Below are 56,145 nucleotides of genomic sequence, written 5' to 3' on the forward strand. Positions count from 1 at the left end.
AGTTGTTCTGCCAAGGGCATAGCTGGGTAGCTATGTGCGGAAGGGATAAGTGCTGAAAGCATCTAAGCATCGAAGCCCCCCTCAAGATGAGATTTCCCATAGCGTAAGCTAGTAAGATCCCTGAAAGATGATCAGGTTGATAGGTTCGAGGTGGAAGCATGGTGACATGTGGAGCTGACGAATACTAATAGATCGAGGACTTAACCATATAATATGTAGCAATGTTATCTAGTTTTGAAGGAATATGCCTTCATAGTTTGGTGATGATGGCAGAGAGGTCACACCCGTTCCCATACCGAACACGGAAGTTAAGCTCTCTAGCGCCGATGGTAGTTGGGACCTTGTCCCTGTGAGAGTAGGACGTCGCCAAGCAACTAAACACGAGTCAAATGACTCGTGTTTTTTCGTGTTTTCTTTTATAATCCATAGTAATTAAAAAAATGTGCTTAAATAATTACTATTTTGATTAAATGCAGGGGAATGTGGCTAGGATAGTGAATAAGCAAAAGAGTTGCAAATTTTATTAATACGTATATAATTAAAGTCAAAGATAGTCAAAGTCAATAAAGGTGGCGGATAAATGAGAAATATATCTGATATCATTGAGCAATATCTAAAGCAAGTTATTGACTTAAGTAATAATAATGTGATTGAAATCAAAAGAAATGAGATTGCGGATCGATTCGAGTGCGTACCATCTCAAATCAATTATGTAATCAATACCCGTTTTACATTAGAAAGAGGATTTATAGTAGAAAGTAAACGTGGTGGAGGAGGTTACATTCGCATTATAAAAGTCAAACTGCATGATGATATAGACATTATTGATCAAATGCTTCATATGATTGATCATAGCGTTGCACAAGGGAATGCAGAGAGTATGATTATACGTTTATTAGAAGAGGGAATCATAACAGGCCGTGAAGCAAAACTAATGTTAAGTGTACTAGATCGTTCTGTATTATCAATAGATATTCCTTCTCGAGATGAACTTAGGGCTCGAATATTATGCGCAATGTTAAGAACACTGAAATATAAATAAATACAGCTTTTGTAAAAGAATGATAATTAAGATAGGGCAGTTAAATATTGTAGAAGTTTTGAAAAAGAGCATGTACTTTTATCTAAATGGATTAAGGAAAGAGGACAATCTAGTAATGTATGAAAAGTATCATGAGGTAGATCGTTCCTGTTGTAAAGGTGGGGATATTGATGACTTGTCAAAACTGTAATATAAGACCAGCAACTTTACATTATACAAAAGTAATCAACGAGAAGAAGGCGGAAGTTCATCTTTGTGAGCAATGTGCAGAGCAAAGTGGCTATACGTCTTTCTTTCAATCATCACAGTCTAACTTTTCATTTCATGATGTATTTGCTGGTTTATTACACGGTGAATCAACAATGTTTGGAGAAGGAAAAAACGGGTTTTCAAATACAAATACAATAAGATGTCCAGGTTGTAAGATGACATACGAACATTTTACAAAGGTGGGACGCCTTGGTTGTGCTTCTTGTTACGATACATTTAAAGGACACTTAAACCCATTGTTAAAACGACTTCATGGTGGACATACAGAACATTGTGGAAAAATTCCGGAACGAATGGAAGGAAATATCCACTTAAAGAAAGAATTAGATGAACTAAAACTTATTCTGAAACAATATGTACAGAATGAGGAGTTTGAGAAAGCTGCTGAGGTAAGAGATGAAATTCGAGGGCTTGAAACTCAGCTTAGTGAGCATAGAGAGGGGGAGTAGTTCTATGTCACTGGACAAAATTATGAATGAAGCGATTAGTCCATGGATGAAGGGGGATGGCCCTGATTCTGATATTGTTTTAAGTAGTCGAATTCGTTTGGCTCGTAATTTTAAGCAATATCAATTTTCTACTATGCAAAACGAAGAGGAAGCTCAAAAGGTTCAAGAATTATTTAAAAAGAAATTTATAAATAAAGCGGTAGAGCCCTTTGGGAAGTTTGGACTATTAAAAATGAATGAATTAACGCCTCTTCAAAGGAGAGTTTTAGTCGAAAAGCATTTAATTAGTCCAAATCTAGCAGGGACTGAATATGGAGCATGTCTGTTATCAGAAAGCGAACACATTAGTGTGATGCTTAATGAGGAAGACCACATTAGGATTCAGTGCCTATTTCCAGGACTACAGTTATCAAAGGCGCTTCAAAGCGCCAATCAAATAGATAATTGGATTGAGAAAGAGGTTGAATATGCTTTTGATGAATCACTTGGATATATTACGAGTTGTCCTACTAACGTTGGTACAGGATTAAGAGCTTCTGTAATGATTCATTTACCAGGGCTGGTTTTAACAAAAAGAATTAGCCGTATTATACAAGTAATTCAAAAATTAGGTTTAGTAGTAAGAGGAATATACGGTGAAGGTAGCGAAGCGTTAGGTAATATATTTCAAGTATCAAATCAAATGACGCTAGGGAAATCCGAAGAAGATATTATTGCAGATTTAAAGAGTGTCATGCAGCAAATTATACAACAAGAAAAATTGGCCAGAGAATTAATTGTACAAAATTCGAGTATTGAGCTTGAAGATAAGGTTTATCGTTCTTACGGTATACTAGCAAATAGTCGTTTAATTCAATCTGCAGAAGCGGCAACTTGCTTATCGGATGTACGACTTGGTATTGATCTAGGATATATAAAAGGTATATCGAGAAATATTTTGACTGAGCTAATGGTTCTTACGCAACCTGGTATTTTACAACAATACGCAGGAGGACCTTTAGGACCAGAAGAAAGAGATTATCGAAGAGCAACCTTAATCCGTGAGCGATTACGTATTGAAAAAAACTAAGCGCAAGTAGGAGGCGATTTCTATGATGTTTGGAAGATTTACAGAAAGAGCACAGAAAGTATTAGCTTTATCTCAAGAGGAAGCAATTCGCATTGGGCATAATAACATTGGAACAGAACATATTTTACTTGGGCTTGTACGCGAAGGTGAAGGAATTGCAGCAAAAGCGTTAATTGCTCTTGGATTGAGCCCGGAGAAAGTGCAAAAAGAGGTAGAAGCGTTAATTGGACGTGGAACAGAAGCTTCTCAAACTGTACATTATACACCTCGTGCTAAAAAAGTTATTGAATTGTCTATGGATGAAGCGCGTAAGCTAGGACATTCTTACGTTGGAACAGAACATATTTTACTTGGCTTAATCCGTGAAGGTGAAGGTGTAGCGGCACGTGTTTTAAATAATTTAGGCGTAAGCCTCAACAAAGCAAGACAACAAGTGTTACAACTTCTTGGAAGTAACGAAGCAAGTTCAGGTCACCAAGGTGGTTCATCGACAAATGCAAATACACCGACACTAGACAGTTTAGCGCGCGACTTAACAGTTGTTGCACGTGAGAATCGTTTGGATCCTGTTATTGGACGTAGTAAAGAAATTCAACGTGTAATTGAAGTGTTAAGCCGTAGAACAAAAAACAATCCAGTGTTAATTGGAGAGCCTGGTGTAGGTAAAACAGCAATTGCTGAAGGGTTAGCACAGCAAATCGTAAATAATGAAGTTCCTGAAACGTTAAGAGATAAGCGTGTTATGACACTAGATATGGGAACAGTGGTAGCTGGGACGAAATATCGTGGTGAGTTTGAAGATCGTTTAAAGAAAGTAATGGATGAAATACGTCAAGCAGGGAATATTATTCTATTTATTGATGAACTTCATACATTAATCGGTGCAGGTGGAGCAGAAGGTGCAATCGATGCATCAAATATTTTAAAACCATCTTTAGCACGCGGAGAATTACAATGTATTGGTGCGACAACTTTAGATGAGTATCGTAAATATATTGAAAAGGATGCAGCTTTAGAGAGACGTTTCCAGCCAATTCATGTTGATGAGCCGAGTCTAGAAGAATCAACTCAAATCTTGAAAGGTTTACGCGATCGTTATGAGGCCCATCACCGTGTGTCTATTACAGATGATGCAATTGATGCAGCTGTGAAACTTTCAGATCGTTATATTACAGATCGTTTCTTACCAGATAAAGCAATTGATTTAATTGATGAAGCTGCTTCAAAGGTTCGCTTACGTTCTTATACAACACCACCAAACTTAAAAGAGCTTGAAGTGAAGCTTGAGGAAATTCGAAAAGAAAAAGATGCGGCTGTACAAAGTCAAGAGTTTGAAAAGGCTGCTTCCTTACGTGATATGGAACAACGCTTACGTGAGAAATTGGAAGATACAAAGCGTCAGTGGAAAGAGCAACAAGGAAAAGAAAATTCAGAGGTTACGGTAGAAGATATTGCAAATGTCGTTTCTACATGGACACGTATCCCTGTTTCTAAACTTGCACAAACAGAGACTGATAAATTATTAAACTTAGAATCCATTCTTCATGATCGTGTCATCGGCCAGGATGAAGCGGTAGTGGCCGTAGCGAAAGCTGTTCGTCGTGCAAGAGCAGGACTAAAAGATCCGAAACGTCCAATTGGTTCATTTATTTTCTTAGGACCAACAGGTGTAGGTAAAACAGAATTAGCAAGAGCATTGGCAGAATCTATGTTCGGTGATGAGGATGCAATGATTCGCATTGATATGTCTGAGTATATGGAGAAACATTCAACTTCTCGCTTAGTTGGTTCTCCTCCAGGATATGTTGGGTATGAAGAAGGCGGACAATTAACAGAGAAGGTTCGTCGTAAGCCGTATTCAGTTGTCCTATTAGATGAAGTAGAGAAGGCGCATCCCGATGTATTTAATATTTTACTACAGGTATTGGAAGATGGTCGTTTAACTGATTCTAAAGGACGTACAGTTGACTTCCGTAATACGATTGTTATTATGACGTCTAACGTTGGTGCTGAGGCGTTAAAACGTAACAAACATCTTGGATTTAACGTACAAGATGAAAGCCGTGATTATTCGGATATGAAAGGTAAAGTAATGGATGAGCTGAAAAAGGCATTTCGTCCAGAATTCTTAAACCGTATTGATGAAATTATCGTATTCCATATGCTTGAGAAAAAACATATTCAAGAAATTGTGACTCTTATGGTAAATCAGTTAGTGAATCGCTTAAAAGAACAAGAAATTGAATTGCAATTAACAGAAGGGGCGATTGCAGCTATTGCTGATAAAGGGTTTGATCGTGAATATGGTGCTCGTCCACTACGTAGAGCAATTCAGAAGCATGTAGAAGATAGACTATCGGAAGAACTTTTAAAAGGTGCTATTGAGAAAGGGCAAAAAGTTATCTTTGATGTAGAAGGGGAAACATTTGTCATTCATAGTGCTGAAAAGGTAAAATAAGTATAGACAAACTAAGAGGGCTACGAGATAGCCCTCTTTCTTGTACGAGAAGGTCAAATGTTTATAGATGAAAGCGAAGTGAAATATAAAAAGATATGGCTAAAAAGAAAACAAAATTCACATGTCAAGAGTGTGGTTATCAATCACCAAAATATATGGGTAAATGTCCAGGGTGTGGTCAATGGAATTCGCTTGTTGAAGAGATGGAACCCGTTGTATCATCCAGACGCCTAAATTATGCAAATGCAATTCAAACAGAAGTAACAAAACCAAGACGTCTTACAGAAGTAGAAACAAAGTCTGAGGCACGTATTGAAACAAAATTTCAGGAGTTTAACCGTGTACTAGGTGGCGGAATTGTAGATGGATCTTTAGTACTTATTGGTGGGGACCCTGGGATTGGAAAATCAACGTTATTATTACAGATTTCCTCGCAATTAGCAGATGCTTCATATGATGTATTGTATATATCAGGTGAGGAGTCAGCAAAGCAGATTAAACTTCGTGCAGATCGTTTACATGTAAATGGTAGTAATCTATTTGTTGTATCAGAGACAGATTTACAGCGTATTGCAGCACATATTGAAGAGATGAATCCTGCTTTTGTTGTTATTGATTCTATTCAAACGATACATTTACCTGAGGTGACATCAGCTCCTGGTAGCGTGGCGCAAGTACGTGAATGTACAGCAGAATTAATGAAACTTGCAAAAACAAAGGGAATCCCAATTTTCATCGTAGGACATGTGACAAAAGAAGGTGCAATTGCGGGGCCGCGTATGCTAGAACATATGGTCGATGCAGTTCTTTACTTTGAAGGAGATCGACACCATACATATCGTATTTTACGAGCTGTAAAGAATCGTTTTGGTTCTACGAATGAAATGGGTATCTTTGAAATGAAAGAACTTGGCCTTGCAGAAGTCTTAAATCCTTCTGAAATTTTCCTTGAGGAAAGACCAGTTGGAGTTGCAGGTTCAACAGTAGTTGCCTCAATGGAAGGAACAAGACCAGTTTTAGTAGAAATACAGGCATTAATTTCCCCTACTAGTTTTGGAAATCCTCGAAGAATGGCGACAGGAATTGATCATAATCGTGTCTCGCTTATTATGGCTGTACTAGAGAAAAGAACAGGTTTACTATTACAAAATCAAGATGCGTATTTAAAAGTAGCTGGTGGTTTGAAATTAGATGAACCGGCAATTGATTTAGCTGTTGCCTTAAGTATAGCTTCAAGTTTTAGAGATAAATCTACGGCACCAACTGATGCGGTAATAGGAGAAGTTGGATTAACTGGAGAAATAAGAAGAGTATCAAGAATCGAACAACGTGTACAAGAAGCAGCTAAATTAGGATTTCAACGTGCTATCATTCCTAGAAAAAATTTAGGGGGGTGGACAATTCCAGAGGGGATTGAGGTTGTAGGTGTTTCTAATTTAGGAGAAGCGCTTCGTTTGACATTAGGAGGCTAGGCTATGGAAGAAAATAAGCAACGTGTCAAAAGTATAATTAATATTTTACAGCTCGTGGCCCCGGGAACACCACTGCGCGAAGGGATAGATAATGTACTTCGCGCACAAACAGGGGGACTAATTGTTCTTGGGTATAATGAGCAGATTAAAAGCATTGTTGATGGTGGTTTTCATATTAATTGCGCATTCTCTCCTGCTAGTTTATATGAATTAGCAAAAATGGATGGAGCACTTATTTTAAATGAAACTGGAAGTAAAATTTTAATTGCAAACGCACAGTTAGTTCCGGATTCATCTATTGATTCTATTGAAACAGGTATGCGTCACCGAACAGCAGAGCGTGTAGCAAAGCAGACGGGCAGCCTTGTTGTGGCCATTTCACAAAGACGTAATGTAATTACGCTATATCAAGGGAACTTACGTTATACATTAAAAGATATAGGTGTCATTTTAACAAAAGCAAATCAAGCAATTCAAACGCTAGAAAAATATAAGGCTGTATGGAATGACGGCATTACGAATTTGGGTATTCTAGAATTTGAAGAGGTCGTTACAATGTCCGAGGTGGTTCACGTTTTACATAGTGTTGAAATGGTGCTGCGTATAAAAAATGAAATATTGAGCTATATTCATGAGTTAGGAACAGAAGGTAGGTTAATTCGTTTACAGCTTACAGAATTACTAGCTGATTTAGAGGCAGAGGCAGCATTGTTAATTAAAGATTATCACCAGGAGAAAACACAAGACCATCATCAAATCTTGAAAAAGTTACAAGATCTTGCAAATACACAACTTTTAGAGGATAGTGATTTAGTTAAATTACTTGGCTATCCAGGACAAACAAGCTTAGAAGAAAGTGTGACACCTAGAGGGTACCGAATCACAAGCAAGATTTCTCGTGTTCCGCCACTTATTATCGAGAATTTAATTAATCGATTTAAAACATTGCAAGGTGTTTGCCGAGCAACTATTAATGAATTGGATGATGTGGAAGGAATTGGGGAAGTGAGAGCGAAGAAAATACGAGAAGGTCTAAAAAGAATTCAAGAGCATCTCTATATGAGTAGACACAATTAAGAATATTACATTGATTCTATAATATAACGACACTAGAACATTTTTGGTATATGATATGATATATTGGTAAATAAAACTATTTACAAAAAAACACGTCCGCTTTTGCATTCGGCGTTTTGATTAGCGAAACAATGGTTAATAATGAGTAGGAGGTGGTTGGATGTTAAAACGGATTGTACAGCTCTTCTTTTTAGTGATCGGGGGAGCGTTAGGGATTTACTTAATCCCAAAAATTATTAATGTATTAGATATCGGTGCGGTTCCTTTGTTGGAAGGATCGTATGTTCGTGCAATTATTGGTGCAATTATTTTATTTTTAACAACATTTTGGCTTGTAGATTATATTGTTCAACTTATTAAGCATATTGAAGAGGCTCTTGTAAAGGCGCCTGTAGCAGATGTTTTATTTGGTACATTAGGATTAATCTCTGGTCTTATTGTTGCATATTTAATTTTGATACCAATTCGTGAATTTACAATTCCAGTTATTAGTACGGTGTTGCAAGTATTCTTCACCCTTTTACTTGGATATTTAGGATTCCAAGTAGGATTTAAAAAGAGGAATGAATTGCTAGGATTATTTACATTACCCCAACGCGGAGGTAAGAAGAAAAACAATAGTGAGAATGAAGAGGTAGAGGTTGAAGCAGAAAAATCTACGACTCATTGGAAAATTCTCGATACGAGTGTAATTATTGACGGACGTATTGCAGATATTTGCCAAACAAAGTTTTTAGAAGGAACAATTGTCATTCCGCAATTCGTATTAGAAGAGCTTCAGCATATTGCCGATTCTTCAGATGCTTTAAAGCGTAATCGTGGCCGCAGAGGGCTAGACATTTTAAATCGTATTCAAAAGGAGATGCCAATTCCGGTAGAAATTTATGAAGGCGATTTCGATGATATCCAAGAAGTAGATAGCAAGCTTGTAAAGTTGGCAAAAATCACTGGTGGAACTGTAGTAACAAACGATTTCAATTTAAACAAAGTTTCTGAATTACAAGGGGTTACGGTGTTAAACATTAATGATTTAGCTAATGCGATTAAACCAGTCGTACTCCCTGGTGAAGAATTAAGTGTTTATGTTGTGAAAGATGGTAAAGAACAGAATCAAGGTGTTGCATACTTAGATGATGGTACGATGATTGTAGTAGAAGATGGTAGAGAGTATGTGGGTTCACAACTTGATGTACTTGTTACTAGCGTATTACAAACATCGGCTGGTCGTATGATTTTTGCAAAACGTAAATTGCTAGAAAAAGCATTATAAGTAGAGGATTATTAATATGTATACATTAATTATTCCGGCAGCGGGCCAAGGAAAACGAATGGGTGCTGGTAAAAATAAGTTATTTTTACTTATAGATGAAGTACCAATTATTGTGCACACATTGCGTGCTTTTGAAAAAGATAAAGCGTGCAAAAGTATTATTATGGCAATTAACGAAGAAGAACGCCCATATTTTGAAGAGTTAATGCAGAAGTACCAGATTGAAAAGCACGTACAATTTATTCAGGGTGGAGCCGAAAGACAAGATAGCGTATATAACGCACTTCAGTATGCGAGTGGTGTCGAATATGTTCTTGTGCATGACGGGGCGCGCCCGTTCGTAAGGAATAAAGTGATTCGCGATGTATTAACTGCAGCAGAAAAATATGGAGCTTCCATTTGTGCAGTGCCAGTAAAAGATACTGTTAAGAAAGTAGAGCAGGGTGTTGTTGTAGAAACGGTAGAGCGATCTCAACTTAACGCTGTACAAACACCACAAGGATTCTCTGTTTCTCTTTTGCTAGAAGCTCATAGAAGCGCAAAGCAAAGTTGTTTTCTTGGCACAGATGATGCAAGTCTCGTAGAACGTGTTGGGAAGCAAGTAGGTGTAGTAGAGGGGAGTTACTATAATATTAAAGTGACGACTCCGGAAGATCTATTAATTGCTGAAAGTTTCCTACGTGTTCAGAAGAAATAATGTTGATGATGTGTTAATAAAGAAAAGCTCGGCAACAGCCGGGCTTTTCTTTATAAGGATAGCGATATAATATAGAGTCATAAAGCTCAGTAGTTTAGCTTAAGGAGGAAGTAAGGATGTTTCGAATTGGACAAGGTTTTGATGTACATGAATTTGCGGAAGGGCGCCCGTTGATTATTGGTGGAATTACAATTCCACACGAGAAAGGATTAATTGGTCATTCAGATGCAGATGTATTGTTACATACGATTGCTGATGCATGTTTAGGTGCGATTGCAGCAGGAGATATCGGAAAGCATTTTCCTGATACAGACCCAGCTTTTAAAGATGCAGATTCAGCTGTATTGTTACAAAAAGTTTGGGAATTTGTGCGTGAACAAGGTTACGAGTTAGGAAATTTAGATTGTACAATTATTGCTCAAAAACCAAAAATGGCACCACATATTGAGAGCATGCGTAAGCGCATTAGTGAACTGCTAGAAACGTCTATCAATAACATTAATGTAAAGGCAACAACAACAGAAAAATTAGGATTTACAGGTAGAGAAGAAGGGATTGCTTCTCAAGCGGTTGTTTTATTACAGAAAAAATAATGGTTTTTAATTCGTAAGATGGATAATCACATTTTTTTGGTGTACAATTATAGAATGTGTTGACATTAAGAATGGAAGGTGTACCAATTATGGAAAAGCAAGTGAGAGTGCGCTACGCGCCAAGTCCAACAGGACACTTACATATCGGAAATGCGCGTACGGCATTATTTAATTATTTATTTGCTCGTCATTTAGATGGCAAATTTATTATTCGTATTGAAGATACTGATGTAAAACGTAACGTGGCTGGTGGAGAAGAAAGCCAATTAAAATACTTGAAATGGCTCGGTATGGACTGGGATGAAGGTGTTGATGTTGGTGGTGAATTTGGACCATATCGCCAAACAGAGCGTTTAGATATTTATAAAAAATTATATGAAGATTTATTAGAGCGTGGTCTAGCTTATAAATGTTATATGACAGAAGAAGAGCTAGAAGCAGAGCGTGAAGGACAAATCGCTCGCGGTGAAACACCTCGTTACGCAGGTAACCACCGTGAATTAACTGAAGAACAAGTGAAAGAATTTGAAGCTGAGGGACGTATTCCAAGTATTCGTTTCCGTGTACCAGCTAATCGTGACTACACATTCAAAGATATTGTAAAAGATGAAGTTGCGTTCCATTCAAATGATTTCGGTGATTTTGTTATTGTGAAAAAAGATGGAATTCCAACTTATAACTTTGCAGTAGCAGTAGATGATCATCTAATGGAAATTACACATGTACTTCGTGGTGATGATCATATTTCAAATACACCGAAACAAATGATGATTTATGAAGCTTTCGGCTGGGATATTCCACAATTCGGTCATATGACTCTAATTGTTAATGAAAGTCGTAAAAAGTTAAGTAAGCGTGATGAATCTATTATTCAATTTATTGAGCAATATAAAGAGCTTGGGTATCTTCCAGAAGCAATCTTTAACTTTATTGCACTACTAGGTTGGTCTCCGGTAGGAGAAGAAGAAATCTTCTCTAAAGATGAGTTTATCAAAATGTTCGATGCAGCTCGTTTATCAAAATCACCTGCATTATTTGATTCTCAAAAACTAAAATGGATGAACAACCAGTATATGAAAAAGCAAGATTTAGATACGGTTGTAGAGTTAAGTTTACCGCATTTAGTGAAAGCTGGACGTGTGGGAGAAACTTTAAGCGAACAAGACCAAGCTTGGATTCGTGATGTAATTGCTTTATACCATGAACAAATGAGTTTTGGAGCTGAAATTGTAGAGCTTTCTGAAATGTTCTTTAAAGATCATGTTGATTATGAAGAAGAAGGACAAGAAGTATTAAATGGTGAACAAGTACCTGAAGTACTTCGTGCATTTGCTGGTCAAATAGAAGCTCTAGAAGCAATGGAGCCAGCAGCAATTAAGGCAGCGATTAAAGCAGTTCAAAAGGAAACAGGTCATAAAGGTAAAAACCTATTTATGCCAATCCGTGTTGCAACTACAGGACAAACGCATGGTCCAGAGCTTCCGAATGCTATTGCACTTCTTGGAAAAGAAAAAGTTTTAAATCGTCTTCAAAAAGTAATTGGTTAACATTTTCTAGGTTTAGAAATATAATAAGTATACCTAAAACCTAATAAGGAAAAGCGACGAGAAGGAGAAGTAGAAAATCAGGCTTTTTACAGAGAGAACCACCTTTAGGCTGGGAGTGGTTTATAAGCAGATTTTTGAAATGCCCCTTCGAGTCTTCTGCTGAACAGCGAATTGCTTCGTGGGATGTCTTAGGCCGCAAAGTAAGCAGAAGCGGTGTACACCGTTATCATGGATGAGTTTGAGGTTTTTTTAAGCCTAAACAGAGTGGAACCGCGCTTAAAAGGCGTCTCTGTCAATATGACAGAGACGCCTTTTTTTTATACCGTGTAAATAGGTATGAATATAGAATTTATCTCCTTATATAAAGAATTAGGGGAGAAGTGATGAGTTAGGGGAGTTAGTTCGTTCGACAAAAAAGCAGCCCATAAAGGGGAGGGAACACCGATGTTTAAGAGGCTTCGGGAAGATATTGAAGTCGTTTTTGAACAGGATCCAGCGGCAAGAGGTTATTTCGAAGTCATTTTAACTTACTCTGGATTACATGCAGTTTGGGCCCATCGAATTGCACATGCTTTTTATAAAAGAAACTTTTTCTTTCTTGCACGTTTTGTTTCACAAGTGAGCCGCTTTTTTACTGGCATTGAGATCCATCCAGGAGCAACTATTGGTCGACGCTTTTTCATAGATCATGGAATGGGAGTTGTAATTGGAGAAACTTGTGAAATTGGTGATAATGTAACGATTTATCAAGGGGTTACATTAGGTGGTACAGGAAAAGAAAAAGGGAAGAGGCACCCAACAATTCAGGATAATGTATTAATTGCGACGGGTGCTAAAGTTCTTGGGTCTATTACTGTGGGAGAGAATTCTAAAATCGGAGCAGGGTCTGTCGTATTAAAAGAAGTTCCTGCACATTCTACAGTTGTAGGTATACCTGGCCGTGTCGTTATTCAAAATGGAGTAAAGATTGGTCAAGAATTAAATCACTCTGACCTTCCAGATCCGATTTTTGATAAATTAAAGGCTATGGAAGTAGAACTTGATAAATTGAAGAAACAATTGGAATTAAAGGTAGAAAGGAAGGATAAAAATGACTATTCACATTTATAATACGTTAACACGTCAAAAAGAAGAGTTTGTTCCATTAGAAGAAAATAAGGTAAAGATGTATGTATGCGGACCTACAGTTTATAACTACATTCATATTGGGAATGCAAGGCCTCCCATGGTATTCGATACAGTGCGTCGTTATTTAGAATACAAAGGATACGATGTGCAATATGTATCTAACTTTACGGACGTAGATGATAAATTAATTAAAGCGGCAAATGAATTAGGTGAAGATGTACCAACAATTGCTGATCGTTTTGTTGAAGCGTACTTTGAAGATGTAACAGCACTAGGTTGCAAACACGCAACAGTTCATCCTCGTGTAACAGAAAATATGGATATCATTATTGAATTTATTCAAGAACTTGTGAATAAAGGGTATGCATATGAATCAGAGGGTGATGTGTACTTTAAGACGAAGGAATTCGAAGGTTACGGTAAATTATCACATCAACCAATCGCAGATTTACGTCACGGTGCTCGTATTGAGGTAGGGGAAAAGAAACAAGACCCTCTTGATTTTGCTTTATGGAAAGCTGCGAAAGAAGGAGAAATCTTCTGGGAAAGCCCTTGGGGGCAAGGGCGTCCAGGATGGCATATTGAATGCTCAGCAATGGCGCGTAAGTACTTAGGGGATACGATTGACATTCATGCTGGTGGGCAAGACTTGGCGTTCCCGCATCATGAAAATGAAATTGCGCAGTCAGAGGCATTGACTGGAAAAACGTTTGCACGTTACTGGATGCATAATGGATATATTAATATTAACAATGAGAAGATGTCTAAATCGCTTGGTAACTTTATTTTAGTTCACGATATTATTAAGCAATACGACCCGCAGTTAATTAGATTCTTTATGTTATCAGTACACTATCGTCACCCGATTAACTTTAGTGAAGAGTTATTACAAAGTACGAATAATGGACTGGAAAGAATTAAAACAGCTTATGGAAACTTAAAGCATCGTATGGAGAGTAGTACGGATTTAACGGACCATAATGAGAAATGGTTAGCTGAAATAGAGAAATTCCAGACTGCATTTGAAGAGGCAATGAATGATGACTTTAACACTGCAAATGCAATCACCGAATTATACAACGTAGCAAATCATGCAAATCAATATTTACTTGAAGAGCATACATCTAAAGTTGTGATTGAAGCATACGTAAAACAACTGGAAACGTTATTTGATATTTTAGGATTAGAATTATCAAAAGAAGAATTACTGGATGAAGAAATTGAAGAGCTTATCCAAAAGCGCATTGAAGCTCGTAAAAATCGCGATTTCGCATTGTCTGATCAAATTCGTGACGATTTAAAAGAACGTAATATTATTTTAGAAGATACCGCTCAAGGTACAAGATGGAAAAGAGGATAAGGATGATTGATGCAAAGCAATTAAACAGCTTGGCGTTAGCGTATATGGGTGATGCGGTATATGAACAATATATCCGCTATCACCTCCTTCAAAAAGGAAAAGTTCGCCCTAATCAATTACATCGCTTAGGGACGAGCTTTGTTTCAGCAAAAGCACAGGCGAAAGTTGTTTATCATTTATTAGAGACGGCATTTTTGACAGAGGAAGAAGAGGCGGTATTAAGAAGAGGGCGTAATGCAAATTCAGGTACAGTTCCGAAAAATACGGATGTACAAACATATCGACATAGTACAGCCTTTGAAGCGCTAATTGGTTATCATCATTTATTAAATAATCGTGAAAGATTAGACGAAATTGTATATAAGGCAATTGCAGTTTTAGAAGAAAAGGAAGGGGGCACATCATCATGACTAGTGAATATATTATCGGACGTAACCCTGTAATTGAAGCGTTAAGATCAGGGAGAGATATTAATAAAATTTGGATCGCAGAAGGTGCTGCCAAAGGACAAGTACAAATTGTACTAGCGTTAGCGAAAGAAAATAAGATTATTTTACAACATGCACCAAAGAAAAAGTTAGATCAATTAGTTGAGGGTAATCATCAAGGTGTAATTGCTCAAGTAGCTGCATATCAGTATGCAGAGTTAGAAGATTTATTCAAAGTGGCAGAAAAACGTAATGAAGATCCGTTCTTCTTGATTTTAGATGAGATTGAAGATCCGCATAACCTAGGTTCTATTATGCGTACTGCTGATGCAACAGGAGCTCATGGAATTATTATTCCGAAGAGAAGAGCTGTGGGACTTACCGCATCAGTTGCGAAAGCATCAACAGGAGCGATTGAATACATTCCTGTTGCGCGCGTAACAAACTTATCTCGTACAATTGATGAATTAAAAGAGCGTGGACTTTGGATTGCTGGTACAGATGCCAAAGGGAAAACGGATTACCGTAATTTAGATGGTACAATGCCGATTGGATTAGTAATTGGTAGTGAAGGAAAAGGTATGAGTCGTATTATTGGTGAAAAGTGTGATTTCTTAATCACTCTACCGATGGTTGGTAAAGTTACATCCTTAAATGCTTCAGTAGCCGCAAGTTTGTTAATGTATGAGGTATATCGTAAACGTCACGAAATTGGTAAATAAAAAATGAACGATATTTTAATCGTTGACGGCTACAACATTATCGGAGCTTGGGGAGATTTGAAGAAACTGCGGGATATAGATTTACAATCATCAAGAGATGCGCTTATTGATAAGATGGCGGATTATCAAGGTTATACAGGTACAAAAGTGATGATAGTCTTTGATGCCTATACAGTCCATGGTATTGAAAAAAAGATGAAACAATCTCGTGTAGAAGTAATATTCACACGAAAGAATCAAACTGCAGACGAAAAGATAGAGCAACTTGCGATAGAGCTTAGAAATATAAATACACAAATATATGTTGCGACTTCTGATTATACAGAACAATGGGTTATATTTGGGCAAGGTGCCCTTCGAAAATCTGCGCGTGAATTAGAGTTGGAAGTACAAGCGATGGAACAACAAGTAAGAAGGCGTACAAAAGACACGAAAGAACAGCAGCCCGCCATGCGAAAGATATTTAGTAAGGATATTACAGAAAAATTAGAAAAATTAAGAAGAGGAGAGCGTTGAAGCATTGACGCTCTTTATCTTTTTACTGTATAATATTGCTAAATAAATAGCGGTCGGAGGGATCAAGGTGGAAGCAGGCTTCGTAAGTATAGGCGACGTTACATTTCGTGATTTAGAGGATGAGGCAATCGTTGAGTTAGTTCGAAAAGGTAATACTGACGCTCTAGAATATTTAATTCACAAGTATAAGAACTTTGTTCGTGCGAAATCAAGATCTTACTTTTTAGTGGGTGCCGATCGAGAAGACATTGTTCAAGAAGGTATGATAGGGTTGTTTAAAGCAATTCGTGATTATAAAGAGGACAAGCTGTCTTCATTCAAAGCATTTGCTGAACTATGTATCACTCGACAAATTATTACCGCTATTAAAACGGCAACAAGACAAAAACATATTCCTTTAAATTCGTATGTGTCTTTAGATAAGCCGATTTACGATGAGGAATCTGATCGAACGTTATTGGATGTTATTTCTGAAGCGAAGGTGACTGATCCTGAAGAGATGATCATTAGCCAGGAAGAATATACAGACATAGAATCAAAAATATCTGAATTATTAAGCGATTTAGAAAGAAAAGTGCTTTCTTTATATTTAGATGGTCGTTCTTATCAAGAGATTTCAGAACAGTTAAACAGGCATGTGAAATCTATTGATAACGCTTTACAAAGAGTAAAGAGGAAATTGGAACGATATATGGAAATGAGAGAAAGTACAACTTTAAATTCATAAGAAGTAACAAGTGCTGCAGGTGTAAAATAAATCACCTGTTTTCTTTTGTAGAGAGTACAAAATGCATGTCATTGACATTGTCTTTTATTGTATGATACATTTTTAGGGACATAATGTTACAAGGTTGGTGTAACTAATGAGGAAAAAAGTTGTACTCTCATGTGAAGAGTGTAAAAATCGAAACTACTCTACTATGAAAGATACGAGCTCAATAGAGCGACTTGAAATAAAAAAGTTTTGTAAAACATGCAATCAGCATACAGTTCACAAGGAAACAAAATAAATAATTGAAATAATACACTGGAGGTCCCGCAGATGCGTTTAACGAACTTTTTCGGCGATGTAGGTCGCGAAATGAAAAAAGTAAGTTGGCCTAAAAAAGATGAATTACTCCGCTCAACAGCGACTGTTGTTGCTACAGTTGTGTTCTTTGCGATTTTCTTCGCAGTAGTTGATATGGGCATTTCTTCTTTAATTCGGTTAATTCTTGGTTAATTCTTGAATAAGAAGCACTTATCCATGATATAATGTTATTTATAAGAACTGTGTAAAAGCCCGGTGAACGGGTTTTTTCATTTGCGCAAAAAAATGTACGTCAGGGAGGGAAGGACGCTCGTCCTAAATGAATGGAAAAAAGTTGGTATGTTGTCCATACTTATTCTGGATATGAAAATAAAGTAAAAGCAAACCTAGAGAAACGTGTAGAATCAATGGGTATGCAAGATAAAATTTTCCGTGTTGTTGTCCCGGAAGAAGTAGAAGTAGAAATGAAAAACGGAAAAGAAAAATTAATGAAAAGAAAAGTGTTCCCAGGTTATGTATTAGTAGAATTAATCATGACTGATGACTCTTGGTATGTTGTACGTAACACGCCAGGTGTAACTGGGTTCGTTGGTTCTTCTGGTTCTGGATCTAAACCATCACCTCTATTAGAAGAGGAAGTTGTTACCATTATGAAACATATGGGAATGGACAACGAAGTGGTTGATTTCGACTTTGAACTTCATGAGACAGTACGTGTAAATGAGGGGCCATTCGCAGATTATACAGGTGCTATTGAAGAAATTGATGTGGAGAAGAAAAAGGTTAGCGTGCTTGTGGATATGTTTGGTCGCGAGACTCCAGTTGAACTTGACTTCCATCAAATTGAAAAATTATAAAATGAAACTTGAAATGAATTGTAAAAAGTGATAATATCTTTTAAGTCAGTACGTCTTCGTTATCGGAGACGTTTTTTGAAAGATTTTATCCTTACAGATAAAATATGACGTGGGAGGGCAAATCACTGTCCAATTGACCACATCACGGACTTAAGGAGGTGTGTCTCGTGGCTAAAAAGGTAATTAAAATGGTAAAGCTTCAAATTCCTGCAGGTAAAGCTAACCCAGCTCCACCAGTTGGTCCAGCATTAGGACAAGCAGGTGTTAACATCATGGGCTTCTGTAAAGAGTTTAACGCTCGTACAGCAGATCAAGCTGGTCTTATCATCCCTGTTGAAATTACGGTATTTGAGGACCGTTCATTCACTTTCATTACTAAAACTCCTCCTGCTGCTGTTCTTCTTAAGAAAGTAGCTGGTATTGAGTCTGGTTCTGGTGAACCAAACCGTAATAAAGTGGCAACTGTTAAGCGTGATAAAGTACGCGAAATCGCTGAAACTAAAATGCCTGACCTAAACGCTGCTAGCGTAGAAGCTGCAATGCGTATGGTTGAAGGTACTGCACGCAGTATGGGCATCGTTATCGAAGACTAATTCGATTTGTTTTTAAAAAAGGTTGCGGGTCTGGAATTCCAATTCGCAACCTTTATTATCGTAAATGATTATCGTTTTTAAATAAATGGATGGCGCTCATCCTCAGGTTATACCTGAAAACAGGCGTAAACGTGGGAGGTTATTCCGCTAAAACCACATTCGAGGAGGAAATAAAAATGGCTAAAAGAGGTAAAAAGTACGTAGAAGCTGCAAAGCTTGTTGATCGTGCAGCTGCTTACTCTGCAACAGAAGCAGTAGAATTAGTAAAGAAAACAAACACAGCTAAATTTGATGCAACTGTAGAAGCTGCATTCCGTTTAGGTGTTGACCCTAAGAAAGCTGACCAACAAATCCGTGGTGCAGTTGTTCTTCCACACGGTACTGGTAAAGTACAACGTGTATTAGTATTTGCTAAAGGTGAAAAAGCTAAAGAAGCTGAAGCTGCTGGAGCTGACTTCGTAGGCGATACTGATTACATCGGTAAAATCCAACAAGGTTGGTTCGATTTCGATGTAGTAGTAGCAACTCCTGACATGATGGGTGAAGTTGGTAAACTTGGTCGCGTATTAGGACCTAAAGGTTTAATGCCAAACCCTAAAACTGGAACAGTTACTTTCGATGTAACTAAAGCTGTTAACGAAATCAAAGCTGGTAAAGTTGAATACCGCGTTGATAAAGCTGGTAACATCCACGTTCCAATCGGTAAAGTATCTTTCGAAGATGCTAAATTAGTAGAAAACTTCAAAACAATTGCTGACACTTTACAAAAAGTTAAGCCAGCTGCTGCAAAAGGTACTTACATGAAGAACGTAACAGTTGCTTCTACAATGGGACCTGGCGTACGTGTAGACGTTTCTACATTAGCGTAAATTTTGGAAGTTGACTTCATAAAGAAGTTTTAATATAATCATTTATGTTGTGAATTTAATTAGTGTACCGTAGACAGTAGGTGTCAATAGACTTAATTTCCTACCTAGGTGTTAATATACGAAGCGGAATCTTTTTTCTGTGACTATATGCCTCCATGTCTACAAGTTGGGCATGGAGGTTTTTAGTGCACTTTCGGTACATCTTCTATATAATCTACAGGAGGTGTAATAACATGAGCAAAGTAATCGAAACTAAACAACAAGTTGTAACTGAAATCGCGGACAAACTTCGCGCTAGTAAATCTACAATCGTTGTTGACTACCGTGGTTTAACAGTTTCTGAAGCAACAGAATTACGTAAGCAATTACGTGAAGCTGGCGTTGAGTTCAAAGTTTACAAAAACTCTCTAACTCGTCGTGCTGCAGAATCTGCTGAAATGGCTGAGTTAAATGAATTCTTAACAGGACCAAACGCAATCGCGTTCAGTAACGAGGATGTAGTTGCTCCTGCGAAAGTATTAAACGACTTCGCTAAAGATCATGAAGCTTTAGAAATTAAAGCGGGCGTAATCGAAGGTAAACTTGTAACACTTGATGAGGTTAAAGCAATCGCTACTCTTCCATCACGTGAAGGCTTACTTTCTATGCTTCTTAGCGTTCTTCAAGCTCCAATCCGTAACCTTGCACTTGCTACTAAAGCAGTTGCAGACCAAAAGGAAGAGCAAGGCGCTTAATTTTTTAAAAGATAATTACGTATTATCGATAAAACAATACAAACCTATTTAAGGGAGGATATTTACAATGACTAAAGAACAAATCATTGAAGCAGTTAAATCTATGACTGTATTAGAACTTAACGACTTAGTAAAAGCTATCGAGGAAGAATTCGGCGTAACTGCTGCTGCTCCTGTAGCTGTTGCTGGTGGCGCTGGAGAAGCTGCTGCTGAGAAAACTGAATTTGATGTGGAACTAACTAGCGCTGGTGCACAAAAAATCAAAGTTATCAAAGTTGTTCGTGAAATCACTGGTCTTGGCTTAAAAGAAGCTAAAGAATTAGTTGACAACACTCCAAAAGTAATCAAAGAAGCTGCTGCTAAAGAAGAAGCTGAAGAAATCAAAGCTAAACTTGAAGAAGTTGGCGCTGCTGTAGAAGTTAAGTAATTAACTTTTGATGCTTTAAAAAAAGCTCGCTCTCATGCGAGCTTTTTTTTTAACTGTAAAGAAAAGAGGTGGCCATATGGCAGACCATTATTTTTCTAACGACCCTTCTAGTAAAAGTGATCGTAAGCGATGGGAGTTTGCCCTTCGTGGATCTCGATTCACTTTCTTATCTGACCATGGGGTGTTCTCGAAAAACGAAGTGGACTTTGGTTCCCGTCTTTTAATTGAAGCGTTTCAAATGCCAGATATTAAAGGTGATATATTAGACGTAGGTTGCGGATACGGTCCTATTGGTTTGTCGTTAGCGAAAGAGTTTCAAGGTCGTGAAGTTCACATGGTGGATGTGAACGAGAGGGCACTTGGGCTTGCGAAAGAAAACGCCGCTAATAACAAAATCGAGAATATACGTATTTTTCAAAGTAGCGTCTATGAAAATGTAGATGGTAAGTATGCTGCTATTCTATCTAACCCTCCAATTCGTGCGGGTAAAGATATCGTACATGAGATTTTAGAAAAAGCTGTGGAGTATTTAGTTCCAGATGGAGAGCTTTGGATTGTTATTCAAAAAAAACAAGGTGCACCGTCTGCGCTAAAAAAACTAGAAGAAGTATTTTCTGAAGTTGAGGTTGTAGAAAAGAAAAAAGGATATTATATCATAAAATCAAAAAAACGTTGACGGTTATTTTTGGCTATGTTAACATTATACAATGCCAATATATGATTTTCTGCGTTGAGAAAGATGTATATTTTTGTTTCTCTTGGAAAAGATAGTAAAATCAGCAGATTATGAAACAGAATGATGGTTTTCTTATAGAAGCCATTTTTCTTTTTTGAGCAGGTAGAAAGACTCAACGTATTTATCTTTAAGAGAAAGAGACTACGCTAATAGCAGTAGTTGTATTTATTTGTGATTTTGCACAAATTTTTTTGTGCATTTATAATACTCATGATTTGAGGGGTGAAGCAGTTGACAGGTCAACTAGTTCAATACGGACGCCACCGCCAACGAAGAAGTTATGCCCGTATTAGTGAAGTATTAGAGTTACCAAATCTTATCGAAATTCAAACCTCTTCTTATCAGTGGTTTCTTGATGAGGGTTTGCGAGAAATGTTCCAAGACATTTCTCCGATTGAAGACTTTACGGGAAATCTATCGCTTGAATTTATCGACTACAGCTTAGGTGAACCTAAATACTCTGTAGACGAATGCAAAGAGCGTGATGTGACGTATGCAGCACCACTTCGTGTAAAAGTGCGTCTAATCAACAAGGAAACTGGTGAAGTAAAAGAACAAGATGTGTTCATGGGAGATTTCCCACTCATGACAGAGACTGGAACATTCGTAATTAACGGTGCAGAACGTGTTATCGTTTCCCAGTTAGTTCGCTCTCCAAGCGTATACTATAGTGGCAAAGTGGATAAAAACGGAAAACGTGGTTTTACTGCTACTGTAATTCCAAACCGCGGAGCTTGGTTAGAGTATGAGACAGATGCTAAGGATGTTGTATATGTGCGTATTGACCGTACGCGTAAACTTCCTGTAACTGTTTTGTTACGCGCATTAGGGTTTGGCTCTGATCAAGAAATCACCGAGCTTTTAGGTGATAACGAATACTTAAGCAACACATTAGAAAAAGACAACACAGATAGCACAGAAAAAGCATTGCTTGAAATTTATGAGCGTCTACGTCCTGGTGAACCACCAACAGTAGAAAATGCTAAGAGCTTACTTGTGTCTCGTTTCTTCGATCCAAAGCGCTACGATTTAGCAAATGTAGGTCGCTATAAGATCAACAAGAAGTTACACATTAAAAACAGATTGTTTAATCAACGTTTAGCTGAAACATTAGTGGATCCAGAAACTGGTGAAATTTTAGCGGCAGAAGGAACAATCTTAGATCGTCGTACACTTGATCGCATTTTACCTTACTTAGAGAAAAACATTGGATTCAAAACAGCGAAACCAATGGGTGGAGTGGTAGAAGGCGATGTTGAGCTGCAATCTATTAAGATTTATGCTCCTGAGTCGGAAGGCGAACGCGTAATTAATGTAATTGGTAATGCAAACATTACTCGTGATGTGAAACACATCACACCAGGTGATATCCTTGCTTCTATCAGTTACTTCTTCAACCTACTATACAAAGTAGGGGATACAGATGATATTGACCATTTAGGAAACCGTCGTCTGCGTTCTGTTGGAGAACTATTACAAAATCAATTCCGTATCGGTCTTTCTCGTATGGAACGTGTTGTTCGTGAGAGAATGTCGATCCAAGATACAAATGCGATTACACCACAGGCACTAATTAATATTCGTCCTGTTATTGCATCTATTAAAGAGTTCTTCGGAAGTTCTCAGTTATCTCAGTTTATGGACCAAACAAACCCATTAGCAGAGTTAACTCACAAACGAAGACTATCTGCATTAGGACCTGGTGGTTTAACGCGTGAGCGCGCAGGCTTTGAAGTGCGTGACGTTCATTACTCTCACTACGGTCGTATGTGTCCGATTGAAACACCAGAGGGACCAAACATCGGTTTGATTAACTCATTATCTTCGTTCGCGAAAGTAAATGAGTTTGGTTTCATTGAAACACCATACCGTCGTGTTGACCCAGAAACTGGTCTTGTAACAGGGCATGTTGATTACTTAACAGCAGATGAAGAAGATAATTATGTTGTAGCCCAAGCGAATATGAAATTATCTGACGAAGGTGAATTCCTAAGTGAAGATATCGTAGCTCGTTTCCGTGGTGAAAACATTGTCACAAATAGAGAACGCATCGACTACATGGATGTATCTCCAAAACAAGTAGTGTCGGCAGCGACAGCTTGTATTCCGTTCTTAGAAAACGATGACTCTAACCGCGCACTTATGGGAGCGAACATGCAACGTCAGGCGGTTCCGTTAATGAATCCGGAATCTCCGATTGTAGGTACAGGTATGGAGTACGTATCAGCAAAAGACTCAGGTGCTGCAGTAATCTGTAAACATCCTGGTGTTGTTGAGCGCGTAGAAGCACGTGAAGTTTGGGTACGTCGCTATGTAGAAGTTGACGGTCAAACAGTAAAAGGCGACTTAGATCGCTACAAAATGCAAAAATTCATTCGTTCTAACCAAGGAACTTGTTACAACCAACGTCCAATCGTAAGTGTTGGAAATGAAGTTGTAAAAGGTGAAATCCTTGCGGATGGTCCTTCTATGGAATTAGGTGAACTAGCACTTGGACGTAACGTGCTTGTTGGCTTCATGACTTGGGACGGTTATAACTACGAGGATGCGATCATCATGAGTGAGCGCCTTGTAAAAGATGATGTGTACACTTCTATTCATATTGAAGAATATGAATCAGAAGCTCGTGATACGAAGCTTGGACCAGAAGAAATTACACGTGACATTCCAAACGTTGGGGAAGACGCATTACGTAACCTTGACGAGCGCGGTATCATTCGCGTTGGTGCTGAAGTAAAAGATGGAGATTTACTTGTTGGTAAAGTAACACCTAAAGGTGTAACAGAATTAACAGCTGAAGAACGTCTATTACATGCTATCTTTGGAGAAAAAGCGCGTGAAGTACGTGATACATCACTACGTGTACCACACGGTGGTGGCGGTATTATCTTAGACGTAAAAGTATTCAACCGTGAAGATGGCGATGAATTGCCACCAGGCGTGAATCAACTTGTACGTGCATATATCGTTCAAAAACGTAAAATTTCTGAAGGTGACAAGATGGCCGGACGTCACGGTAACAAAGGTGTTATTTCTCGTATTTTACCAGAAGAAGATATGCCTTACTTACCAGACGGTACGCCAATCGATATCATGTTAAACCCATTAGGGGTACCATCTCGTATGAATATCGGTCAGGTATTAGAGCTTCATCTTGGTATGGCAGCAAGATACCTTGGCATTCACATTGCAACACCAGTATTCGATGGTGCTCGTGAGGAAGATGTTTGGGGCACAATTGAAGAAGCTGGTATGGCAAATGACGCGAAAACAATCCTGTATGACGGACGTACTGGTGAACCATTCGATAACCGCGTATCTGTTGGTGTCATGTATATGATCAAACTTGCGCACATGGTTGACGATAAACTTCATGCTCGTTCTACTGGACCATACTCACTTGTAACGCAGCAACCTCTTGGAGGTAAAGCTCAGTTCGGTGGACAGCGTTTCGGTGAGATGGAGGTTTGGGCACTTGAAGCTTACGGTGCTGCTTATACTCTTCAAGAAATCTTAACAGTGAAGTCTGATGATGTTGTTGGACGTGTTAAGACTTATGAAGCAATTGTTAAAGGCGAAAATGTTCCAGAACCAGGCGTTCCTGAATCATTCAAAGTATTGATTAAAGAGCTGCAAAGTTTAGGTATGGACGTTAAAATGATGTCTAGCGACGATACAGAAATTGAAATGCGTGATACAGAAGATGACGATGATCATCAATCAGCAGATAAATTGAATGTCGAAGTTGAGACAACTAAGGAATAATTGGGATAACCTGTAGACTAAAAGGGAGGTAGGCCCCTTGATAGATGTAAATAACTTTGAATATATGAAGATTGGACTTGCTTCACCTGACAAGATTCGTTCTTGGTCATACGGTGAAGTTAAGAAACCAGAAACTATTAACTATCGTACGTTAAAGCCTGAAAAAGATGGCTTGTTCTGTGAGCGTATTTTCGGACCACAAAAGGACTGGGAATGTCATTGCGGAAAATACAAACGTGTACGTTATAAAGGTGTAGTTTGTGATCGATGTGGCGTTGAAGTAACGCGTGCAAAAGTACGTCGTGAACGTATGGGTCATATTGAATTAGCTGCTCCTGTATCTCATATTTGGTATTTCAAAGGTATCCCGAGCCGCATGGGACTTGTCTTAGACATGTCCCCTCGCGCGCTTGAAGAAGTAATTTATTTCGCTTCTTATGTTGTAACAGAAAGTGGAGATACACCACTTGATAAGAAGCAATTACTTTCTGAAAAAGAATACCGTGCATATCGTGATCGATATGGTAGCACATTCCAAGCTGCTATGGGTGCAGAAGCAATTAAAAAGCTACTACAAGACATCGATTTAGATAAAGAAGTAGACTTCTTAAAAGAAGAATTAAAAACAGCACAAGGACAACGCCGTACTCGTGCTATTAAACGTCTAGAAGTATTAGAAGCATTCCGTAACTCTGGAAATGAACCGTCTTGGATGATCTTAGATGTTCTACCAGTAATTCCACCAGAACTACGCCCAATGGTACAGTTAGACGGTGGACGTTTTGCTACTTCTGACTTAAACGACTTATACCGTCGTGTAATTAACCGTAACAATCGTTTAAAACGTCTATTGGACTTAGGTGCACCAAGCATCATCGTTCAAAACGAAAAACGTATGTTACAAGAAGCTGTAGACGCATTAATCGATAATGGTCGTCGTGGCCGTCCAGTTACTGGACCAGGTAACCGTCCATTAAAATCACTATCTCACATGCTTAAAGGTAAACAAGGACGTTTCCGTCAAAACTTATTAGGTAAACGTGTTGACTACTCTGGTCGTTCTGTAATCGTTGTAGGACCGAACTTAAAGATGTATCAATGTGGATTACCAAAAGAAATGGCGCTTGAACTGTTCAAACCTTTCGTAATGAAAGAGTTAGTTGAAAAAGGATTAGCACATAACATTAAGAGTGCGAAACGTAAAATCGAGCGTGTACAACCTGAAGTTTGGGACGTTTTAGAGTCTGTGATTAAAGAACATCCAGTACTTCTAAACCGCGCACCAACACTTCACCGTCTTGGTATCCAGGCGTTTGAACCTACATTAGTAGAAGGTCGCGCAATCCGTCTTCACCCACTTGTATGTACTGCATACAACGCGGACTTTGACGGTGACCAAATGGCCGTTCACGTACCTTTATCATCAGAAGCTCAAGCTGAAGCTCGTCTTCTTATGTTAGCGGCACAAAACATCTTGAACCCGAAAGACGGTAAACCAGTTGTTACTCCATCTCAGGATATGGTATTAGGTAACTATTACTTAACACTTGAGCGTGAAGGTGCAATCGGTGAAGGTATGGTCTTCAAAGATGCAAACGAAGCATTGCTTGCATATCAAAATGGATATGTTCATCTTCATACACGTGTTGCAGTAGCTGCAAGTGCAGTAAACAACGCAACATTTACTGAAGAGCAAAAGAGTATGCTTCTATTAACAACAGTTGGTAAATTAATATTTAACGAAATCTTACCAGAGTCGTTCCCTTATATTAATGAACCAACAAATTCAAACCTTGAAAAAGAAACACCAGCGAAATATTTCGTTGAAAAAGGTGCGAACATTAAAGAAATTATTGCTAGTCGCGAAGAAGTGGCGCCATTTAGCAAGAAGATCCTTGGTAACATCATTGCGGAAGTGTTCAAACGTTTCCAAATTACAGAAACGTCTCGCATGCTTGACCGTATGAAAAACTTAGGATTCAAGTACTCTACAAAAGCTGGTATTACAGTTGGGGTATCTGACATTCTTGTATTAGGCGAAAAAGATGAAATTCTCCACGAAGCACAAGCAAAAGTAGATAATGTAATTAAACAATTCCGTCGCGGTTTAATCACGGAAGAAGAACGTTACGATCGCGTTATCTCTATTTGGAGTAATGCAAAAGATGTTATCCAAGGAAAACTGATGAAATCCTTGAATAAACGCAACCCAATCTTCATGATGAGTGACTCAGGTGCCCGTGGTAACGCATCTAACTTTACTCAGCTTGCTGGTATGCGTGGTCTTATGGCCAATCCATCTGGTCGTATCATCGAACTTCCAATCAAATCGAGTTTCCGTGAAGGTTTAACAGTACTTGAGTACTTCATCTCTACGCATGGTGCGCGTAAAGGTCTTGCCGATACAGCACTTAAAACTGCCGATTCTGGTTACTTAACACGTCGTCTTGTTGACGTTGCACAAGATGTAATCGTTCGTGAAGATGATTGTGGAACAGATCGCGGTTTATTAATTGGTGCGATTAAAGAGGGTAATGAAGTTATCGAGTCATTATATGATCGTCTTGTTGGACGTTTTGCAAGAAAAACTGTAAAACATCCTGAAACAGGTGAAGTATTAGTTGCTGAAAATCAATTAATTACTGAAGATATCGCTCATATCGTTGAAAATTCGGGTGTTGAAACTGTAAACATTCGTTCAGCGTTTACGTGTAACACTCGCCACGGTGTATGTAAGAAGTGTTACGGTCGTAACTTAGCAACTGGAACAGACGTAGAAGTAGGAGAAGCGGTAGGTATTATCGCAGCTCAATCTATCGGTGAGCCAGGTACACAGTTAACGATGCGTACATTCCATACAGGTGGGGTTGCCGGAGATGATATCACTCAAGGTTTACCTCGTATCCAAGAGATCTTCGAAGCTCGTAATCCGAAAGGTCAGGCAGTGATCAGTGAAATCGACGGTGTTATCGCAGCGATCAACGACGTTAAAGATCGTCAAGAAGTAGTTGTACAGGGTGAAGTTGAAGCTCGTACGTATGCTATTCCTTACGGTGCTCGTCTGAAAGTAACTCCAGGACAGCCAATTAGCCACGGTAAAGAGTTAACAGAAGGTTCTATTGATCCGAAAGAATTACTAAAAGTAACGGACATTACGGCGGTTCAAGAATACTTATTACGTGAAGTTCAAAAAGTATACCGTATGCAAGGGGTAGAAATTGGTGACAAACACGTAGAAGTAATGGTACGTCAAATGTTACGTAAAGTTCGTGTAAGTGATGCAGGTGAAACGGATGTATTACCAGGAACATTACTAGATATCCATCAGTTCACTGATGCGAATGCTAAGGTCTTACTGCAAGGTAAGCAACCAGCAACAGCTAGACCTGTTCTACTTGGTATTACAAAAGCTTCACTTGAAACAGATTCATTCTTATCTGCAGCATCGTTCCAAGAAACAACTCGTGTCTTAACTGATGCAGCAATTAAGGGTAAACGCGATGAACTTCTAGGATTAAAAGAAAATGTTATTATCGGTAAACTTGTTCCTGCTGGAACAGGTATGAATCGTTATCGCAAAGTGGATCTTGTAAAAACAACACAAGATGACATGAATGTAGAAAACGATGAGGTTTATGTGGAACAGTAAAATTTTCCGGCATAAATTTTGTATAAAAACAATTAATCTTAGTTGACATTGTATGAGTCAAAATGTTACTATAATCAAGGTTGCTCCTGAACGATGCTTTGGAGGATATTTATATGTCTTATCAAAAAGTATCAACTGCTGAAAATGTAGTCGTTGGTCATAAACGCACATTGGAGGCAATCAAAAATGGTACAGTTAAAGAAGTTGTCATCGCAGAGGATGCTGACATGCGGTTAACCCATGCTATCATTCGTGTTGCAATGCAATATAACGTGCCCATAACAAAAGTTGAATCAGTTCGTAAGCTTGGTAAAGCTTCGGGGATTCAAGTGGGAGCTTCAGCAATAGGAATAATAAGTTAAAACTGTTTTTGTGAGGAGAGAGCATTTGCTCTTCCTTGCAAAAACTTTGTTTTCAACTAATAATGAACCACCTGGATATGTGGTCATACAAACATGCGAAGGGAGGATAATCAAATGCCTACTATTAACCAATTAGTGAGAAATGGTCGTACTGATAAAGTATGGAAATCTAAATCACCTGCGTTAAACAAAGGTTTTAACTCTTTAAAGAAAAAATCAACTGATATCTCTGCACCTCAAAAACGTGGTGTATGTACTCGTGTTGGTACAATGACTCCAAAGAAACCTAACTCAGCGTTACGTAAATACGCTCGTGTACGTTTAACAAACGGTATCGAGGTTACAGCTTACATCCCAGGTATCGGTCATAACCTACAAGAGCATAGCGTAGTATTAATTCGCGGTGGTCGTGTAAAGGATTTACCGGGGGTACGTTACCACATCGTTCGTGGTGCGCTTGACACAGCTGGTGTTGACAAACGTATGCAAGGACGTTCTAAATATGGTACTAAGAGACCAAAACCTGCTAAAAAATAATAACTTTAAAATGAAAGGAGGAACTCAATATGCCTCGTAAAGGACCTGTTGCGAAACGTGACGTGTTACCAGATCCAATGTACAATTCGAAGCTAGTAACACGCCTTATCAACAAAATGATGGTTGACGGTAAAAAAGGTAAATCTCAAACAATTCTTTATAATGCGTTCGATATCGTAAACGAACGTACTGGTAAAGAGCCAATGGAAGTATTCGAGCAAGCTCTTAAGAACATCATGCCTGTTCTTGAAGTACGCGCTCGTCGTGTTGGTGGTGCTAACTACCAAGTTCCAGTTGAGGTTCGTCCAGAACGCCGTACAACTTTAGGTCTTCGTTGGTTAGTAAACTACGCTCGTCTTCGTGGTGAAAAAACTATGGAAGAGCGTCTTGCTAACGAAATCTTAGATGCAGCTAACAACGCTGGTGCATCTGTTAAGAAACGTGAAGACACTCATAAAATGGCAGAAGCTAACAAAGCATTTGCTCATTACCGTTGGTAGGATTCAACGTAAAATAAATGTAAGCATAAACCGCTTTATTTGTCGCTTATGGAAGTGTGGAGAGGGAGAATGCCTCTCCCTTTCATCGGGCGCTCGTTTTACATAATGAGAGTACTGGACATACTGACATGTGTAACAATATAAAGTGGCTTTTTTGCTACTTAAAATAAAAAAATACCAATCCATATATGGAAGGAGCAAGACACCAAATGGCAAGAGAGTTCTCTTTAGAAAACACTCGTAATATTGGTATCATGGCTCACATCGATGCTGGTAAAACAACAGCAACTGAGCGTATTCTGTACTACACAGGACGTATTCATAAAATCGGTGAAACTCACGAAGGTGCATCTCAGATGGACTGGATGGAGCAAGAGCAAGAGCGTGGTATCACAATTACTTCTGCTGCAACTACAGCACAATGGAAAGGTCATCGTGTAAACATCATTGATACTCCAGGACACGTAGATTTCACAGTAGAAGTAGAACGTTCTTTACGCGTACTTGATGGCGCTGTAGCAGTACTTGATGCGCAATCTGGTGTAGAACCACAAACAGAAACTGTTTGGCGTCAGGCTACTACTTACGGCGTACCTCGTATCGTATTCGTTAACAAAATGGATAAGATCGGTGCAGATTTCTTATACTCTGTAGGAACAATCCACGATCGTTTACAAGCAAACGCACATCCAATTCAGTTACCAATCGGTGCTGAAGATGAGTTCAATGGTATCATTGACCTTGTTGAAGAGTGTGCTTACATGTACGGTAACGATTTAGGAACAGACATTCAACGTGTTGAAATTCCTGAAGAGCACAAAGAATTAGCTGAAGAATACCGTGGAAAACTTATTGAAGCGGTAGCTGAGCTTGATGAAGAAATGATGATGAAGTACCTAGAAGGTGAAGAAATCACTGTAGAAGAGCTTAAAGCTGGTATCCGTAAGGCTACAACTTCTGTAGAATTCTTCCCAGTAATCTGTGGTTCTGCATTCAAAAACAAAGGTGTTCAAATTCTGTTAGACGCAGTTATCGACTACCTTCCATCTCCACTAGATGTACCTGCTATTAAAGGTACTCTACCGGATACAGATGAAGAAGTAGAACGTAAGTCTAGCGATGAAGAACCATTCGCAGCTTTAGCATTCAAAATCATGACTGACCCTTATGTTGGTAAGTTAACGTTCTTCCGTGTGTACTCTGGTGTGTTAAACTCTGGATCATACGTGAAAAACTCAACTAAAGGTAAGCGTGAGCGTGTAGGTCGTATCCTACAAATGCACGCTAACAGCCGTGAAGAGATTTCAACAGTTTACGCTGGTGATATCGCTGCTGCTGTAGGTTTAAAAGATACTACTACTGGTGATACTCTTTGTGACGAGAAGAGCCTTGTTATCCTTGAGTCTATGGAATTCCCAGAGCCAGTTATCTCTGTAGCTATCGAACCAAAATCTAAAGCTGACCAAGATAAAATGGGTACAGCATTATCTAAGCTTTCTGAAGAAGATCCAACATTCCGTGCTCACACTGACCAAGAAACTGGCCAAACTATCATCGCTGGTATGGGTGAACTTCACCTTGATATCATCGTTGACCGTATGCGTCGTGAATTCAAAGTGGAAGCAAACGTTGGTGCTCCTCAGGTAGCATACCGTGAGACTTTCCGCGCTGCTGCGAAAGTTGAAGGTAAGTTCGCTCGTCAATCTGGTGGTCGTGGACAATTCGGTCACGTTTGGATTGAGTTTGAACCTAACGAAGAAGGTAAAGGATTCGAATTCGAAAACAAGATCGTCGGTGGTGTAGTTCCTCGTGAATACATCCCAGCTGTTGGAGCAGGTCTTGAAGATGCACTTAAAAATGGTGTACTAGCTGGTTATCCACTAGTTGACATTAAAGCTGCATTAGTTGACGGATCTTACCATGATGTCGATTCATCTGAGATGGCGTTCAAAATCGCTGCATCTATGGCACTTAAAGCTGCGGTTTCTAAATGTAGCCCAGTAATTCTTGAGCCAATGATGAAAGTTGAAGTTGTAATTCCTGAAGAGTACATGGGTGACATTATGGGTGACGTAACATCTCGTCGTGGACGTGTAGAAGGTATGGAAGCTCGCGGTAACGCACAAGTTGTTCGCGCTATGGTTCCACTTTCTGAAATGTTCGGTTATGCAACGTCATTACGTTCTAACACTCAAGGACGCGGAACATTCTCTATGGTGTTTGACCACTATGAAGAAGTACCAAAGTCTGTTTCTGAAGAAATTATCAAAAAAAATAAAGGTGAATAATTGATTTTTATCGATTGTTCAAGTATAACTACTTATGTAAGCTTAGAAAGTGGGACGTAAGTTTCACTTTCTAGTCTGAATATAAAATAACCTATATAAACTAAGGAGGAATTTAGAATGGCTAAAGCTAAATTCGAACGTTCTAAACCCCATGTTAACATCGGTACAATCGGCCACGTTGACCATGGTAAAACTACATTAACTGCTGCGATCACTACAGTTCTTGCAAAAGCTGGTGGTGCTGAAGCACGCGGATACGATCAAATCGATGCTGCTCCAGAAGAAAGAGAGCGCGGTATCACAATCTCAACTGCACACGTTGAGTACGAAACTGAAACTCGTCACTATGCACACGTTGACTGCCCAGGTCACGCTGACTATGTTAAAAACATGATCACTGGTGCTGCTCAAATGGACGGCGGTATCTTAGTAGTATCTGCTGCTGATGGCCCAATGCCTCAAACACGTGAGCACATCCTTCTTTCTCGTCAAGTAGGTGTTCCTTACATCGTTGTATTCTTAAACAAATGCGACATGGTAGATGACGAAGAATTATTAGAATTAGTAGAAATGGAAGTTCGCGACCTATTATCTGAATACGGATTCCCAGGCGACGACATTCCTGTAATCAAAGGTTCTGCTCTTAAAGCTCTTCAAGGAGAAGCTGATTGGGAAGCAAAAATCATTGAATTAATGGCTGAAGTTGATGCTTACATCCCAACTCCAGAACGTGAAACTGACAAACCATTCTTAATGCCTGTAGAGGACGTATTCTCTATCACAGGTCGTGGTACAGTTGCTACTGGTCGTGTTGAGCGCGGTATCGTTAAAGTTGGTGACGTAGTAGAAATCATCGGTCTTGCTGAAGAAAATGCTTCTACAACTGTAACTGGTGTAGAGATGTTCCGTAAACTTCTTGACCAAGCTCAAGCTGGAGACAACATCGGTGCTTTACTTCGTGGGGTTGCTCGTGAAGACATCCAACGTGGACAAGTACTTGCAAAAAGCGGTTCTGTAAAAGCTCACGCTAAATTCAAAGCTGAAGTTTTCGTATTATCTAAAGAAGAAGGTGGACGTCACACTCCATTCTTCGCTAACTACCGTCCTCAGTTCTACTTCCGTACAACTGACGTAACTGGTATCATCCAATTACCAGAAGGTACTGAAATGGTAATGCCTGGTGACAACATCGAAATGACTATCGAACTTATCGCTCCAATCGCTATCGAAGAGGGAACTAAATTCTCTATTCGTGAAGGTGGACGTACAGTAGGTTACGGTGTAGTTGCTACTATCGTTGAGTAATCTTAACTGATATAAAAAAACCTAAGGGATTTTCCCTTAGGTTTTTTGTTTGCGTTTATATAAGGGAGAAGAGAGTGTTTTTTTGTTTTGACGAGTTTCTTCTATAGTAATATAAAAACAACAAAAGATAATCCAGAAACTGTAAAATGAATTCTGTTAGATGAAAACTTGAAATTCTTTAAAGTGCCATGTATAATAGCAAAAGTAGAGAAAAGCAGATGCAAACAAAAAGATGCTTGCATCTAGACGAATAACATTGTATAATAGACAATGTTGGTCTTTGACTGCGATGAAGTGGAAGGTTGCTGACACACCCGGCCGCTTTGCCATGGCATGGTGTGGGGAAATTTCCATGGAGAAGGTCTATTTTAGAAATAGGCGAACGAAGGAGGGAAAATAATGGCAAAAGAAAAAATTCGTATCCGTTTAAAAGCTTACGATCACCGTATTCTTGATCAGTCAGCTGAGAAAATTGTAGAAACAGCTAAGCGTTCTGGGGCAACAGTTTCTGGTCCGATCCCATTACCAACTGAAAAAACTGTTTACACAATTCTTCGTGCTGTTCATAAGTACAAAGATTCTCGTGAGCAATTCGAAATGCGCACGCACAAACGTCTAATCGACATCGTGAGTCCTACTCCACAAACAGTAGATTCATTAATGCGTTTAGACTTACCATCTGGTGTAGATATCGAAATCAAACTATAATTTATATAACTTAAAAATGTAGGAGGTGTAACTCATGACCAAAGGAATCTTAGGAAGAAAGATCGGTATGACTCAAGTATTTGCTGAGAACGGTGAGTTAATCCCAGTAACAGTTATCGCTGCTAATCCAAACGTTGTTCTTCAAAAGAAAACAACTGAAACTGATGGCTACAATGCAATCCAGTTAGGATTTGAAGATAAACGTGAAAAGTTAACTAACAAACCTGAACAAGGCCACACTGCTAAAGCATCTACAACTCCTAAGCGCTTCATTCGCGAAATCCGCGATGCAGACGTGGACGGATTAGAGGTTGGTCAAGAGGTAAAAGTTGACGTATTCGCTACAGGTGAAATCGTTGATGTAACAGGAATTTCTAAAGGTAAAGGTTTCCAAGGTGTTATCAAACGCCACGGACAATCTCGCGGACCTATGTCTCATGGTTCTCGCTATCACCGTCGTCCAGGTTCAATGGGCCCAGTTGCTCCGAACCGTGTATTCAAAGGCAAAAAACTTGCTGGACGTATGGGTGGAGACCAAGTTACTATCCAAAACTTAGAAATCGTTCAAGTTGACACTGAGCGCAACTTATTACTAGTAAAAGGTAACGTTCCAGGTGCTAAGAAATCTCTTGTAGTTGTTCAAGGCGCTGTGAAGGTTAGCAAATAATTCACAATAGGAAGGAGGAATTCCAATGCCAAAAGTTACTGTATATAACCAAACTGGTTCACAGGTTGGTGAAATCGAATTAGCTGAAGCTATTTTCGGTATCGAACCAAATGAAGCTGTACTTTTCGAAGCTGTAATGATGCAACGTGCATCTTTACGTCAAGGTACACACAAAGTAAAAACTCGCTCTGAAGTTCGCGGTGGTGGTCGTAAACCATGGCGTCAAAAAGGAACTGGACGTGCTCGTCAAGGGTCTATCCGCTCTCCTCAATGGCGTGGTGGTGGTACGGTATTCGGACCTACACCAAGAAGCTATGCGTACAAACTTCCTAAGAAAGTTCGTCGTTTAGCAATCAAATCTGCATTAGCTACTAAAGTAGTTGAGAACAACATTGTAGTTCTTGAAGACCTAGTGTTAAATGCACCAAAAACAAAAGATATGCTAGCAGTACTTAAAGGATTAACTGTTGAGAAGAAAGCTCTTATCGTAACTGCTGATGCAAACGAATCTGTAGAGTTATCTGCTCGCAATATCCCTGGAGTAACAGTAATCACTGCTGATGGCGTAAACGTTTTAGACGTGCTTCATCATGATAAGCTAATCATGACAAAAGCGGCAGTGGAAAAAGTAGAGGAGGTGCTTGCATAATGAGAGATCCTCGTGATATCATTAAGCGCCCAGTTATCACTGAACGTTCTATGGAAATGATGGCTGAAAAAAAATACACGTTCGATGTGGACGTTAAATCTAATAAAACAGAAGTTAAAGATGCTCTTGAAGCGATCTTTGGTGTTAAAGTAGAAAAAGTGAACATCATGAACTACAAGCCGAAAGCAAAACGCGTTGGTCGTCACGCTGGTTTTACTAGCCGTCGTCGTAAAGCAATCGTTAAGCTAACTGCTGACAGCAAAGAAATCGAAATCTTCCAAGGCGTTTAATTCTTACTAAAGAAGGAGGGAAATTGAGATGGGAATCAAAAAGTATAATCCAACTACTAACGGTCGTCGTAATATGACTACGAATGATTTCGCTGAAATCACGACTGATAGACCCGAAAAGTCATTACTTGCTCCTTTAAGCAAGAAGGCTGGTCGTAATAACCAAGGTAAAATCACTGTACGTCATCAAGGTGGCGGACATAAGCGTCAATACCGTATCATCGACTTTAAGCGTAACAAAGATGGAATTCCAGGACGCGTTGCTACGATCGAATACGATCCAAACCGCTCTGCGAATATCGCATTAATTAACTACGTTGACGGTGAAAAACGTTACATTCTTGCTCCTAAATCTTTAGAAGTAGGTATGGAAGTTATGTCTGGCCCAGAAGCTGACATTAAAATCGGTAACGCATTACCATTAATCAACATTCCAGTAGGTACTGTTGTTCATAACATCGAGCTTAAGCCTGGTCGTGGCGGACAATTAGTTCGTTCTGCTGGTACATCTGCTCAAGTACTTGGTAAAGAAGGTAAATACGTACTTGTACGTTTAACTTCTGGTGAAGTACGTCTTGTATTATCTGCTTGTCGCGCTTCAATCGGTCAAGTAGGTAACGAACAACACGAACTTATCAAAATCGGTAAAGCAGGTCGCTCTCGCTGGTTAGGTAAACGCCCAACAGTTCGTGGTTCTGTAATGAACCCGGTTGATCACCCACACGGTGGTGGTGAAGGACGTTCTCCAATCGGACGTAAGTCTCCAATGTCTCCATGGGGTAAACCAACTCTTGGATTCAAGACTCGTAAGAAAAACAAAGCGTCTGACAAATTCATCGTTCGTCGTCGTAAAAAATAATGGGATTGTAGTACGGTTCATTTCTAGAACCGTACGCCAATCACGAAGGGAGGCACCAAAATGGCTCGTAGCTTAAAAAAAGGACCATTTGTCGATGATCACTTAATGAGCAAAATGGAAAAATTAGTTGCATCTGAGCAAAAACAAGTTGTTAAAACTTGGTCTCGCCGTTCAACAATCTTCCCTCAGTTCATCGGACACACAATCGCTGTATATGATGGTCGTAAACACGTACCTGTGTACATCACTGAGGATATGGTTGGCCATAAGTTAGGTGAATTCGCACCAACTCGTACGTACAAAGGTCACCTTGCTGACGATAAGAAAACTAGAAGATAATGAGAGGAGGCACTTCAATGCAAGCTAAAGCAGTAGCGAGAACAGTTCGTATTGCTCCTCGTAAAGTTCGTTTAGTAGTAGACTTAATCCGAGGTAAGCAAGTGGGTGAAGCGATTGCTATCCTTAACCACACACCAAAAACTGCTTCTCCAGTTGTAGAAAAAGTTTTAAAATCTGCAATCGCAAATGCAGAGCACAATTATGAGATGGACATTAACAACCTAGTTGTTGAAAAAGTTTTCGTTGACGAAGGTCCAACGTTAAAACGTTTCCGTCCACGTGCAATGGGTCGTGCAAGCCAAATTAACAAACGCACAAGCCACATCACAGTTGTGGTATCAGAAAAGAAGGAGGGATAATCGATGGGTCAAAAGGTTAATCCAATTGGTCTTCGTGTCGGCGTTATCCGTGACTGGGAATCTCGTTGGTTCGCTGAGAAAGATTACGCTACATTATTACATGAAGACATCAAAATCCGTGAGTACATTAATGTACGCTTAAAAGATTCTGCTGTTGCTAAAGTAGAAATCGAACGTGCAGCAAATCGTGTAAATGTTACAATTCACACTGCAAAACCTGGTATGGTAATTGGTAAAGGTGGTACTGAAGTTGAAGCACTTCGTAAAGCTCTTAACCAATTAACAGGCAAGCGTGTACACATCAACATTTTAGAAGTTAAGAGAGCTGATCTTAACGCTAAATTAGTAGGCGAAAACATCGCTCGTCAATTAGAAAACCGTGTATCATTCCGTCGTGCACAAAAGCAAGTTATTCAACGTGCTATGCGTGCAGGTGCTAAAGGTATTAAAACACAGGTTTCTGGTCGTCTTGGCGGAGCTGATATCGCTCGTGCAGAATCTTACAGTGAAGGAACTGTTCCACTTCATACACTTCGCGCTGATATTGACTATGCAGCAGTTGAAGCTGATACAACATACGGTAAATTAGGCGTAAAAGTATGGATCTACCGTGGAGAAGTCCTTCCTACAAAAAAGAAAGCTTCTGAGGAAGGAGGAAAATAATATGTTAATGCCAAAACGCGTAAAATATCGTAGAGAGCATCGTGGTAAAATGCGTGGTCGTGCTAAAGGTGGAACTGAAATTGCTTTCGGTGAATTCGGTTTACAAGCACAAGCTGCTTCATGGATTACAAACCGTCAAATCGAAGCTGCTCGTCGTGCAATGACTCGTTACATGAAACGTGGCGGTAAAGTATGGATTAAAATTTTCCCTTCTAAACCTTACACTGCAAAACCTCTAGAAGTACGTATGGGTTCCGGTAAAGGGGCACCAGAAGGCTGGGTAGCAGTAGTAAAACCTGGGAAAATTATGTTCGAAATCGCGGGTGTATCTGAAGAGGTAGCACGCGAAGCATTACGTCTTGCAGCTCACAAGTTACCTGTGAAATGTAAATTCGTAAAACGTGAAGAAAATGGTGGTGAATCTAATGAAAACTAATGATATTCGTGAATTAACCACTGCCGAAATCGAAACAAAAGTTAAAGCTTTAAAGGAAGAGTTGTTTAATCTTCGCTTCCAACTTGCTACAGGACAATTAGAGAATCCAACTCGCATTCGTGAAGTGCGTAAAGCAATTGCTCGTATGAAAACTGTAGTTCGTGAAAGAGAGATCGGAATTAATCGATAAATTGAGGGGAGGTTTGCATAGTGAGCGAACGTAACCAACGCAAAGTTTATACTGGTCGTGTAGTGTCTGACAAAATGGACAAAACGATTACAGTTTTAGTTGAAACTTACAAAACTCATTCCTTGTACGGAAAACGTGTTAAGTATTCTAAGAAGTACAAAGCCCATGATGAGCAAAACCAAGCGAAACTTGGCGATATCGTTAAAATCATGGAAACTCGCCCGCTTTCTGCTACTAAGCGTTTCCGTTTAGTTGAAATCGTTGAAGAAGCGGTTATTATCTAAATAGACGAATCGGAATTTTTAGTCCGAAGGGAGGTTTCATAACATGATCCAACAAGAATCTCGTTTGAAAGTTGCTGACAACTCTGGTGCACGTGAACTTTTAACAATTAAAGTATTAGGCGGCTCTGGTCGTAAATATGCTAACATTGGTGACATTATCGTTGCTACGGTAAAACAAGCAACACCAGGTGGCGTTGTTAAAAAAGGTGACGTTGTTAAAGCAGTAGTGGTACGTACGAAGAGCGGAGCTCGTCGTCCGGACGGTTCTTACATCAAATTTGATGAAAACGCAGCGGTTATCATTAAAGACGATAAGAGCCCACGTGGTACTCGTATCTTCGGACCAGTAGCTCGTGAATTACGTGATAGCAACTTCATGAAGATCGTTTCTTTAGCTCCAGAAGTTCTATAATTTAAGGTATTGCCTTGCTAAGGAGGTGCAGAATTAAGATGCATGTAAAAAAAGGTGATAAAGTACAGGTAATCACTGGTAAAGACAAAGGAAAACAAGGCGTTATCCTTGTGGCTTTCCCAAAGCAAAACCGTGTTATCGTTGAGGGTGTCAATATCGTTAAGAAGCACTCTAAGCCATCTCAATTAAATCCACAAGGTGGAATTATTACTAAAGAAGCACCTATTCACGTTTCTAACGTTATGATTTTAGATCCGAAAACAGGTGAACCTACTCGTGTAGGCTTCAAAGTAGAAGATGGTAAAAAAGTTCGTATTGCAAAAAAATCTGGTGAATTATTAGATAAATAATTTTCTTAAGAAAGGAGGTCACTTCATTGAATCGCCTTAAAGAGAAGTTCCAAAAGGAAATTACTCCTGCTCTAGTGAGCAAGTTTAACTATAAATCTGTAATGCAGGTACCAAAAATCGAAAAGATCGTAATCAACACTGGTGTTGGTGACGCGGTATCTAACTCAAAAGCGTTAGACAACGCAGTAGAAGAATTAACACAAATCACAGGTCAAAAACCTGTTGTAACTCGTGCTAAAAAATCAATCGCTGGTTTCCGTCTTCGTGAAGGTATGCCAATCGGTGCGAAAGTAACTTTACGCGGCGAGCAAATGTATGAGTTCTTCGACAAATTAGTATCAGTTTCTTTACCACGTGTACGTGATTTCCGTGGTGTTTCTAAGAAATCATTCGATGGTCGTGGAAACTATACATTAGGTGTTAAAGAGCAACTTATTTTCCCTGAGATTGATTATGATAAAGTAAGCAAAGTCCGCGGTATGGACATCGTAATCGTTACTACAGCGAAAACTGATGAAGAAGCTCGTGAACTTTTAACACAATTCGGTATGCCATTCCAAAAATAATGGAAGCCAACGCTAAGTAGAGGAGGCGAAAACGTGGCTAAAAAATCTATGATAGCGAAACAAAAGCGTACTCCTAAGTTTAAAGTACAAGAGTATACACGTTGCGAACGCTGCGGTCGTCCGCATTCTGTATACCGCAAATTTAAACTTTGCCGTATTTGTTTCCGTGAACTTGCATATAAAGGTCAAATTCCTGGTGTTAAAAAAGCTAGTTGGTAAAACCCACAAATGGGAAGGAGGTAAAACACATGGTGATGACAGATCCAATTGCAGACATGCTTACTCGCATCCGTAATGCGAACATGGTACGTCATGAGAAATTAGAGGTTCCTGCTTCTAAAATCAAAAAAGAGATCGCTGAACTTTTAAAACGTGAAGGTTTCATTCGTGATGTAGAATACATCGAGGATAACAAACAAGGTATCCTTCGTATTTTCCTGAAATATGGTGCAAACAATGAACGTGTAATCACTGGATTAAAACGTATCAGTAAACCTGGCTTACGCGTTTACGCTAAAGCTGACGAAGTACCACGTGTACTTAACGGATTAGGTATCGCTCTTGTTTCTACATCTAAGGGAGTAATGACAGACAAAGACGCTCGTCAATTACAAACTGGTGGAGAAGTAGTAGCATACGTTTGGTAATATATATTTAAAACGAACGGAGGTGTGACCACATGTCTCGTATTGGTAAAAAGATTCTTGAAATCCCTGCAGGTGTTACTATTACAGTTGCAGAAGACAATACTGTAACAGTAAAAGGCCCTAAAGGTGAATTAACTCGTACTTTCAATGCTGATATGCTTATCAAAATTGAAGAGAATACATTAACAGTTGAGCGTCCATCTGAACAGAAGGAACACCGTGCATTACACGGTACAACTCGTGCTTTAATCGGAAACATGGTTGAAGGTGTAACTGAAGGTTTCGCACGCGGACTTGAATTAGTCGGTGTTGGTTACCGTGCTCAAAAACAAGGTGATAAACTTGTATTAAGCGTAGGTTATTCTCATCCAGTAGAAATGACTCCGGAAGCAGGTCTTGAAGTTGAAGTACCTGCACCAACTAAGATCGTAATTAAAGGTATCGACAAGCAACGTGTTGGCGAATTCGCTGCTAACATCCGTGCTGTACGTGCTCCTGAGCCTTACAAAGGTAAAGGTATTCGTTACGAAGGCGAAGTTGTTCGTCGTAAAGAAGGTAAAACTGCTAAGTAAACCCGTTAGGTGAGAGAAAGGAGTGACAAGAATGATCACTAAAGCTGATAAAAATGCGACTCGTAAGAAAAGACATGCACGTGTACGTGCTAAACTTACTGGTACTGCAGAGCGTCCACGTTTAAACGTGTTCCGTTCTAACCAACATATTTACGCTCAAGTTATTGATGATGTGAATGGTGTAACGTTAGTAAGTGCATCTACTCTTGATAAAGACCTTGCTCTTAACGGTACTAGCAATATTGAAGCTGCTACGAAAGTTGGAGAATCAGTTGCTAAGCGTGCTGTAGAGAAAGGCGTTAAAGAAGTAGTATTTGATCGCGGTGGTTACTTATACCATGGCCGTGTTAAAGCTCTAGCTGAAGCTGCTCGTGAGGCTGGATTACAATTTTAATGGTCAAAGGAGGGAAAATTGATGCATCGCATTGACCCAAGTAAATTAGAACTTGAAGAACGTGTAGTTACGATAAATCGTGTCGCGAAAGTTGTTAAGGGTGGTCGTCGTTTCCGCTTTGCTGCACTAGTTGTAGTTGGCGATAAAAACGGTCATGTTGGATTCGGTACTGGTAAAGCACAAGAGGTACCAGACGCAATCCGTAAAGCTATCGAAGACGCTAAGAAAAACTTAATCGCTGTACCATTAGTTGGTACAACAATTCCACACACAATCAACGGTCATTTTGGCGCTGGTGAAGTATTCTTAAAACCTGCTGCTGAGGGTACTGGTGTTATTGCTGGTGGACCTGTTCGTGCGGTCCTTGAATTAGCTGGTGTACAAGATATTCTTTCGAAATCTCTTGGTTCTAACACACCAATCAACATGATTCGCGCTACTGTGAACGGATTAAGCGAACTTAAGCGCGCTGAAGATGTTGCAAAATTACGCGGTAAATCTGTAGAAGAGCTACTAGGTTAAGGAGGGAAAACAAATGGCGAAAAAGTTAGAAATTACCCTCACTCGTAGTGTAATTGGTCGTCCACAAGATCAACGTGCGACGGTAGAAGCTTTAGGTCTTAAAAAGTTGAATTCAACTGTAGTTAAGGAAGAAACTCCTGCTATTCTTGGTATGATCAACAAAGTTTCTCACCTTGTAACTGTAAAAGAAGCTTAAGGATAACTCATTAATATAAGGAGGTGCCTGGGAATGAAACTTCATGAATTAAAACCTGCAGAAGGTTCTCGTAAAGTACGTAACCGTGTCGGTCGTGGTATCGGTTCTGGTAACGGTAAAACTGCTGGTAAAGGTCATAAAGGACAAAACGCACGTTCTGGCGGCGGTGTTCGTCTTGGCTTCGAAGGTGGTCAAACTCCATTATTCCGTCGTTTACCAAAACGCGGCTTCACAAACATTAACCGTAAAGAGTTTGCTATTGTAAACTTATCAACGTTAAATCGTTTTGAAGATGGTACAGAAGTAACACCTGAATTATTGCTGGAAACTGGCGTTATCAGCAAGTTAAACGACGGTGTTAAAGTTCTTGCAAGCGGAGCAGTAGAGAAAAAACTAACTGTTAAAGCGCACAAGTTCTCTTCAAGTGCTAAAGAAGCAATTGAAGCAGCTGGCGGATCAGTTGAGGTGATCTAATGTTTCGTACAATCTCCAACTTTATGCGCGTTGCTGAGATAAGACGTAAAATATTATTCACTTTAGCGATGTTAATCGTATTCAGGATTGGCACGTTTATCCCCGTGCCATTTACAAATGGAGACGTACTGAAGGCACAAGATCAATTAAATGCTTTAGGTATTCTAAATACATTTGGCGGTGGAGCCTTGAAAAACTTCTCCATCTTTGCGATGGGAATCATGCCGTATATTACAGCATCCATCATCGTGCAATTATTGCAGATGGATGTTGTTCCTAAATTTTCGGAATGGTCGAAGCAAGGTGAAATGGGCCGTCGTAAATTAACGCAATTCACGCGTTACTTTACAATTGTTCTTGCGTTTATTCAGGGGTTTGGTATGTCAATCGGTTTTAACGGTATGGTAGGTGGACAATTAATTTTGAATCCAGGTTGGAGCACTTATTTATACATTGCTACGGTACTGACTGCTGGTACTGCATTTTTAATGTGGTTAGGTGAACAGATTACAGCTAAAGGTGTAGGTAATGGTATTTCCATCCTTATCTTTGGCGGTATTGCCGCAGCGATCCCAAGTGTTATATCTCAAGTGTATCAGCAACAGTTTCAAAATATCGGAGATCAATTGTTCATGAGTATCGTTAAAGTTGCATTGATTTTACTAGCTGTGCTAGCAGTTATTGTGGGTGTTATTTTCATTCAACAGGCTGTTAGAAAGATCCCAATTCAATATGCGAAGCGTGTAACAGGAGGAAATGGTGGTTATGCTGGAGCACAAAACACACATTTACCGCTTAAGGTAAATAGTGCTGGTGTTATTCCAGTAATTTTTGCTGTTTCATTCTTAATTACGCCTCCGACTATTGCACAGTTCTTCCCGAAACATGATGTATCGCAGTGGATTATTGCAAACTTTAACTATTCTCACCCAGTGGGAATGATCATATATGTTGCGCTCATTGTAGCCTTCACATATTTCTATGCATTTGTTCAGGTTAATCCAGAGCAAATGTCAGAGAATCTAAACAAGCAAGGTGGATATGTTCCAGGTATTCGTCCGGGTAAGAATACGGAACAATATCTAACAAAAATCTTGTATCGTTTGACCTTTGTAGGATCAATTTTCCTAGCAGCGATTGCAATCTTACCAGTTATCTTTACGAAATTGGGAAATCTTCCTCCATCTGCACAGATCGGTGGAACGAGTATGTTAATCGTTGTCGGCGTTGCTTTAGAAACAATGAAGCAGCTAGAAAGCCAACTGGTAAAACGCCATTACAAAGGGTTTATCAAGCAGTGAGTAAGTGGGAAGAATTGTCTTCCCTACATGCTCATGTACTCTGAGGGGGAACAAGGATGAACTTAATTTTAATGGGGCTTCCTGGTGCTGGTAAAGGTACACAAGCCGAACAGATTGTTGCCAAGTATAACATCCCTCACATTTCAACAGGAGACATGTTCCGTGCAGCTATGAAGGCTGAAACTGAAATGGGTCTACAAGCAAAATCTTTTATTGATAAAGGTGCACTTGTTCCAGATGAAGTTACAATCGGAATCGTTCGTGAACGTTTAAGTCAAGACGACTGCGTAAGAGGTTTCTTACTAGACGGTTTCCCACGAACTGTTGCACAAGCATCAGCTCTTGAAGAAATTATGAAAGATCTTGGCAAAAAAATCGACTATGTTTTAAACATTAATGTGGATTCAGGGTTGTTATTAAAACGCCTTACAGGCCGTCGCATTTGTAAAGAGTGCGGTGCGACTTACCACTTAGAATTCAATCCACCAGCAAAAGCTGATGTGTGCGATAAATGTGGTGGCGAATTATATCAACGCTCTGATGACAATGAAGAAACTGTAGCAAATCGTTTAGATGTAAATATTAAGCAAACAAAACCTTTGCTTGATTTCTACGAAGAGCTTGGTTACTTACAAAGCATTAATGGTGAGCAAGATATCAATAAAGTATTTGCTGATATCGATGTTCTCATCGGAGGCTTAGCGTAATGATAATCTGCAAAACTCCTCGCGAGATAGAAATCATGCGAGAAGCTGGCAGGATCGTTGCTTTGACTCATCAAGAGTTGAAACAGCACATTACTCCAGGAATTACAACGAAAGAGCTCGATCAAATAGCGGAAAAGACGATTCAAAAATATGGTGCTACGCCATCTTTTAAAGGATACAACGGATTTCCGGGGAGCATATGTGCTTCTGTAAATGAAGAGCTTGTACACGGAATTCCAGGGAAGCGCAAGCTCAAAGAGGGCGATATCATCAGTATCGATATTGGTGCGAAATACAATGGGTACCATGGAGATTCTGCATGGACGTATCCAGTTGGAAACATTTCTGAATCTGTTCAAAAGCTACTTGATGTCACAGAAAAATCGTTGTATCTTGGTCTAGAACAAGTAAAACCAGGCGAGAGATTATCAAATATCTCACATGCGGTTCAAACCCATGCTGAAGAGAATGGATTCTCGATCGTTAGGGAGTATGTTGGTCACGGAATCGGGCAAGACTTACATGAGGACCCTCAAATCCCGCACTATGGTCCACCAAATAGAGGCCCTAGATTAAAGCCGGGAATGGTCATCTGTGTTGAGCCGATGGTGAATCAAGGAAGACGATATGTAAAAACACTATCTGATGACTGGACAGTGGTAACGGTAGATGGTAAATGGTGTGCCCATTTTGAGCACACGATTGCTCTTACAGAAGCAGGATACGAAATCCTTACCACTTTATAAGTAGCTGGCTCTCCGGGATTTCAGAGCAGTGTAAAATGTTACTGATTTGAAGAAGGGAGAACTATTGAATGGCTAAAGATGATGTAATTGAAGTCGAAGGTACCGTTCTTGAAACGTTGCCAAATGCTATGTTCAAAGTAGAATTAGAGAATGGGCATGTCGTATTGGCTCACGTTTCTGGTAAAATCCGTATGAACTTCATTCGTATTTTACCAGGAGACAAAGTTACGGTAGAATTATCTCCGTACGATTTAAATCGTGGTCGTATTACGTACCGTTTTAAATAATATAGCACTCCGTAATCTTTAAGGAGGTTCGAGACATGAAAGTAAGACCGTCAGTTAAACCAATCTGCGAAAAATGTAAAGTTATTCGTAGACGTGGAAAAGTAATGGTTATTTGTGAAAACCCTAAACATAAACAAAAACAAGGTTAATCAGAAGGAGGTGCATTCGTAATGGCACGTATCGCAGGTGTAGATATTCCTCGAGACAAACGCGTTGTTATTTCTTTAACTTACGTATTCGGCATTGGTCGCACAACTGCTGAAAAAATTCTTGCTGAAGCAGGTATTTCTGAAGAAACACGAGTTCGTGATTTAACGGAAGACGAATTAGGACGTATCCGTGATATCATCGATCGTATTAAAGTTGAGGGAGACCTTCGTCGTGAAGTATCTCTTAACATCAAACGTCTAATGGAGATCGGTTCTTACCGTGGTCTTCGTCACCGTCGTGGTTTACCAGTTCGTGGTCAAAACTCTAAAAACAATGCTCGTACACGTAAAGGTCCACGTCGTACAGTAGCAAATAAAAAGAAATAATAAGTAAAGGAGGTTGAACTAACAATGGCACGTAAAACAAACACTCGTAAAAAACGTGTGAAAAAGAATATTGAAGCTGGTATAGCTCATATTCGTTCTACTTTCAACAACACAATCGTAACACTTACAGATACTCACGGTAACGCACTTTCTTGGTCTAGTGCTGGTGCACTTGGTTTCCGTGGATCTCGTAAATCTACTCCATTCGCTGCGCAAATGGCTGCTGAAACTGCTGCTAAAGCTGCAATGGAACACGGTTTAAAAACTTTAGAGGTTACTGTTAAAGGTCCTGGTGCTGGTCGTGAAGCTGCAATTCGTGCTCTTCAAGCTGCAGGTCTAGAAGTAACAGCAATTAGAGATGTTACTCCAGTTCCTCATAATGGATGTCGTCCACCAAAACGTCGTCGTGTGTAATTTTTCTGTATAGAATTTTCCCTTTTGTCTATAATGGATATGATGCATTATCGAGAAATTTCGTACAGAAACATCGCTTGTTGTGCACAATCGGGAACTGCCTAAGGGGGACTTTCGGTTAGACAGGGGTTATACCTTTGTTTAACCGGGGTTTCGACGTTTTGAAGGAGGGTTTAGTTAATGATTGAAATCGAAAAGCCGAAAATCGAAACGGTTGAACTTAACGAAGATGCTAAATATGGTAAATTCGTAATTGAACCGCTTGAGCGTGGATATGGTACTACTTTGGGTAACTCCTTACGTCGTATTCTTTTATCCTCACTCCCTGGTGCCGCTGTTACTGCTATCCAAATCGATGGCGTATTACATGAATTTTCAACAGTTGAGGGCGTAGTAGAAGACGTTACGACGATCATCTTAAACTTGAAAAAGTTAGCTCTTAAAATCTACTCTGAAGAAGAGAAGACGTTGGAAATTGATGTACAGGGCGAAGGTATTGTCACAGCTGCTGATATTACTCACGATAGTGATGTAGAAATCTTAAATCCAGATTTACACATTGCAACGTTAGCAAAAGATGCGCATTTCCGCGTGCGTTTAACTGCAAAGCGTGGCCGTGGGTATACGCCAGCTGATGCAAATAAAAGCGAAGATCAACCAATAGGAGTAATTCCTATTGATTCTATTTATACTCCAGTATCACGTGTGACTTACCAAGTGGAAAAGACACGTGTCGGACAAGTGGCTAATTATGATAAGCTTACGCTTGATGTATGGACGGATGGAAGCATCGGGCCAAAAGAAGCTATCTCTTTAGGTGCCAAAATCTTAACTGAGCATTTAAATATCTTTGTTGGTTTAACTGATGAAGCACAAAATGCTGAGATTATGGTCGAGAAGGAAGAAGATCAAAAAGAGAAAGTTCTTGAGATGACTATCGAAGAACTAGACCTTTCTGTTCGTTCTTATAATTGCCTAAAACGTGCAGGAATTAATACTGTACAAGAGCTTGCGAACAAAACAGAAGAAGATATGATGAAAGTTCGTAACTTAGGACGTAAATCCTTAGAAGAAGTTAAACATAAACTTGAGGAATTAGGTTTAGGTTTACGTAAAGACGACTGAGGATTTAAACCCATCAACAAAGGAGGGAACTACGAATGGCATACAGAAAATTAGGCCGTACAAGTGCGCAACGTAAAGCTATGTTACGTGATTTAGCTACTGATTTAATTATCAACGAGCGCATCCAAACGACAGAAACTCGTGCAAAAGAACTTCGTTCTGTAGTGGAAAAAATGATCACTTTAGGTAAACGCGGAGATCTTCATGCTCGTCGTCAAGCAGCAGCTTTCATTCGCAATGAAGTAGCTAACGCTGAGACTGGTCAAGATGCACTTCAAAAACTATTCGCTGATGTAGCTCCACGCTATGCTGAGCGCCAAGGCGGATACACTCGTATTGCAAAAATTGGTCCACGTCGCGGAGACGCAGCACCAATGGTAATTATCGAGTTAGTATAATGATAATTAAAAGGGCAGGACAGTTCTTTTCAAGAAACTGGTCATGGCCCTTTTTTTTAAATATAAAAATAGGCTAACTGTGGGAAGGAAAGGGTGCCTTCTATTGAAAAAAGAGAAACTTCGGATAGAAAATATATCATTTCAATATCCTGGGGCAGCCACTTATGCATTAAAAGATGTTTCATTTTCCTTATATGAGGGAGAGTGGGTATCTATTATTGGACAAAACGGTTCAGGAAAGTCTACACTTGCAAAATTATTGAATGGTTTGTTTTTGCCAGAAGCAGGGACTATTACAGTAAATGATACAATGGTTTTATCAGAGGAAACGGTATGGGATGTTCGAAAACAAATTGGAATGGTATTTCAAAATCCAGATAATCAATTTGTTGGAACAACAGTGCAAGATGATGTTGTATTTGGCTTAGAGAATATCGGAATGCCAAGAGAACAAATGATTGAAAGATTAGAACAGGCCTTGCGACTTGTCCGTATGGAAGATTTTCTTAATGATGAGCCTCATTCCTTATCTGGTGGGCAAAAGCAGCGAGTGGCAATAGCAGGCGTTTTAGCACTTCAACCATCTATTTTAATATTAGATGAAGCAACGTCAATGTTAGACCCTCAAGGGAGACGTGAAGTAGTAGAAACGGTTAGACAACTTGTTACTCAAAAAGGTATTACCGTGTTATCGATTACGCACGATTTAGAAGAAGCGGCACAGTCAGATCGTGTCATTATTTTAAATAAGGGAGAAATATTAGAGGAAGGGACTCCAGAAAAAATTTTCAAATCCTCTCATATGCTCCAAGAAATTGGCTTAGATGTACCGTTTTCAGTGAAAATAGCAGAATTATTAAAAAGAAATGAAATTCTCTTGCAAAATACGCATCTTACAATGGAAAGCTTGGTGAACGAACTTTGGAGATTACATTCCAAAAAGTAGAGCATCGTTATCAATATAAAACTCCATTTGAAAGACGCGCACTTTATGATGTAGATGTGTCGTTTCCAAGTGGGGGCTATTATGCCATTATTGGTCATACTGGTTCAGGTAAGTCAACGATGATTCAACATTTAAATGGTTTATTGCAGCCGACAAATGGTACAGTTCAAATTGGTGAACATTTGATTTCGGCAGGAAAGAAAGAAAAAAAGTTAAAGCCACTACGTAAAAAAGTAGGGGTTGTCTTTCAATTCCCAGAACATCAGTTGTTTGAAGAGACTGTGGAGAAAGATATTTGTTTCGGCCCTACTAATTTTGGAGTATCTGTAGACGAAGCAAGGCAAAAGGCTAGAAAGGCAATTGAACTTGTAGGGCTAGAACCGGAACTGTTAACACGTTCTCCGTTCGAATTAAGTGGTGGACAAATGAGACGTGTTGCTATAGCGGGTGTACTGGCGATGGAACCTGAAGTGCTTGTATTAGATGAACCTACAGCAGGACTGGATCCAAAAGGGCAGAACGAACTTATGGAGATGTTTTATAAGCTGCACAAGGAGAAAGGTCTTACAGTTATCCTTGTAACGCATAATATGGAGGATGCTGCTCAGTATGCGGAGCAGATTGTAGTTATGCATAAAGGAACGGTCTTTTTGCAAGGAAGTGCAGAGGAAGTATTTTCACATGCCGATGAACTAGAGAAAATTGGTGTGGATCTTCCTATGTCATTAAAGTATAAACGTGCAATTGAAGAGAAGTTTGGTATTTCAATTCCAAAGGCTACCTTATCTTTAGAGGATCTTACTCATGAAGTTGTGCAGGTGTTACGAAAAGGTGGTCATGAATCATGCAGCAGTTGATTATTGGGAGATATATCCCGGGGAATTCACTTATTCATCAACTTGATCCACGTACGAAGCTGCTGATTGTCTTTTTATATGTATTTGTTGTTTTCTTAGCAAATAATGCGATTTCATATGGATTTTTATTTTTATATGCACTCATTGCTTTATTTTTTGCAAAAGTGCCGATTCGTTATGTACTTTCGGGCTTAAAACCAATTTTATGGATTTTTCTTTTTACATTTTTCCTGCATATTTTTACAAATAAGGAGGGGGATGTACTATTCCAGCTTGGTTGGTTTTCGATATATGAAAAAGGATTAGAGCAAGGGATATACATTTCTGTACGATTCTTCGTTATTATTTTAATGACGACATTATTAACGTTAACGACGACACCTATTGAAATTACAGATGGTTTGGAGACGTTATTAAAGCCGTTGAAGCGTATAAAGGTTCCTGTTCATGAAATCGCATTAATGATGTCAATTTCTCTTCGTTTTATCCCGACATTAATGGATGAAACGAGTAAAATAATGAAAGCACAAGCGTCACGTGGTATTGATTTTGCCGGGGGACCGATAAAAGATAGAATGAAAGCTATTATTTCACTGCTCGTTCCTCTGTTTATCAGTGCTTTTAAGCGTGCAGAGGACTTAGCCATTGCGATGGAAGCTCGTGGATATCAAAGTGGTGAAGGACGTACTAAATTTAGGCAACTACGCTGGAAAACAAGCGATACAGTAACGATTGTCAGCTTATTTTGTTTAGCTTGTATTTTGGCATGGGTGCGATCGTAATGGAGAATAGAGAAATGGATAGAATAAAATGTACGGTTGCATATGATGGCATGCATTTTTGTGGTTATCAAATTCAGCCGAACCATCGTACTGTTCAACAGGAGATAGAAAAAGCATTGCAGAAATTGCATAAGGGAGAACTTGTTCGTGTTCAGGCATCTGGTAGAACAGATTCTACAGTTCATGCAAAAGGACAAGTAATACACTTTGATACTCCTTTGTCTCTTGAAGAGTGGCAATGGATTAATGCTTTAAACACAATGTTGCCAGATGATATTGTTATTAGGCAAGTAGAGAAAAAAACAGAAGAATTTCATGCACGTTACGGTGTTGAGAAAAAAGAATATCGTTATCGTGTATTATTATCAAAGACTGCGGATGTATTCCGTAGAAATTACGTATATCAATATCCATACCCGCTCGAAATCAACTCTATAAGAAAAGCAATTCCTTATTTTATTGGAACACATGATTTCACTTCTTTTTGTTCGGCAAAAACTGACAAAAAAGATAAAGTGCGAACAATTTATGAAATCGAGTTAATTGAACAAAATGATGAAATAATTTTTCGTTTTGTAGGTAATGGATTTTTATATAATATGGTCAGAATTATTGTTGGTACGTTACTTAGCGTAGGGCAAGGAAAGCTTGATCCTGATAGCATTCCAGAGATTTTAGCGAAACAAAATCGTCAGTTTGCTGGAAAGATGGCTCCAGGTCATGGGCTTTACTTATGGGAGGTAAACTATAACAACTAATCCTGGTGTAACATTTGCTTGACATTAGAAACTCAAAAGTATATCATAACATATGGTATTGTTTCTAAAACCACGATTAGCCCCGGAAGGAAATCGTGTTTAAGATAAACAATAGATTTTTTCTATGGAAAAGATAACGAGGAGGGAAACACATGCGTACGACTTTTATGGCAAAAGCTAACGAAGTTGAGCGTAAATGGTATGTGGTTGATGCTGAAGGTCAAACTTTAGGTCGCCTTGCTAGTGAAGTAGCATCCATTTTACGTGGTAAAAACAAACCTACATTTACACCACACGTTGACACGGGTGATCATGTAATTATTATTAACGCTGAGAAAATTCATTTAACAGGTAATAAATTAAACGATAAAATTTACTACCGTCACACTAACCACCCAGGTGGACTTAAGCAAAGAACAGCTCTTGAAATGCGTACAAACTACCCTGTACAAATGTTAGAGCTTGCAATTAAAGGCATGCTTCCAAAAGGACGCTTAGGCCGTCAAGTTTCTAAGAAACTTAACGTGTATGCTGGAGCAGAGCATCCACACCAAGCACAAAAACCAGAAGTTTACGAACTTCGCGGATAATTAATTAAAGGAGGGCTTACTTTGGCACAGGTTCAATACTATGGCACTGGACGTCGTAAGAGTTCAGTAGCGCGCGTACGCCTAGTTCCAGGCGAAGGACGCGTTATCATTAACGGTCGTGATTTTGAAAACTATATCCCATTTGCTGCATTACGTGAAGTAGTGAAACAACCTCTAGTTGCAACAGAAACTTTAGGTAACTACGATGTACTTGTAAACGTAAATGGTGGTGGATACACTGGTCAAGCTGGTGCTATTCGTCACGGTATTTCTCGCGCTTTATTAAAAGCTGATCCAGAATACCGTCTAACACTAAAACGTGCAGGTCTATTAACTCGTGACGCACGTATGAAAGAGCGTAAAAAATACGGTCTTAAAGGCGCACGTCGTGCACCTCAGTTCTCAAAACGTTAATTTTTGCGAACTACAAACCCCAACCATTTTGGTTGGGGTTTTTTTATGTTTCATTCCTCTTTTGCAATTTTTATAGCTTGGAATATTTTAGTGCTACCGCCACGCGTATGCTTCTTCTTTAGAAGTTTAGACTAATACGTATTAGGGAGGTTTATAAGTACTATGAATGTCATTGTCAGCTTACAAGAAAAACAAAAAGAAAAGCAGTTAAAATACGAGCGGAAGATGTTGCGGGAATTATCATTAAAAACATTGCGTTCAAATATTCGTGATGCCTTTCAAATGCAAGAGCTTCATCGTCAGTATGAAGATTACTGTATTGAATTAGGGATAGAATCTTATTTATTAGGAGCGAGATACAGTAAATTTGGTTATTATGGTGAATCGTTTTTTGATGTGAAATATAGAGCTTTAGAAGAAGAACAACAATTAACTGAAACGCTATTTCAATTTTTAACGAGTATGACTATGCGAGAAATAAAGTTGAAAGATGAGGAATTACTTTTTGAATCTTGTCAGCAGTTTATAGGATTGTGGTGGCAAGAAGGGTATGAAAAAGGTGAAAGAAGATATCGATTAAAGCTTCATTAAGACAAGCATAAACTTTCCTCTTGTCCCATATAAGTAATTAGAGGGACTAGCTGGAGGAGGAAAGGTATGAAGAGAATTCGAATTATCTCTTTTGCACTCGCTGCGGTTGTATTGTTTTTTTTAGTCAAACAAGAATTTCAAATTACAAAATCGTGGCGTGCTTGGAATTTACCCTTATCAGGGAAAGTAATCGTATTAGATGCTGGGCATGGTGGACCAGATGGAGGGGCTGTTGGTGGAAAGGATATTATAGAAAAGGATATTACGCTTGAAATTACAAAAAAGGTACAAGACTATTTACAAGAACAAGGTGCACTAGTCATTTTAACGCGTGAGGGAGATTATGATTTAGCTAACAAAGATACAAAGTCATATAGCAGACGTAAAGCAGAGGATTTAAAAAAACGTGTAGAAATCATCAATAAACCTGATGTAGACTTTTTTGCAAGTATTCATTTAAATGCTTTAACTAGTAGTGGATCGAAAGGCGCACAAACGTTCTATTACCGCTCTTCAATTGAAAATGAACGTGCTGCAAAATTTATACAGGCTGAATTGAGAACAAGTTTAGAGAACACGAATCGTTCTGCTAAGACTATTTCGCATGTGTATTTATTAAAGTATTCTAAAACACCAGGTGCTTTAATTGAAGCTGGCTTTTTATCGAATGTGAACGAAAGGTATATGTTAAATTCGGAGAAATATCAGCAAAAGGTAGCAGCTGCAATATACCGTGGTATATTACGTTATTTCACGGAAAAAGGAAATCCTCCAGAATAAGGAGGATTTTTTTGAGCTTCTCTTGTTAACGAAGTTTTCGGAAAATATGTTATACTGGAAATGTAAACGCATTTATTTCAAGAATAAGCAGAGATAAATTCAATTAACATTACGTTATTTTTCATACAGGGGGCTGGGCTAATTATGGTAACGAAAGAGCAAGTGGTTGAAGCGTTAGAAGGGATTGTAGATCCGTTTTTACATAAAACTTTAAAAGAAACAAGTGCAATTAAAGAGGTAACAGTCAAGCCAGAGAAGGAACATGTGAGTGTCAAAATTGCAATCGTAAAAACCGGTACAGCGGAACAAATGCAGTTGCAGTCTGGAATTGTAAAGTTAGTAAAAGAACTTGGGGCAGCAACAGTTGGACTTCGTTTTGCAGAATTTACAGAAGAGGAATTAGCTCAGTTTGCACCGGAACAAGAAGAAGAGCAAAGTGAATCTTTATTGTCACCTAATTCAAAAACAACATTCTTAGCGGTAGCGAGTGGAAAAGGTGGCGTGGGAAAATCAACTGTTTCCGTTAACCTTGCAGTTGCTTTAGCTCGTTTAGGAAAAAAAGTTGGTATTATCGATGCGGACATTTACGGTTTTAGTGTGCCAGACATGATGGGGATAGAAAAACGTCCTATCGTAAGAGGTGACAAGATAATTCCGGTGGAACGTTTAGGTGTAAAGGTAATCTCAATGGGCTTCTTTGTAGAGGATAATGCACCAGTTATTTGGAGAGGACCTATGCTTGGGAAAATGTTAAACCACTTCTTCACAGAAGTAGAATGGGGCGATTTAGATTATTTAGTACTAGATTTGCCACCAGGCACAGGTGATGTTGCGTTAGATGTGCACTCAATGTTGCCATCTTGCAAAGAGATTATTGTAACGACGCCTCATCCAACAGCTGCGTTTGTAGCAGCGCGTGCTGGAGCGATGGCATTGCGCACTGAACATAGTATTCTTGGTGTTGTTGAGAATATGGCATATTTTGAAAGTAAGGTAACTGGTGAGAAAGAATATGTATTTGGAAAAGGCGGGGGAGATAAGTTAGCTGCCGAATTACAAACAAATGTTCTTGGGCGTATTCCACTACAACAACCCGATTGGAATAAAGAAGACTTTGCTCCTTCAGTATATGAAGATACACATACAACGGGCATTATTTATAGTAAAATAGCTGAAACAGTAATTGATAAAACAGCTGTTACACAAAAATAAAGTGAAACTTTAATCAGTGGGGTTTACCTGTTACTGACAACAATAAGGCTGTAAACCTTTCGCTTAACTAGAGGGGTCCATTTTGTCTATTAATAGCAAGATAAAGTAATAACGAGTGAACAATGTATACATTGTTCACTCGTTATTATAGTTATTATTTTTTACTGTTCTTCCTTCTTCTCGTCTTGAGAACCACCGTCACCGCCTGCTTCTTTCTTACCGGATCCGCCTTTTTCAGCTTTTTGCACACCTTTACTAATGATATCAATCATCTTGGCTTGGAAGAGTGGACTTTCAGCAGTTTCTGTTAGTACTTGTTGTAGATATTGACGGTATTCTTTACTCTTCATTGTTTGTAACATCATTTTTTCTAC

At 39.1% G+C, this 56,145-nt stretch carries 71 protein-coding genes, 2 rRNA genes and 2 other annotated features (1 of these 75 only partly in view); of the genes, 72 read left to right on the plus strand and 1 reads right to left on the minus strand.

Annotated elements, in window-relative coordinates; genetic code table 11:
* The 72 genes from HMPREF1014_RS27970 to salA all read left to right on the plus strand — a co-directional run.
* Positions 1-208 (plus strand): 23S ribosomal RNA (locus tag HMPREF1014_RS27970); the annotation flags it as partial.
* A gap of 48 nt (positions 209-256) precedes the next feature.
* Positions 257-372: ribosomal RNA gene (rrf, locus tag HMPREF1014_RS27975) — 5S ribosomal RNA — on the plus strand.
* 208 nt (positions 373-580) lie between these two features.
* Entirely contained in the window at positions 581-1,042 is a 462-nt protein-coding gene (ctsR, locus tag HMPREF1014_RS27980; protein WP_001244557.1) for a transcriptional regulator CtsR, read from the plus strand.
* 170 nt (positions 1,043-1,212) lie between these two features.
* Positions 1,213-1,761, plus strand: coding sequence for a protein-arginine kinase activator protein McsA (gene mcsA / locus HMPREF1014_RS27985; protein WP_000128398.1), 549 nt, complete (start codon positions 1,213-1,215; stop codon positions 1,759-1,761).
* Positions 1,762-1,765: 4 nt separating this feature from the next.
* A complete protein-coding gene (gene mcsB, locus HMPREF1014_RS27990; RefSeq protein WP_000050842.1) occupies positions 1,766-2,830 on the plus strand; it encodes a protein-arginine kinase McsB in 1,065 nt (354 codons plus the stop codon).
* Positions 2,831-2,852: 22 nt separating this feature from the next.
* Positions 2,853-5,288: an ATP-dependent protease ATP-binding subunit ClpC gene (clpC, locus tag HMPREF1014_RS27995; RefSeq protein WP_000971184.1), complete on the plus strand. Its 2,436-nt coding sequence runs from the start codon at positions 2,853-2,855 to the stop codon at positions 5,286-5,288.
* 95 nt (positions 5,289-5,383) lie between these two features.
* The gene (gene radA, locus HMPREF1014_RS28000) at positions 5,384-6,760 is read left to right on the plus strand and encodes a DNA repair protein RadA (protein ID WP_001085202.1); all 1,377 of its coding nucleotides are present in this window, start codon (positions 5,384-5,386) and stop codon (positions 6,758-6,760) included.
* A 3-nt stretch (positions 6,761-6,763) separates the two neighbouring features.
* Positions 6,764-7,837, plus strand: a complete 1,074-nt coding sequence (gene disA / locus HMPREF1014_RS28005; protein WP_000392158.1) for a DNA integrity scanning diadenylate cyclase DisA — start codon at positions 6,764-6,766, stop codon at positions 7,835-7,837.
* Between the two features lie 160 nt (positions 7,838-7,997).
* The gene (locus tag HMPREF1014_RS28010; protein WP_000919677.1) at positions 7,998-9,107 is read left to right on the plus strand and encodes a PIN/TRAM domain-containing protein; all 1,110 of its coding nucleotides are present in this window, start codon (positions 7,998-8,000) and stop codon (positions 9,105-9,107) included.
* Positions 9,108-9,123: 16 nt separating this feature from the next.
* Entirely contained in the window at positions 9,124-9,804 is a 681-nt protein-coding gene (gene ispD / locus HMPREF1014_RS28015) for a 2-C-methyl-D-erythritol 4-phosphate cytidylyltransferase (RefSeq protein ID WP_000288281.1), read from the plus strand.
* Between the two features lie 116 nt (positions 9,805-9,920).
* Positions 9,921-10,397: a 2-C-methyl-D-erythritol 2,4-cyclodiphosphate synthase gene (gene ispF / locus HMPREF1014_RS28020; RefSeq protein ID WP_000488388.1), complete on the plus strand. Its 477-nt coding sequence runs from the start codon at positions 9,921-9,923 to the stop codon at positions 10,395-10,397.
* A gap of 89 nt (positions 10,398-10,486) precedes the next feature.
* Positions 10,487-11,944, plus strand: a complete 1,458-nt coding sequence (gene gltX / locus HMPREF1014_RS28025) for a glutamate--tRNA ligase (protein WP_000415146.1) — start codon at positions 10,487-10,489, stop codon at positions 11,942-11,944.
* A 47-nt stretch (positions 11,945-11,991) separates the two neighbouring features.
* Positions 11,992-12,238: a binding site (T-box leader), on the plus strand.
* Positions 12,239-12,388: 150 nt separating this feature from the next.
* A complete protein-coding gene (gene cysE, locus HMPREF1014_RS28030) occupies positions 12,389-13,054 on the plus strand; it encodes a serine O-acetyltransferase (RefSeq protein WP_000476497.1) in 666 nt (221 codons plus the stop codon).
* The gene (cysS, locus tag HMPREF1014_RS28035) at positions 13,035-14,432 is read left to right on the plus strand and encodes a cysteine--tRNA ligase (protein ID WP_000152276.1); all 1,398 of its coding nucleotides are present in this window, start codon (positions 13,035-13,037) and stop codon (positions 14,430-14,432) included. Before cysE ends, cysS begins: the two co-directional genes overlap by 20 nt.
* 2 nt (positions 14,433-14,434) lie before the next feature.
* Positions 14,435-14,842 carry a Mini-ribonuclease 3 gene (locus HMPREF1014_RS28040; protein WP_000564261.1) on the plus strand — a complete coding sequence of 136 codons (408 nt, stop codon included), beginning with the start codon at positions 14,435-14,437 and terminating at the stop codon, positions 14,840-14,842.
* Positions 14,839-15,582: a 23S rRNA (guanosine(2251)-2'-O)-methyltransferase RlmB gene (gene rlmB, locus HMPREF1014_RS28045; RefSeq protein ID WP_000200237.1), complete on the plus strand. Its 744-nt coding sequence runs from the start codon at positions 14,839-14,841 to the stop codon at positions 15,580-15,582. The genes HMPREF1014_RS28040 and rlmB overlap by 4 nt, the downstream gene beginning before the upstream one ends.
* A 3-nt stretch (positions 15,583-15,585) precedes the next feature.
* Positions 15,586-16,098: an NYN domain-containing protein gene (locus HMPREF1014_RS28050; RefSeq protein ID WP_000997874.1), complete on the plus strand. Its 513-nt coding sequence runs from the start codon at positions 15,586-15,588 to the stop codon at positions 16,096-16,098.
* 67 nt (positions 16,099-16,165) lie between these two features.
* Positions 16,166-16,825, plus strand: coding sequence for an RNA polymerase factor sigma-70 (locus tag HMPREF1014_RS28055; protein ID WP_000387193.1), 660 nt, complete (start codon positions 16,166-16,168; stop codon positions 16,823-16,825).
* A gap of 136 nt (positions 16,826-16,961) precedes the next feature.
* Positions 16,962-17,108, plus strand: coding sequence for a 50S ribosomal protein L33 (rpmG, locus tag HMPREF1014_RS28060; protein ID WP_014481927.1), 147 nt, complete (start codon positions 16,962-16,964; stop codon positions 17,106-17,108).
* A 32-nt stretch (positions 17,109-17,140) separates the two neighbouring features.
* Positions 17,141-17,320: a preprotein translocase subunit SecE gene (gene secE, locus HMPREF1014_RS28065; RefSeq protein ID WP_001241323.1), complete on the plus strand. Its 180-nt coding sequence runs from the start codon at positions 17,141-17,143 to the stop codon at positions 17,318-17,320.
* Positions 17,321-17,451: 131 nt separating this feature from the next.
* Positions 17,452-17,985, plus strand: a complete 534-nt coding sequence (gene nusG / locus HMPREF1014_RS28070) for a transcription termination/antitermination protein NusG (RefSeq protein WP_000415794.1) — start codon at positions 17,452-17,454, stop codon at positions 17,983-17,985.
* 167 nt (positions 17,986-18,152) lie between these two features.
* Positions 18,153-18,578 (plus strand): 50S ribosomal protein L11, encoded by a 426-nt coding sequence (gene rplK / locus HMPREF1014_RS28075; protein ID WP_001085872.1) that lies wholly within the window; start codon positions 18,153-18,155, stop codon positions 18,576-18,578.
* A gap of 176 nt (positions 18,579-18,754) precedes the next feature.
* A complete protein-coding gene (gene rplA, locus HMPREF1014_RS28080) occupies positions 18,755-19,447 on the plus strand; it encodes a 50S ribosomal protein L1 (RefSeq protein ID WP_001987630.1) in 693 nt (230 codons plus the stop codon).
* A 49-nt stretch (positions 19,448-19,496) separates the two neighbouring features.
* Positions 19,497-19,641, plus strand: a sequence feature (ribosomal protein L10 leader region).
* Between the two features lie 39 nt (positions 19,642-19,680).
* Positions 19,681-20,181, plus strand: a complete 501-nt coding sequence (gene rplJ / locus HMPREF1014_RS28085) for a 50S ribosomal protein L10 (protein WP_000048716.1) — start codon at positions 19,681-19,683, stop codon at positions 20,179-20,181.
* Positions 20,182-20,248: 67 nt separating this feature from the next.
* Positions 20,249-20,608: a 50S ribosomal protein L7/L12 gene (rplL, locus tag HMPREF1014_RS28090; protein WP_000159736.1), complete on the plus strand. Its 360-nt coding sequence runs from the start codon at positions 20,249-20,251 to the stop codon at positions 20,606-20,608.
* A gap of 76 nt (positions 20,609-20,684) precedes the next feature.
* On the plus strand, positions 20,685-21,284 hold the full coding sequence (locus HMPREF1014_RS28095; RefSeq protein WP_000763262.1) for a class I SAM-dependent methyltransferase: 600 nt from the start codon (positions 20,685-20,687) through the stop codon (positions 21,282-21,284).
* A gap of 291 nt (positions 21,285-21,575) precedes the next feature.
* Positions 21,576-25,109 carry a DNA-directed RNA polymerase subunit beta gene (gene rpoB, locus HMPREF1014_RS28100; RefSeq protein ID WP_000147553.1) on the plus strand — a complete coding sequence of 1,178 codons (3,534 nt, stop codon included), beginning with the start codon at positions 21,576-21,578 and terminating at the stop codon, positions 25,107-25,109.
* Between the two features lie 37 nt (positions 25,110-25,146).
* A complete protein-coding gene (gene rpoC / locus HMPREF1014_RS28105; RefSeq protein WP_000567939.1) occupies positions 25,147-28,758 on the plus strand; it encodes a DNA-directed RNA polymerase subunit beta' in 3,612 nt (1,203 codons plus the stop codon).
* Between the two features lie 113 nt (positions 28,759-28,871).
* Positions 28,872-29,120, plus strand: coding sequence for a 50S ribosomal protein L7ae-like protein (locus HMPREF1014_RS28110; RefSeq protein WP_000121837.1), 249 nt, complete (start codon positions 28,872-28,874; stop codon positions 29,118-29,120).
* A gap of 114 nt (positions 29,121-29,234) precedes the next feature.
* A complete protein-coding gene (gene rpsL / locus HMPREF1014_RS28115) occupies positions 29,235-29,657 on the plus strand; it encodes a 30S ribosomal protein S12 (RefSeq protein ID WP_001142341.1) in 423 nt (140 codons plus the stop codon).
* 29 nt (positions 29,658-29,686) lie between these two features.
* Positions 29,687-30,157, plus strand: coding sequence for a 30S ribosomal protein S7 (gene rpsG, locus HMPREF1014_RS28120; protein WP_001137491.1), 471 nt, complete (start codon positions 29,687-29,689; stop codon positions 30,155-30,157).
* A 209-nt stretch (positions 30,158-30,366) separates the two neighbouring features.
* On the plus strand, positions 30,367-32,445 hold the full coding sequence (gene fusA / locus HMPREF1014_RS28125) for an elongation factor G (RefSeq protein WP_000090370.1): 2,079 nt from the start codon (positions 30,367-30,369) through the stop codon (positions 32,443-32,445).
* Between the two features lie 117 nt (positions 32,446-32,562).
* Entirely contained in the window at positions 32,563-33,750 is a 1,188-nt protein-coding gene (gene tuf / locus HMPREF1014_RS28130; protein ID WP_001029614.1) for an elongation factor Tu, read from the plus strand.
* A 399-nt stretch (positions 33,751-34,149) separates the two neighbouring features.
* The gene (rpsJ, locus tag HMPREF1014_RS28135; protein ID WP_001040596.1) at positions 34,150-34,458 is read left to right on the plus strand and encodes a 30S ribosomal protein S10; all 309 of its coding nucleotides are present in this window, start codon (positions 34,150-34,152) and stop codon (positions 34,456-34,458) included.
* 34 nt (positions 34,459-34,492) lie between these two features.
* On the plus strand, positions 34,493-35,125 hold the full coding sequence (gene rplC / locus HMPREF1014_RS28140) for a 50S ribosomal protein L3 (protein ID WP_000160207.1): 633 nt from the start codon (positions 34,493-34,495) through the stop codon (positions 35,123-35,125).
* Positions 35,126-35,150: 25 nt separating this feature from the next.
* Positions 35,151-35,774, plus strand: coding sequence for a 50S ribosomal protein L4 (rplD, locus tag HMPREF1014_RS28145; protein ID WP_001127258.1), 624 nt, complete (start codon positions 35,151-35,153; stop codon positions 35,772-35,774).
* On the plus strand, positions 35,774-36,064 hold the full coding sequence (gene rplW, locus HMPREF1014_RS28150) for a 50S ribosomal protein L23 (RefSeq protein WP_001205558.1): 291 nt from the start codon (positions 35,774-35,776) through the stop codon (positions 36,062-36,064). Before rplD ends, rplW begins: the two co-directional genes overlap by 1 nt.
* A gap of 28 nt (positions 36,065-36,092) precedes the next feature.
* Positions 36,093-36,923 (plus strand): 50S ribosomal protein L2, encoded by an 831-nt coding sequence (rplB, locus tag HMPREF1014_RS28155; RefSeq protein WP_000511583.1) that lies wholly within the window; start codon positions 36,093-36,095, stop codon positions 36,921-36,923.
* Between the two features lie 60 nt (positions 36,924-36,983).
* Positions 36,984-37,262, plus strand: a complete 279-nt coding sequence (gene rpsS, locus HMPREF1014_RS28160; RefSeq protein WP_000124454.1) for a 30S ribosomal protein S19 — start codon at positions 36,984-36,986, stop codon at positions 37,260-37,262.
* A gap of 17 nt (positions 37,263-37,279) precedes the next feature.
* A complete protein-coding gene (gene rplV, locus HMPREF1014_RS28165) occupies positions 37,280-37,621 on the plus strand; it encodes a 50S ribosomal protein L22 (protein ID WP_001148024.1) in 342 nt (113 codons plus the stop codon).
* 3 nt (positions 37,622-37,624) lie between these two features.
* The gene (gene rpsC / locus HMPREF1014_RS28170; RefSeq protein WP_000529956.1) at positions 37,625-38,284 is read left to right on the plus strand and encodes a 30S ribosomal protein S3; all 660 of its coding nucleotides are present in this window, start codon (positions 37,625-37,627) and stop codon (positions 38,282-38,284) included.
* Between the two features lies 1 nt (position 38,285).
* Positions 38,286-38,720, plus strand: a complete 435-nt coding sequence (rplP, locus tag HMPREF1014_RS28175) for a 50S ribosomal protein L16 (RefSeq protein WP_000928969.1) — start codon at positions 38,286-38,288, stop codon at positions 38,718-38,720.
* Entirely contained in the window at positions 38,710-38,910 is a 201-nt protein-coding gene (gene rpmC / locus HMPREF1014_RS28180) for a 50S ribosomal protein L29 (RefSeq protein WP_000855718.1), read from the plus strand. Before rplP ends, rpmC begins: the two co-directional genes overlap by 11 nt.
* Positions 38,911-38,930: 20 nt before the next feature.
* Complete coding sequence (gene rpsQ, locus HMPREF1014_RS28185) at positions 38,931-39,194, plus strand: 30S ribosomal protein S17 (RefSeq protein WP_000004106.1); 264 nt, start codon at positions 38,931-38,933, stop codon at positions 39,192-39,194.
* Between the two features lie 43 nt (positions 39,195-39,237).
* A complete protein-coding gene (gene rplN / locus HMPREF1014_RS28190) occupies positions 39,238-39,606 on the plus strand; it encodes a 50S ribosomal protein L14 (RefSeq protein ID WP_000615912.1) in 369 nt (122 codons plus the stop codon).
* Between the two features lie 38 nt (positions 39,607-39,644).
* Positions 39,645-39,956 carry a 50S ribosomal protein L24 gene (gene rplX, locus HMPREF1014_RS28195; RefSeq protein WP_000558200.1) on the plus strand — a complete coding sequence of 104 codons (312 nt, stop codon included), beginning with the start codon at positions 39,645-39,647 and terminating at the stop codon, positions 39,954-39,956.
* A 26-nt stretch (positions 39,957-39,982) separates the two neighbouring features.
* Positions 39,983-40,522 (plus strand): 50S ribosomal protein L5, encoded by a 540-nt coding sequence (gene rplE / locus HMPREF1014_RS28200; RefSeq protein WP_001080831.1) that lies wholly within the window; start codon positions 39,983-39,985, stop codon positions 40,520-40,522.
* A gap of 33 nt (positions 40,523-40,555) precedes the next feature.
* Positions 40,556-40,741 (plus strand): 30S ribosomal protein S14, encoded by a 186-nt coding sequence (rpsN, locus tag HMPREF1014_RS28205; protein ID WP_001085700.1) that lies wholly within the window; start codon positions 40,556-40,558, stop codon positions 40,739-40,741.
* A 29-nt stretch (positions 40,742-40,770) separates the two neighbouring features.
* Positions 40,771-41,169, plus strand: a complete 399-nt coding sequence (gene rpsH / locus HMPREF1014_RS28210; RefSeq protein ID WP_000245511.1) for a 30S ribosomal protein S8 — start codon at positions 40,771-40,773, stop codon at positions 41,167-41,169.
* A 32-nt stretch (positions 41,170-41,201) separates the two neighbouring features.
* Complete coding sequence (gene rplF, locus HMPREF1014_RS28215) at positions 41,202-41,741, plus strand: 50S ribosomal protein L6 (RefSeq protein ID WP_000086558.1); 540 nt, start codon at positions 41,202-41,204, stop codon at positions 41,739-41,741.
* A gap of 31 nt (positions 41,742-41,772) precedes the next feature.
* On the plus strand, positions 41,773-42,135 hold the full coding sequence (gene rplR / locus HMPREF1014_RS28220; protein ID WP_000628816.1) for a 50S ribosomal protein L18: 363 nt from the start codon (positions 41,773-41,775) through the stop codon (positions 42,133-42,135).
* Positions 42,136-42,156: 21 nt separating this feature from the next.
* Positions 42,157-42,657, plus strand: coding sequence for a 30S ribosomal protein S5 (gene rpsE, locus HMPREF1014_RS28225; protein ID WP_000554646.1), 501 nt, complete (start codon positions 42,157-42,159; stop codon positions 42,655-42,657).
* Between the two features lie 13 nt (positions 42,658-42,670).
* Complete coding sequence (gene rpmD / locus HMPREF1014_RS28230; protein WP_001085234.1) at positions 42,671-42,853, plus strand: 50S ribosomal protein L30; 183 nt, start codon at positions 42,671-42,673, stop codon at positions 42,851-42,853.
* Between the two features lie 33 nt (positions 42,854-42,886).
* Positions 42,887-43,327: a 50S ribosomal protein L15 gene (rplO, locus tag HMPREF1014_RS28235; protein WP_000766081.1), complete on the plus strand. Its 441-nt coding sequence runs from the start codon at positions 42,887-42,889 to the stop codon at positions 43,325-43,327.
* Positions 43,327-44,628 carry a preprotein translocase subunit SecY gene (gene secY, locus HMPREF1014_RS28240; protein WP_000490117.1) on the plus strand — a complete coding sequence of 434 codons (1,302 nt, stop codon included), beginning with the start codon at positions 43,327-43,329 and terminating at the stop codon, positions 44,626-44,628. Before rplO ends, secY begins: the two co-directional genes overlap by 1 nt.
* Before the next feature lie 56 nt (positions 44,629-44,684).
* Entirely contained in the window at positions 44,685-45,335 is a 651-nt protein-coding gene (locus HMPREF1014_RS28245) for an adenylate kinase (protein ID WP_001048989.1), read from the plus strand.
* Positions 45,335-46,081 carry a type I methionyl aminopeptidase gene (gene map / locus HMPREF1014_RS28250; RefSeq protein ID WP_000582539.1) on the plus strand — a complete coding sequence of 249 codons (747 nt, stop codon included), beginning with the start codon at positions 45,335-45,337 and terminating at the stop codon, positions 46,079-46,081. The genes HMPREF1014_RS28245 and map overlap by 1 nt, the downstream gene beginning before the upstream one ends.
* 68 nt (positions 46,082-46,149) lie before the next feature.
* Entirely contained in the window at positions 46,150-46,368 is a 219-nt protein-coding gene (infA, locus tag HMPREF1014_RS28255) for a translation initiation factor IF-1 (RefSeq protein WP_001029884.1), read from the plus strand.
* Positions 46,369-46,403: 35 nt separating this feature from the next.
* The gene (gene rpmJ / locus HMPREF1014_RS28260) at positions 46,404-46,517 is read left to right on the plus strand and encodes a 50S ribosomal protein L36 (protein ID WP_000868344.1); all 114 of its coding nucleotides are present in this window, start codon (positions 46,404-46,406) and stop codon (positions 46,515-46,517) included.
* A 21-nt stretch (positions 46,518-46,538) separates the two neighbouring features.
* A complete protein-coding gene (gene rpsM, locus HMPREF1014_RS28265; RefSeq protein WP_000090788.1) occupies positions 46,539-46,904 on the plus strand; it encodes a 30S ribosomal protein S13 in 366 nt (121 codons plus the stop codon).
* Positions 46,905-46,928: 24 nt separating this feature from the next.
* Complete coding sequence (gene rpsK, locus HMPREF1014_RS28270; protein ID WP_000101798.1) at positions 46,929-47,318, plus strand: 30S ribosomal protein S11; 390 nt, start codon at positions 46,929-46,931, stop codon at positions 47,316-47,318.
* Between the two features lie 180 nt (positions 47,319-47,498).
* The gene (locus HMPREF1014_RS28275; RefSeq protein WP_000569643.1) at positions 47,499-48,443 is read left to right on the plus strand and encodes a DNA-directed RNA polymerase subunit alpha; all 945 of its coding nucleotides are present in this window, start codon (positions 47,499-47,501) and stop codon (positions 48,441-48,443) included.
* 35 nt (positions 48,444-48,478) lie between these two features.
* Positions 48,479-48,841, plus strand: a complete 363-nt coding sequence (gene rplQ / locus HMPREF1014_RS28280; protein ID WP_000331490.1) for a 50S ribosomal protein L17 — start codon at positions 48,479-48,481, stop codon at positions 48,839-48,841.
* A 103-nt stretch (positions 48,842-48,944) separates the two neighbouring features.
* Positions 48,945-49,787, plus strand: a complete 843-nt coding sequence (locus HMPREF1014_RS28285; RefSeq protein ID WP_000711759.1) for an energy-coupling factor ABC transporter ATP-binding protein — start codon at positions 48,945-48,947, stop codon at positions 49,785-49,787.
* The gene (locus HMPREF1014_RS28290) at positions 49,763-50,644 is read left to right on the plus strand and encodes an energy-coupling factor ABC transporter ATP-binding protein (RefSeq protein ID WP_000406535.1); all 882 of its coding nucleotides are present in this window, start codon (positions 49,763-49,765) and stop codon (positions 50,642-50,644) included. The genes HMPREF1014_RS28285 and HMPREF1014_RS28290 overlap by 25 nt, the downstream gene beginning before the upstream one ends.
* Entirely contained in the window at positions 50,632-51,426 is a 795-nt protein-coding gene (locus HMPREF1014_RS28295) for an energy-coupling factor transporter transmembrane component T family protein (protein ID WP_001186526.1), read from the plus strand. The genes HMPREF1014_RS28290 and HMPREF1014_RS28295 overlap by 13 nt, the downstream gene beginning before the upstream one ends.
* A gap of 14 nt (positions 51,427-51,440) precedes the next feature.
* Entirely contained in the window at positions 51,441-52,184 is a 744-nt protein-coding gene (gene truA, locus HMPREF1014_RS28300; protein WP_002098927.1) for a tRNA pseudouridine(38-40) synthase TruA, read from the plus strand.
* 152 nt (positions 52,185-52,336) lie between these two features.
* Positions 52,337-52,774 carry a 50S ribosomal protein L13 gene (gene rplM / locus HMPREF1014_RS28305; RefSeq protein WP_001260793.1) on the plus strand — a complete coding sequence of 146 codons (438 nt, stop codon included), beginning with the start codon at positions 52,337-52,339 and terminating at the stop codon, positions 52,772-52,774.
* 21 nt (positions 52,775-52,795) lie between these two features.
* The gene (gene rpsI, locus HMPREF1014_RS28310; protein WP_000079986.1) at positions 52,796-53,188 is read left to right on the plus strand and encodes a 30S ribosomal protein S9; all 393 of its coding nucleotides are present in this window, start codon (positions 52,796-52,798) and stop codon (positions 53,186-53,188) included.
* Between the two features lie 162 nt (positions 53,189-53,350).
* Entirely contained in the window at positions 53,351-53,779 is a 429-nt protein-coding gene (locus HMPREF1014_RS28315) for a DUF2521 family protein (protein WP_001101005.1), read from the plus strand.
* A 66-nt stretch (positions 53,780-53,845) separates the two neighbouring features.
* On the plus strand, positions 53,846-54,559 hold the full coding sequence (cwlD, locus tag HMPREF1014_RS28320; protein ID WP_000822439.1) for an N-acetylmuramoyl-L-alanine amidase CwlD: 714 nt from the start codon (positions 53,846-53,848) through the stop codon (positions 54,557-54,559).
* A 144-nt stretch (positions 54,560-54,703) separates the two neighbouring features.
* Complete coding sequence (salA, locus tag HMPREF1014_RS28325) at positions 54,704-55,771, plus strand: iron-sulfur carrier protein/transcriptional regulator SalA (protein WP_000256627.1); 1,068 nt, start codon at positions 54,704-54,706, stop codon at positions 55,769-55,771.
* Positions 55,772-55,932: 161 nt separating this feature from the next.
* Here salA and gerD read toward each other — a convergent pair whose 3' ends face one another.
* A protein-coding gene (gene gerD / locus HMPREF1014_RS28330) for a spore germination lipoprotein GerD (RefSeq protein WP_000827293.1) crosses the window boundary here: on the minus strand, positions 55,933-56,145 show its end. 405 nt of this gene lie beyond the right edge of the window; only the last 213 of its 618 coding nucleotides appear in the window; the start codon falls outside the window, past its right edge; the stop codon is at positions 55,933-55,935.

This window comes from Bacillus sp. 7_6_55CFAA_CT2, from assembly GCF_000238655.1.
Lineage (GTDB): Bacteria > Bacillota > Bacilli > Bacillales > Bacillaceae_G > Bacillus_A > Bacillus_A cereus.

Bases quoted from the DNA above. Each gene is read 5' to 3' on its own strand.
- ctsR (WP_001244557.1), top strand. From the start codon at position 581: ATGAGAAATATATCTGATATCATTGAGCAATATCTAAAGCAAGTTATT.
- mcsA (WP_000128398.1), top strand. From the start codon at position 1,213: ATGACTTGTCAAAACTGTAATATAAGACCAGCAACTTTACATTATACA.
- mcsB (WP_000050842.1), top strand. From the start codon at position 1,766: ATGTCACTGGACAAAATTATGAATGAAGCGATTAGTCCATGGATGAAG.
- clpC (WP_000971184.1), top strand. From the start codon at position 2,853: ATGATGTTTGGAAGATTTACAGAAAGAGCACAGAAAGTATTAGCTTTA.
- radA (WP_001085202.1), top strand. From the start codon at position 5,384: ATGGCTAAAAAGAAAACAAAATTCACATGTCAAGAGTGTGGTTATCAA.
- disA (WP_000392158.1), top strand. From the start codon at position 6,764: ATGGAAGAAAATAAGCAACGTGTCAAAAGTATAATTAATATTTTACAG.
- HMPREF1014_RS28010 (WP_000919677.1), top strand. From the start codon at position 7,998: ATGTTAAAACGGATTGTACAGCTCTTCTTTTTAGTGATCGGGGGAGCG.
- ispD (WP_000288281.1), top strand. From the start codon at position 9,124: ATGTATACATTAATTATTCCGGCAGCGGGCCAAGGAAAACGAATGGGT.
- ispF (WP_000488388.1), top strand. From the start codon at position 9,921: ATGTTTCGAATTGGACAAGGTTTTGATGTACATGAATTTGCGGAAGGG.
- gltX (WP_000415146.1), top strand. From the start codon at position 10,487: ATGGAAAAGCAAGTGAGAGTGCGCTACGCGCCAAGTCCAACAGGACAC.
- cysE (WP_000476497.1), top strand. From the start codon at position 12,389: ATGTTTAAGAGGCTTCGGGAAGATATTGAAGTCGTTTTTGAACAGGAT.
- cysS (WP_000152276.1), top strand. From the start codon at position 13,035: ATGACTATTCACATTTATAATACGTTAACACGTCAAAAAGAAGAGTTT.
- HMPREF1014_RS28040 (WP_000564261.1), top strand. From the start codon at position 14,435: ATGATTGATGCAAAGCAATTAAACAGCTTGGCGTTAGCGTATATGGGT.
- rlmB (WP_000200237.1), top strand. From the start codon at position 14,839: ATGACTAGTGAATATATTATCGGACGTAACCCTGTAATTGAAGCGTTA.
- HMPREF1014_RS28050 (WP_000997874.1), top strand. From the start codon at position 15,586: ATGAACGATATTTTAATCGTTGACGGCTACAACATTATCGGAGCTTGG.
- rpmG (WP_014481927.1), top strand. From the start codon at position 16,962: ATGAGGAAAAAAGTTGTACTCTCATGTGAAGAGTGTAAAAATCGAAAC.
- secE (WP_001241323.1), top strand. From the start codon at position 17,141: ATGCGTTTAACGAACTTTTTCGGCGATGTAGGTCGCGAAATGAAAAAA.
- nusG (WP_000415794.1), top strand. From the start codon at position 17,452: ATGGAAAAAAGTTGGTATGTTGTCCATACTTATTCTGGATATGAAAAT.
- rplA (WP_001987630.1), top strand. From the start codon at position 18,755: ATGGCTAAAAGAGGTAAAAAGTACGTAGAAGCTGCAAAGCTTGTTGAT.
- rplJ (WP_000048716.1), top strand. From the start codon at position 19,681: ATGAGCAAAGTAATCGAAACTAAACAACAAGTTGTAACTGAAATCGCG.
- rplL (WP_000159736.1), top strand. From the start codon at position 20,249: ATGACTAAAGAACAAATCATTGAAGCAGTTAAATCTATGACTGTATTA.
- HMPREF1014_RS28095 (WP_000763262.1), top strand. From the start codon at position 20,685: ATGGCAGACCATTATTTTTCTAACGACCCTTCTAGTAAAAGTGATCGT.
- HMPREF1014_RS28110 (WP_000121837.1), top strand. From the start codon at position 28,872: ATGTCTTATCAAAAAGTATCAACTGCTGAAAATGTAGTCGTTGGTCAT.
- rpsL (WP_001142341.1), top strand. From the start codon at position 29,235: ATGCCTACTATTAACCAATTAGTGAGAAATGGTCGTACTGATAAAGTA.
- rpsG (WP_001137491.1), top strand. From the start codon at position 29,687: ATGCCTCGTAAAGGACCTGTTGCGAAACGTGACGTGTTACCAGATCCA.
- fusA (WP_000090370.1), top strand. From the start codon at position 30,367: ATGGCAAGAGAGTTCTCTTTAGAAAACACTCGTAATATTGGTATCATG.
- tuf (WP_001029614.1), top strand. From the start codon at position 32,563: ATGGCTAAAGCTAAATTCGAACGTTCTAAACCCCATGTTAACATCGGT.
- rpsJ (WP_001040596.1), top strand. From the start codon at position 34,150: ATGGCAAAAGAAAAAATTCGTATCCGTTTAAAAGCTTACGATCACCGT.
- rplC (WP_000160207.1), top strand. From the start codon at position 34,493: ATGACCAAAGGAATCTTAGGAAGAAAGATCGGTATGACTCAAGTATTT.
- rplD (WP_001127258.1), top strand. From the start codon at position 35,151: ATGCCAAAAGTTACTGTATATAACCAAACTGGTTCACAGGTTGGTGAA.
- rplW (WP_001205558.1), top strand. From the start codon at position 35,774: ATGAGAGATCCTCGTGATATCATTAAGCGCCCAGTTATCACTGAACGT.
- rplB (WP_000511583.1), top strand. From the start codon at position 36,093: ATGGGAATCAAAAAGTATAATCCAACTACTAACGGTCGTCGTAATATG.
- rpsS (WP_000124454.1), top strand. From the start codon at position 36,984: ATGGCTCGTAGCTTAAAAAAAGGACCATTTGTCGATGATCACTTAATG.
- rplV (WP_001148024.1), top strand. From the start codon at position 37,280: ATGCAAGCTAAAGCAGTAGCGAGAACAGTTCGTATTGCTCCTCGTAAA.
- rpsC (WP_000529956.1), top strand. From the start codon at position 37,625: ATGGGTCAAAAGGTTAATCCAATTGGTCTTCGTGTCGGCGTTATCCGT.
- rplP (WP_000928969.1), top strand. From the start codon at position 38,286: ATGTTAATGCCAAAACGCGTAAAATATCGTAGAGAGCATCGTGGTAAA.
- rpmC (WP_000855718.1), top strand. From the start codon at position 38,710: ATGAAAACTAATGATATTCGTGAATTAACCACTGCCGAAATCGAAACA.
- rplN (WP_000615912.1), top strand. From the start codon at position 39,238: ATGATCCAACAAGAATCTCGTTTGAAAGTTGCTGACAACTCTGGTGCA.
- rplX (WP_000558200.1), top strand. From the start codon at position 39,645: ATGCATGTAAAAAAAGGTGATAAAGTACAGGTAATCACTGGTAAAGAC.
- rpsH (WP_000245511.1), top strand. From the start codon at position 40,771: ATGGTGATGACAGATCCAATTGCAGACATGCTTACTCGCATCCGTAAT.
- rplF (WP_000086558.1), top strand. From the start codon at position 41,202: ATGTCTCGTATTGGTAAAAAGATTCTTGAAATCCCTGCAGGTGTTACT.
- rplR (WP_000628816.1), top strand. From the start codon at position 41,773: ATGATCACTAAAGCTGATAAAAATGCGACTCGTAAGAAAAGACATGCA.
- rpsE (WP_000554646.1), top strand. From the start codon at position 42,157: ATGCATCGCATTGACCCAAGTAAATTAGAACTTGAAGAACGTGTAGTT.
- rpmD (WP_001085234.1), top strand. From the start codon at position 42,671: ATGGCGAAAAAGTTAGAAATTACCCTCACTCGTAGTGTAATTGGTCGT.
- rplO (WP_000766081.1), top strand. From the start codon at position 42,887: ATGAAACTTCATGAATTAAAACCTGCAGAAGGTTCTCGTAAAGTACGT.
- secY (WP_000490117.1), top strand. From the start codon at position 43,327: ATGTTTCGTACAATCTCCAACTTTATGCGCGTTGCTGAGATAAGACGT.
- HMPREF1014_RS28245 (WP_001048989.1), top strand. From the start codon at position 44,685: ATGAACTTAATTTTAATGGGGCTTCCTGGTGCTGGTAAAGGTACACAA.
- map (WP_000582539.1), top strand. From the start codon at position 45,335: ATGATAATCTGCAAAACTCCTCGCGAGATAGAAATCATGCGAGAAGCT.
- infA (WP_001029884.1), top strand. From the start codon at position 46,150: ATGGCTAAAGATGATGTAATTGAAGTCGAAGGTACCGTTCTTGAAACG.
- rpmJ (WP_000868344.1), top strand. From the start codon at position 46,404: ATGAAAGTAAGACCGTCAGTTAAACCAATCTGCGAAAAATGTAAAGTT.
- rpsM (WP_000090788.1), top strand. From the start codon at position 46,539: ATGGCACGTATCGCAGGTGTAGATATTCCTCGAGACAAACGCGTTGTT.
- rpsK (WP_000101798.1), top strand. From the start codon at position 46,929: ATGGCACGTAAAACAAACACTCGTAAAAAACGTGTGAAAAAGAATATT.
- HMPREF1014_RS28275 (WP_000569643.1), top strand. From the start codon at position 47,499: ATGATTGAAATCGAAAAGCCGAAAATCGAAACGGTTGAACTTAACGAA.
- rplQ (WP_000331490.1), top strand. From the start codon at position 48,479: ATGGCATACAGAAAATTAGGCCGTACAAGTGCGCAACGTAAAGCTATG.
- HMPREF1014_RS28295 (WP_001186526.1), top strand. From the start codon at position 50,632: ATGCAGCAGTTGATTATTGGGAGATATATCCCGGGGAATTCACTTATT.
- truA (WP_002098927.1), top strand. From the start codon at position 51,441: ATGGATAGAATAAAATGTACGGTTGCATATGATGGCATGCATTTTTGT.
- rplM (WP_001260793.1), top strand. From the start codon at position 52,337: ATGCGTACGACTTTTATGGCAAAAGCTAACGAAGTTGAGCGTAAATGG.
- HMPREF1014_RS28315 (WP_001101005.1), top strand. From the start codon at position 53,351: ATGAATGTCATTGTCAGCTTACAAGAAAAACAAAAAGAAAAGCAGTTA.
- cwlD (WP_000822439.1), top strand. From the start codon at position 53,846: ATGAAGAGAATTCGAATTATCTCTTTTGCACTCGCTGCGGTTGTATTG.
- salA (WP_000256627.1), top strand. From the start codon at position 54,704: ATGGTAACGAAAGAGCAAGTGGTTGAAGCGTTAGAAGGGATTGTAGAT.